Consider the following 43629-nt stretch of genomic DNA (forward strand, 5'->3'; position numbering starts at 1 on the left):
CCCGGCGGGAGACCCGGCGTGCGCCGTTGCCGTCGGAGACGCTGACCACGTCGGCGGTGAACAGCCGCTCCAACGCCGTCAGGTCGCCGGTGCGGGCGGCGGTCAGGAAGGTGGCCAGCAGCCGCCGCTGGACGTCCTCCGGCACCGGCATCCTGCGGTCGCCGGCGACGTGCCTTCGCGCCCGGCTGACGAGCTGGCGCACGGCCGGTTCGGTCGACTGCAGGGGCGTGGGCGCACCCCCATGAAGATCGTCGCCGCCTCCTCGAGATCGCCCACGCCGACCCTCCCGAAGATCGTCTCCGTAGCCAGACTAACGCCCTGTCACATACCTCGGGGCCGTCTGGTCCTCGTATCGACAGCCAGCGCAAGACCTCCACCCGAGAGAGGAAAAGCCCATGTCCACCATCGTTCTCGTCCACGGTGCCTTCGCCGAATCCGTCAGCTGGAAGGGCGTCGTCGAGAGGCTGGCCGCCGTCGGCCACGACGTCGTCGCCGTCGCCAACCCGCTGCGCGGCCTCGCCGGCGACGCCGCGTACGTCCGCGACATGATCGCCAGCCTCGCCGGCCCGGTCCTGCTGGTCGGCCACTCGTACGGCGGGATGGTGATCACCGAAGCGGCCGCCGGCAACGACGCCGTCACCGGGCTCGTCTACGTCTGCGCCTTCGCCCCCGACACCGGTGAGTCCGCGCTCGAGCTGTCCACCCGGTTCCCCGGCAGCACCCTAGGCGCCGCTCTGACCGCCTACCCGGTCTCGACCGGCGGCAACGAGTTCGCCATCCGCAAGGACGCCTTCCACCGTCAGTTCGCGGCCGACGTGCCCGCCGAGCAGGCCGCCGTGATGGCCGCGACCCAGCGCCCGGTCACCGAGGAGGCACTTTCCACCGGTCTGGTCACCGAGAAGCCGGCTTGGCGGACCATTCCGTCCTGGTTCGTCTTCAGCGACCGGGACCTCAACATCCCCGTCGCCCTCCACCGGTTCATGGCGGAGCGCGCCGAGGCGCGCGGCGTACGCGAGATCCCCGGCGCCTCCCACGCGCTCAGTGTTTCCGAACCCGTCGCGGTCACCGAGACGATCCTCGGGGCCCTCGGGCATCGCTCGTAGCCGAAAGTAGTGCGCCGTTTCGGATGCCTACGTGCAAAGAGGTCACTGCATGGCGGTGGCTGGCGGGTGATCGAACGAGACCGGGCAGAGGAGAATGTACAGGGCATAGCCCAGGGCCCCGGCAAAGTCAGGTGATGCCGAGTAGCGCCAGCGGGCGGGTGCTGTCGCGGGCGTGATGCCGGTTGGCGGCGGCGATGTTGGTGACTCCGGTCAGGCGTAGGGCGCCGATGGCGGCGTTGCGCAGAGCGGCCATGACTTCGGGGCCGGTGCCGGTGCGGATCTGGCTGCGGATTCACGTCGCCAGTTGTGCTGGTTTCGCCTGATGGACGTGGAGATCGGTGATGGCGCAGACGGTCTCGGTGGTGACCGTTTCGGCTGGTCCAGGCCACCAGGAACGGCACGCCGAGGCCGGCGGAGATGCCGTACAGGGTGACCATCAGCCCGGCGGTGCCGACCGATATCTCCAGGCTGCTGCTGATCGCACTAAGCAGACCGACCGGCATCAGCTCGGTGGTGACGAAGGTGAACAGGCTGGCAGTGATGACGGCAACACCCAACATGACCTCGCGGTCGGGCGCGTGCGCGGTCGCCTCGCCGTTGGCCTGATCCCCACCGTCGCCGCCGTCGATCTGCCGCAGGCCCTCCGCGACTTCCGTTGTCGCTACCCGGGCGTACGCATCAGCCTCCGGGTCGGCGCCAGCGAGGAACTCGTCGAACAGGTCAGGCAGGGGGCGATCGAGGTCGCCTTCCTCGGCCTGCCGACCACCGCCCGGCCCCGAGGGGTACACGCCCGTGCCCTGGCCCGCGACCGGCTCGTCGCCGCGGTCTCGCCGGATCATCCGCTCGCCGACGAGAGCGCCGTCGACCTGGCCCGGCTCGTTGGTGAGGTCTTCGTCGACCTGCCCGCGAAGACTGCCGGCCGTATCCAGTCCGACCAGGCTTTCGCCGCCGCCGGCCTGACCCGCGACGTGGCCTTCGAGGTGACCAGTGCCTACCTGATGACCCGGCTCGTCGCGCAGAACCTCGGAGTAGCGCTCCTGCCGTCCGCATACGCTCCCCAGCTCACCGGCGTGACCACCATCGAAATCACCGACGCCCCGACCCGCGTCGAGTACGTCATCTGGAGCCGCGTGGCAGCGCCGGGTGGGCCGCGTGACCGGCTCCAGCCGGCCGCGCGGCCGTCCCCATCAGGTGGCAGTGAGCGTCTCGGCCAGTCCGACAGCGGTCGACTGCAGCAGCAGTTGGAGCCGGGGACGGAAGTCGAAGGCGACGTGGCCCCATTCCGGCACCTGCTCATACAGCGACGCGAGGGTGGGAGTGGGGTTCGACACCTGCCAGAAGTTGGCGGCGAAGGCGAGTGTGGCCGCCAGCAGCGCCTGGATCTGGTCGACGGTCATGCTGCTCGCCCGGTCCAGGGCGGCCACGATCTCGTCGTAGGCGGCGAATGCCTTGGTCTTGTACTGCCGGGCGCGCTCGATGTCGACGTCGCCTTCCAGGCTCAGCGTCACGTGGGTCAGCAGGTCGCAGAAGACCGGCAGGGACGCGATGGTGTCGGCCAGCACCAGAGCCACCTCGCGCGGCCCGAGGCCGTCGCTGTCGCGTACCTTGTCGGTGATCGCCGCGCTCCACTGCTGCCAGCCGCGTTCGGCCAGTTCGAGAAGCAACTCCTCCTTGCTGGCGTAGTAGCGCCGCACCCCCGTGCGGTGCAGGCCGGCTCGCTCGGTGACCGGGGCCAGCGTCACGAACCGGACGCCACCCCGCTCGAGGGCCACCGCTTCGGCGGCCACCAGCAAATCCTCGGAACGACGCTGCTTGTCATCGATCGATCGTGCCCGCTGACGCATGACCCCACCATAACGCACCTTGCGCTGCGCTACGTCTTCCGCATATGCTGACGCCACTTAACGCTACACAGAGTGCGTTAAGTGGGGAGGGAGCCGCCATGAAGGCTGTACAGGTAACTGAGTTCGGCGAGGCGAAGGTCCTGGCGCTCACGGAGCTGCCGGACCCCGAGCTCGGGCCCGGCCAGGTGGCGATCGACGTGACCCACGCCGCGGTCGGGCTGATCGACGTCTACCTCCGGCAGGGGCTGTACGACGGCGTGCCCGGTCTGCCGCAGCCGCCGTACGTCCCTGGCCTCGAGGTCGCCGGCACGGTCCGGGCCCTCGGCGAGGGCGTCACCGATCTGACGATCGGCGAGAAGGTGGTGACCCTGTCGGCGTCGGCCACCGGCGGCTACGCATCGGTGTATGTCAGCGACCGGGCCAGGGTGCTGTCGACCCAAGCCTACGACCTCGACCCCGCGCTGGCGGTGGCCGTCGTGCCCAACGCGCTGATGGCCCATGTCGCTCTCACCGGCCCGATCCAGCTGCACCCGGGGGAGCGGGTCCTGGTGCACGGGGCGTTCGGCGCGCTCGCGGCGGCGTTCCCCGGTGTCGCCAAGCAGCTCGGGGCGTCCCGGGTGGTCGGCACTGTCCGCAATGATCGGGTGGCCGCGGCAGCCACCAGCAGGCTGCCGTACGACCAGATCGTCGACTCGGCCACCATGCTGAGCGTCCTCGGCGACGAGAAGTTCGACGTGGTCGTCGACCCGGTCGGCGGGCAGGTCCGCACCGAGAGCCTGCAACTGCTCGCCCCGGGCGGCCGGCTGCTGCTGGTCGGCAACGCCAGCGGCGAGTGGGAGCACGGCGTCAACGGCAACACGATCTGGCAGGGCAACTTCATCGTGGCCGGCTTCAACGCCGGTGGCTACCTGCCGGCGCACCCGGAAGCCGTCCCCGCCGCCGCGGCCGCCGCCCTGACCGCCGCGTCCTCCGGGCTCGCCGACACCGAGATCGAGTTGCTGCCCCTCGCGCAGGCGGCGACCGCTCACCAGCGACTGCAGGAGCACACGGCCCAGGGCCGCGTCGTCCTCGTCCCGTGAGACCGCTTCACCCCTCGGCCCCCGCACCGCCTCGTCCTAATCAACAGGAGACCATCGTGAGCACCCGCCCCAAGAATAATTTCGTCCCGAAACTGGCCGGTCGGCTCGGGCAGCGAATGCTGAAGCTTCCGCCGGCCGTCACCCGCGAGGTGACGGTGGAACGGGACATCCCGATCACGGTCGAGGACGGGGTCACCCTGCTCGCCGACCACTGGGCGCCCGCGGGCTCCGCCGGCATCCCGCTGGAGCAGCTGCCCACCGTGGTGGTGCGGACCGCGTACGGGCCGGGTGGCCCGCTGGGGTGGATGTACGGCCGGGCCATCGCCGAGCGCGGCATGCATGTGCTGATGGTGCGCAGCCGGGGCACGTTCGGCTCCGGTGGCACGTTCCTGGCCATGCGGCACGAGCGGGAGGACGGGCTGGCCACCTTGCGCTGGCTGGCGGACCAGACGTGGGCCAAGGGCGGCGTGGTGCTGGCCGGCTCCAGCTACTTCGGTTACACCCAGTGGGCGGTCGCCGCTGAGGCGCCGGTGCAGGTCAAAGCCATGGTTCCGCACATCACGTCGTCGCGGCTGGCGCTGACCCTGCTGCGTCCCGGTCGTTTCGAGCTCGACACGCTGACCAACTGGGTGTGGAACACCGAGACGCAGGAGCGACCGCGGGCGTTGCTGCGGTCCATGCTGGGCCTGGACCGTAAGCGCGTCGCCGCGGCGATGAACACGCTCCCGTTGACCGGTGTGGACAAGGCGCTGCTCGGTCACGAGTCGCCGTTCTTCCAGGAGACGTTGCGTTATGACCAGAACGACCCGTACTGGAAGGACGAGGACCACAGCGGCGCCGTCGGTGACGTGACCGTGCCGGTCAGCTCGATCACCGGGTGGTACGACATCTTCCTGACCGACCAGCTGCGCGACTTCCAGGCCCTGGCCGCAGCCGGCCGCAACCCCCGGCTGACCGTCGGCCCGTGGTGGCACGCCGACCCCATGGGCATGGGCGCCGCGATCGAGCAGGTGGTTGATTGGGGGGCCGCGCTCGCGCGAGGAGAGCAGCCGGCCGACCGGGCGCCGGTGCGGTTGTTCGTGATGGGTGTCGGGCAGTGGCGTGACTTCGACCAGTGGCCGCCGGCGGGGTACCCGCAGCAGCGCTGGCACCTGCGTTCCGGCGGTGCGCTGGAGCGGGGTGTGAACCCGGCCTCGCCGCCGAGCACCTTCACCTACGACCCGAACGACCCGACCCCGTCGGTGGGCGGGCCGAAGCTGGACGGTAACGGTCCCGGCCCCAAGGACAACCGGCCGCTGGAGAAGCGGGCGGACGTGTTGACCTTCACCTCACCGGTGCTCGAGTCCGACCTGGAGGTCGTCGGGCAGGTCACGGCGCAGGTGTGGCTGCGTGCCGACCGGCCCAGCAACGACCTGTTCGTCCGGCTGTGCGACGTCGACGAGCGCGGCAAGTCGATCAACGTGTGCGACGACCTGGTCACCGTTCGGCCCGACGGCACGACCGAGGTGACCGTGGAGCTGTCACCCACCGCGTACGTCTTCCGGCGCGGTCACCGCCTGCGCGTTCAGGTGTCCGCCGGGGCGTTTCCCCGGTTCGCCCGCAACCTCGGCGGGGACGAGCCGGTCGCGACCGCCACGACCGTCCACGTCACCCACCTCGAGATCCTGCACGATGGCGACCACCCCTCCGCGATCCTGTTGCCGGCGAAGGCCTGAACCCTGTCCTCAGTCGGTGGTGTCGCCTGCCACCATGATCGCCACCCTCCGCGTCCCCACCAGCGGCACCATCCGTGCTCATCATGGACGAGCCGTCGTCCGTCCTCCACCCCCGCGCCGAGGACGCCCTCTTCCAGGCCATCCGGGACCGGCGGGGGCTCGGCATCACGATCCTGATCACTCACCGGCTGGCCAACGTCCGGCATCTCCGTAAAACTCGCCAGGGCACGTCTGTTCGCGTTCCCGCCCCGACTCCGACCTACCAGCCGCACGGGACCGACTATCGATGTCCGATGGCAAGCACGCAGCGGCAGATGCGTAGAACGGCCGGTCCAGCCGGGTGCTGATCTTGCAGGCAACGCCTCGCAGAAATGGCTCGGGCGCATAAGGAAGACTGGCAGGCATGGCTGATCTGGGCGACCCGAAGGCTGCGCTGCACCACTACCTCCAGGCGACTCGCGACAACCTGATCTGGAAGCTCGACGGGCTGAGCGAACGCGAGGCCAGGCTGCCCCGCACCGCGACCGGCAACAACCTGCTGGGAGTCCTCAAGCACTGCCTCAACGTCGAAGCCGGCTACTTCGGGCCTGTCTTCGGGCGGGAGTTCCCGATGCCTGAGGAACTGGTCCCCATGCAGGCGTTCGAGGAGGACCCGCAGGCAGACTGGTACGCGCAGGAGGGCGAGACGAAGAATGGGCTGATCAACCTGTATCGCCGTGTCGGGGTGTTCGCGGACCAGACGATCGAACAGCTACCCCTTGACGCGCCAGGGCAGGTGCCGTGGTGGCGCCCAGGCGAACAGGACGTGACGCTGCACAGGATCATCATCCACGTGACCACCGACCTCGCTCGTCACGCCGGTCACGCCGACATCATGCGCGAGCAGCACGACAGGGCGATCGGCTTGCGGCGGGAGAACTCTGGCGTCCCCCACGACTACGACTGGCCGGCGTACGTCACCAAGCTGACGAAGCTCGCTGACCGGTTCGGTTAACCACCCCGGTCCCCCCTCGATACAGGCAGAGAGGCCAGTATCCGCTCATCGGCATGAGCGTGTACCGCGTCAGGTCGTGGAGGCGCGTCCGGCTGAGGGAGGCTCGTGTGCAAAGACGGGTCCCGAACGCCTGGTTCGGGACCCGTCAAGTTCGGCTGCGCGTCAGTCGAGCGGGATGACGTCGATCAGGCCTAATCCGGGTTGATGATCGATTTATGTCGATTCGGACACGGTAACCCCCACCAAAGCCGTTCATGTTTCGAGCGGTTCGGGTGGGGGTCGTTGCTTTTGGCGTGGGATTCGTGCTGGCATCGGCTGGCGGTTGAGAACTGCTGTGCGCCGGGGTCAGAGGTCAAGCCCTGACGATGCCGGTACGCGGGATCGGTGATCGCGGCATAGTCGGCGGACAGTTGCGGTCAGTTCCTGGTTGCCGCGCCCCCAGCCCTGGTCCCATTCGTCCACGATGACGTGTAGGTCGGTGAACGGGCTGCGCCAGATCTCGTCGAGGTCCCGGTGCCGTCGAGTCCGGCGAGTTCACGCAGCGCCGGCCCGTCGTGTCCGGTGGTGAGCCAGTCTGCCGCGTACCAGGGCACTCGCTCGACGTCGAGGTTGCCCAGCGTGTGTTCGGCGGTGACCAGGTGCGGTGGCTTAGCCATCGGCCGGTTCCTGTTCGTGCATGGTGGCGCGGGTTTGCATGAGTGCGAAGCCGAGCAGGTTCAGGCCGCGCCAGCGTGTGGGGTTGGTGGCGTGGGGGTGGTCGGCGGCCAGGCCGATGCCCCAGATCCGGTCCAGCGGGCTGGCTTCCACGAGCACCCGTTTGCCGGTGGCGAGCAGGTAGGTGCGCAGCGCGGGGTGTTGGCCGAACTTCGCCATGCTTGCGGTGACCACGATCTCGTAGCGGTGCTGCTCCCACGTCTGCTGGTCGAAACCGGTGACTTGCCGGCCCAGCGTCTTTGCCGCGTGCGGGTGCGTTGTCGTCAGGATCTTGGCGGCTGTGGGATGGTCGTCGAAGAGGGTGGCTTTGCGCCACATCATGTAGTGCTCGGCGGTGGCGAAGCGCCGGCCGTCGATGGTGAAAGGTGCCGGCCACCACTGGCTCAGGCATCCGGCCCCGATGCCGCCGTCGCGCTGCGGCCGGTGGCCCCAGAACAACAGGAACTTCACCCGGGCCCCGGTACGCATCACGGCGGTCAGGTCGGCGACGCTGTTTGCTGACGTGACCATGCGTGCGAGTGTGCGGCAGCAGTGGGTGTCACCGCATCGTCAATACCGCGCGCCGATCTCGGTCACCTCGCTGACGACGTCACGCTCGTCGAAGGGTGCTACAGGCTGATCGGGGCGCAGGACCACGCGTGGTCGATGATGGCCTCGGCGGTGCCGGATCGGCCGGCGGGCCAGAAGATCAAGTCGCTGAGGTGCGGACATCCCGTCCGGCGGGTGAGGCCGTCCAGCCACCAGGAGACGGTTCGTGTGTCGTCGCCGCAGGTGGTCAGTAGGGTGCGTACCACGGTGGTCGCGGCGTCCTTGGTGAGCGGCTCGGGCAGGCGCGACCTCTGCGGTCTTCGGGCTGGTGAACAGGCGCGGGGATGCGTCGGAGGCCGCGGGGTGCGTACAGTTCCGGGTCGGACTTGGGATGGGCTGGATAGATCCGGCGCAGGGAACGGGAGGAGACAGCGACGGCATGACGGCGGACAAGATTGCGGATACCGGTCAATACCGCATTGACCCGGCCCGGCTGGAGACCTGTCTCAGCGTCTTCGAGGCGTTGGAGGACCTGCCTCCCGATCACCCCGACGTGGTGCGGGTGCAGCGGGCCACCGCGAAGCTCTATAAAATGATCAAGCAGCGGCGACGCGAGGAACGGCGGGATGCCATCGCGGCGGCCGACGGCGCGGTGACGGCGGCCACCGCCACCGGCGCCCCGGGTCGGATCGACGATGAAACCCAGGGCAACCCGCTCGTCTCCCCCACCGTGGGTGCCACGGCCGGTGTCCTGCACAAACCGCGCGGCTGCTACATCTGCAAGCAGCGCTACCGCGAGGTGGACGCCTTCTACCATCAGCTCTGCCCGCCCTGCGCCGCACTGAACCGGGAGCGCCGGAACGCCCGCACCGACCTGACCGGCCGGCGCGCGCTGCTCACCGGCGGCCGGGCGAAGATCGGCATGTACATCGCGCTGCGGCTGCTGCGCGACGGCGCGCACACCACGGTGACCACACGGTTTCCCCACGACGCGGTCCGTCGATTCGCCGCGATGTCCGACAGCGGGGAGTGGCTCCACCGCCTGCGGATCGTCGGGATCGATCTGCGCGATCCCGCACAGGTGATCGCGCTCGCTGACTCGGTCAGCGGCCAGGGACCACTCGACATCCTGATCAACAACGCGGCGCAGACCGTCCGCCGCACGCCTGCCGCGTACGCGCAACTCGTCGCCGCGGAGACGGCGGCACTGCCGGACGGCCCGCTGCCGGAAATGATCACGTTCGCCAAACCGGCCGGCCGGGGCGGCCCGGCGGGCAGCCTGATCGCCGCACCGAACTCGCCCACCATCACCCCGCACGCGCTCACCGCGCTGGCGCTGACCAGCGGCTCCGCCTCGCCGGAACGGATCGCGGCAGCCAACGCCATCGACGCCGGCGGTCTGGTGCCGGACCTCGACCCGGTCAACAGTTGGGTGCAGCGGGTGCACGAGGTGGACCCGGTCGAGCTGCTCGAAGTGCAGCTGTGCAACGTGACCGCGCCGTTCGTGCTGGTCAGCCGACTGCGACCGGCGATGGCCGCAGCGACCGCCCGCCGCAAGTACGTGGTGAACGTGTCGGCGATGGAGGGCCAGTTCGCCCGCGGCTACAAGGGGCCAGGGCATCCGCACACCAACATGGCCAAGGCCGCGCTGAACATGCTGACCCGGACCAGCGCCCAGGAGATGCTGGCCGACGGCATCCTGATGACCAGCGTCGACACCGGCTGGATCACCGACGAGCGGCCTCACCCGACGAAGATGCGGCTGGCGGACGCCGGCTTCCACGCCCCGCTGGACCTGGTCGACGGCGCGGCCCGCGTCTACGACCCGATCGTCCGCGGCGAACAGGGCGAAGACCTGTACGGCTGCTTCCTCAAGGACTACACACCCTGCGCCTGGTGATCGGCGCGGCCAGGCCGGCGCGGGTACGCCCTTGCGGGCGACCTCGGCCATCGCACCCCTCATCGAGCCCTTCCCTGAGCGGCGGTGCCGCCCGGATGCCGGTCAGTGCCGTCGATGGTCCTCCGATTCTTGTTGGCGTAGCTGGTCGGCGTACTCGTCGAAGGGGCCGAGTCCGACGCTGCGGCGTCGTTCGTCGAGGTGTTGGGGGTCTTCGATCGGTTGGGGCTGGAGGGGGCCGGTGCCGTCGGGCCCGTACCAGAACTGGGTTCCGTAGCGTTGTGGTCTGCCCTCGGCGCGGAGGATGCGGTCGGTGAGGTAGGCCAGGTGAGACGGTTCGGCCTCGCCGTCTCGTACTGCCTGTTCGAGCAGGCCAAGGCAGCGGCGTTGGAGATCCGGGTCGCGGTCGGCATGTTGCGCGAGCAGCCAGGCGGCGGTGGCGGCGTCCTTTCCGACGTCGCCGCGTCGAGGCCAGCCATGTCGGTCGATGATCTGTGTGAGCCATCTGGTGTTGTCGGTGTCGATCTCCTGTAGCCGGGCCCAGAGGTCGTCACCGGACACCCGGTCGGTGGCCTCGGACCGTGCCTGTTGGTCTCGGTCCATCCGCTCGATCAGCTCGGCGGCGAGTTCTCCGTGCCTGGTCACGATTTGCCCGGCGGTCTGGTGCCGCCGCCCCGGATCGGCCTGCCGGCCGACCAGGTTCGGTTGGTGGTCCTGCGGAAGCCCGTCCGTCTCGTACCCCATTCCCGCCTCCACGGCTGAACGTGATCAACCCAGCCTATTGGGCCTGTGGGGGCTGTTGCCTGGGCCTGGTAGCGGACCACAGTCGATGTCCTAGGATGGTTTGCGGGATGTGCGCCAGAGCTGTGGCGTTGGTTGCGGTGAACTCGGCGTCGGCATTGGCCGTGGTGCGGGCGACGAGCGCCGAGGCACCTGCCAGCCCCGTCGAGGTGGCCCCGGCCCTGAATTCGCCGTCACGCTCCGTCACGGCAACTTCGGGTGCTTGGACGGTGCCCTGGTTGGATTACCTTGGCGAGGGCTCTGCCGTGACGGATGGTCTACCCGGGCAGTCGGTCCCGACTCGGGTCGGCCTACCCGCTACCGTCTTCGTATCGCGGCGGCCCCGCTTCCAGATCCGCAGCGAATAGCCCAGTCCTGAACAGCACGAGGAGACACCGATGACGGACCCCACCAGCGGCGCCGATCCCACCGCTGACGCCGAAGCGGGAACGGAGGAGCAGCCGCAGCCCTTCGAGAACCGGGCGGCACGCCGGTCCAAGGGCAAGGCCACCGCCAACCACATCGGGGGTACCGCGAGCCGCGCCCACGGCCGCCCCGGCACGGTGCAGAGCCCTCGCCAGTACGGCAACCGTCGAAGCGGCTGATCTTCGGACCTCTGCGTCGGCCTCCAAACAGGCCGTGACCCGTCGGGTGGCGCGTGAGTCGCGGCAGATCCGGACGCGGTTTATGGCGGGCTTGCGTCTGGGTCACCGCATTCGGAGGAGGCCGTGCACCGTGGTGAAGTCCGTGTCGGCGCGTGGTGGTGTCCGGCGGAGCAGGCGTTTGGCGTCGTGGTTACGGCGTTCGGTACCGAGACCGACGCTGACGTGTTCGAGCGTGGGATGATCGACGAAGGGAATGAACGCCTCGATCGGCAGCCGTGATTCGGTGACCATAAGTTCCCGAAGTCGGGGTGCGGCCGCGAGACCCTGCAGCGATGCCGGATGCCGAAGGTGACGCATCTCGGTGCAGTCGACGCGTAGCAGCGTGCTGCAGGCGGCGAAGTCGGGGAGGTGGTCCAAGGTGAGGGCGTCCAACCACAGCCACTGCAGGGCGGGCAAACGCGTCACCGCGTCGAGGTTGGCGATTTTGCGGACCGCACGCACTGCGAGGTAGCGGAGGGTGGGCACGCAGGCTAGCCACTCGGTGCTGGTCAGTGAGCCGAGCGTCAGCGCCAGTGACTGCAGATCGGGCAGGGCCATGACGGGCAGAACCTGGTCTACGGGCAGTCGCCACAGCGCCAGTCCACGCAGACCAGGATTGGCGTTGAGCAGGTCTGGCAGTCCACGTCGGTGCGCCACGATTCGCAGCTGACGAAGTCCCTGAAACGCGGCGACCGGAGCGAGATCAAGAGGCGTGCGGGTCTCGCCGAGGTCGAGGAACTCGACCTCGGCGCTCAACTGCTGTAGAGGCGTCAGATCGGTCAGGTGGTGCAGACCAGCAATGCTGAAGCGACGCAGATACGGGAACCAACGCAGCAACCGCAGCGTCACGAGTTCCTCATCAGAGCCGTAGACGCGCAGAGTCACCCGCGGATGGTCCGATAGAAGCGCCGCAAGCGACCGATAATCCACCTCGGGCATCGGCTGGCTGATCTGAACGACGTCAGCATCACCGAACCCGCCGCGACACCGCCGCACGTCGAACAGGCTTGACACTTCCACCACACGCCCCATGACCCGTGATCCTTCCTCCCGGCCAACTGGGAACGATCATCCCTGTATGAGCGGAAGTCGTGCTCCTCAGGCAAGATGCCTGCCATGACCGACAACTCTCTTTCCGTCCCGGCGTATGACCCCGCGATAGGCGTCGTGGCGCCGGCCGAAGGCGGCGCTGTCATCGTCGAGATCGTCAACGGCTCGGTCGAAATCCTCGGCGACCCTGCTGGTCTACGGGACCTCGCGCGAATGTGCCTTGCGTTGGCAGACTCCCGTGTACCGGACGGGGCACACATCCACCTCGACGCCGGCATCAACCCGCTTGATCTCGGTTCTGCTTCCCTCATGCTTGCCCGCCACACGACGCCGTCGGGGTCGTAGTCGCTATCCGCGGCAAGTCCGGAAGCTATAAGTCGAACGTGAGGTTCCACTGCGCAGGCAGGGTGCTGCCGCACAGAGCGCACGTGAAGTCGTCGTCGCGCACGATGTTGCGCTCGCGACAGAACGGGCAACGCCGGAAGACGATCCGGTCGGTGAAGTCACCGGGATGCGGTATCCCGACTCGGTCGAGCGCCTTGGCCACAGCATGCCAACAGTCCGGGTCGGGGCAGTAGCCAGTCGACTGGTTGGTTATCTCGACGACGCGCCATCTGGTGCCCACGGAGGCAAACGCCATCTCACCGGCGGCGAGTACGTCCCGCCCGCCCGCGAGGGCAATGTGTTCACTGCGTCGCGGTGCCAGGTTGAGCACGCCGTCGAGAGCAACGACGAACGTGACCGGCTCGGCGAGTTCTCCACGGTCACGCCCGGCCAGCCACGCGTCAAGCGAGGCAACCGCATCCACCGCGACAACGTCGACCGCGACCACCCGATTGCGGAGTTCGGCCGGACCGACATAGGCATACCGTCTGCTTTGCACCATGACCTTCCGAGCGGCAGTGGACATACGCCGTGTCCTTCGTGTCCGTGCGTAACACCTGCCCGGATGGCAGCCCGCCGGGCAGTCTCATTGGCAGGCGAGCACAGCGCCGCCGCAGACGGGAGCCGAGGACGGGAGGCACCAGATGCTCCGACCTAGCCGGTGGTGCCTCTACGCGGCCTCTCGGCCTGCCACTTTCGGATGGTGTCGGGTTGCCAGGCCGGGGACCGGCCGAACATCCGGTCGGGCGCGGGAGCCTGCCCGCGTGAGACGTAAGAGGCCCAGGTGGCGCGACTGATCGGGGCACCTAGCGACGCGAGGTAGGTGCGTACGTGGTCCGTCGTCCACCAGTCGGCGGGCAGGTCAGCGTCAGTCATCAGTGCGGGACGTCAAAATCAGCAAAAGCCTACCATCCTACTACGAACTAGAGGCCGTTGACCAGGGTTTTCACCCCAGTTGACGGCCTCTTTTCGTGCTGTCGGGACGGCCGGATTCGAACCGACGACCCCTTGACCCCCAGTCAAGTGCGCTACCAAGCTGCGCCACGTCCCGATGCCATCGCTAGGTCTTCCCCGCGACAGCCGGTACAGCTTAGCGCAAGATCCGTCTCGCGTCGCACAGGGCCCTGCTGGTGGCGTTGTGCGGCCGTATCTCCCGGTTCGCTGGTGTCAGCGGGGCTCCGGGGACCGGGTTTCGCTTCGTGTCCGGTCCCCGGGTCACCGTCGCCGCCGTCTCTTCCAGGTCGACAGGCAGGCCATCATCGTCACCTGCCGGCGCGGCGCAGCATCGCGTCTGTCTCGGGATCGGGCATCAGTTCCCGCACCTCCTGCGGCGCAGCGGCAGACGCAGGCGATCTTGGCAGCCCAGGTCAGCGCCTCTTCGCGTGAGGCTACGTCGACGACCGTGAACCCGCCGATGACCTAAGGGCCGTCGGTGACCTTCCCGTCTGTGGCCACGACGTTCGCCTGTTGGCGTTCGAGCCCCGCGCCGAACACGAACACGCCGGCGTCCACCGAACGACTCGCCGCGGATTCGACGCCGTGCCGGGAGGATATTTTACGGGATCTCCGCCGCCGGGAGCTGGCGTACGGTGTCGCCGGTCTTGATCGTCGCGCCGACGAGCACCCGGGCGTTGAGGCCGCGCAGTCGCAGCCGCTTGCCTTCCTCGGTCCAGACGATCTTGTGGGCGTCGCGGCCGAACCGGGCGGCGAACTTGGCGCAGCCGGTGTGTGGCTGGTCGGTCACCTCGATCACGGCCCGGTCGCCGATGGCCAGGCGGGTGCCGGCCGGCAGGGCGTCGACGCTCAGGTCGAGATCCAGGTAGAGCTGATCTCCGGCGAGCGCCCAGGCGTCCCGGTCAGGACCCGCGATCAGTTCGACGAAACGGGAGTTGATGACGTTGAGCTGCATGTCGGGGTGCGGTGACCGGTCGGGCGTCCGCGAGCTGGGCCGTTCACTCCAGCTGTCGCCGATCAGCCCGGCGTCGGGGTCCAGCTCGGCCTGGGAGAGGACCTCCCGGTCGCCGACGGCGGGTCGACGTACGGCCAACGCCAGGGTGCCGACGTCTCGGGGGGAGCGCTGCACGAGGTGCAGCCCTGCCATGATCTCGTCCATGGAGCGATGACGCACGGTGCGGGAGTCTGCCACGCTCCGACTGTGCCCCACGCGCATCGACGGCGTCCAAACTATTCTCGAAACGCGAGATCACCTGGCCGGTTCAGGCGATGAGCAGGCGGAGGCCGAGTTCCGCGGCGTCGAGGGCGACCAGGTCGCGGTTGCGCTCGGCCCACCGGCCCGAGGAGAGGTCTTCGCGGAGGGTGCGGACCGCCCGTTGCTCGGCCTGTGGCCCGACTCTGGCCCACACCGACACCGCCCGGCGTACGTGGTCGTCCAGGTATGCCTCGGGTCGGCGCCAGTGCGCCTCGAAGAAGCCGTCAGTGCAGTCCCACGGGACGAGCACCGGCTCCGCGTGGCCGCCGATCGCGCGGGTCAGGTCGGCCAGGGACGGCCAGCCGACGAGGAGGTCTGCGAACTCGGGGAGGTAGTCGCGGGTGAGCCAGAACCGGTGCCGCCAGCCGGTGTCATCGGCGTCGTACGTGAACACCACCACCCGGCGGGCCACCCGTCGCATCTCCCGCAACCCGGCGACCGGGTCGGGCCAGTGATGGACGGTGCTGACCGCCATCGCGGCGTCGAAGGACTGGTCCGCGAAGGGCAGGCTCTCGGCGGCGGCAGCCAGGCAGGGCGCCGCGCCCACCGGACGCAGGGCCCGCATGACCGCCGACGGTTCCACCGCCGTGACGTCGCGGTCGGGTGGTTCGTACGATCCGGTGCCGGCTCCCACATTCAGCACGGTTCGCGCGTCTCCCAGCGCCGCCCAGATGCGTGCGGCGATCCGTGGCTCGGTGCGCCGCGTCGCGGGATAGGCGGATCCGATGACGTCGTACAACTGTGCGCCGAACACCGTCAGTTTCTCCTCCGGAGTCGTCTGGATTCCCATCGCCCGGGCCTGGAGTTCCCGGTCTATGGCCGTCACCATGGCGGCGGCCTGCTCGCGCTGGTCCACCAGCAGCCCGCGCAGCCGGCACAGGTGCGCGACCGCGTCGGTGTCCGGGTCGTCGACCAGATCCGCGATCTCCCGCAACCCGAAGCCGAGCCGCCGGTAGGCGAGCACCTCCCGGAGCCGTTCCACATCGGCCGCGGAGTAGGCCCGGTGCCCGGCCGCGGTCCGGGTGGACGGCGCCAGGAGGCCGATCTCGTCATAGTGATGCAGGGTGCGGACGCTGACGCCGGCCAACTCCGCCACCCGTCCCACGGTCAGGTGCTCCTCCACGGCATCGACTATGTGACCTGACGCCGCGTGAGGAGCAAGTGCTCAGCGGCGCGGGTCACGGGTGATGCCGTCCAGGACGGTGGTCAGGTTGTGGTGGAAGGTCTCCTCGGCGTCGAGATGGGCGCCCTCGACGACGAGTCGGGCGACGGTGGGGTAGCGGCCGGTGTCGAGCATGCGGGTCAGGTAGGGCCCGAGGCTGGTCTGCCAGGCGGTCACGTCGGTGCCGGTGGAGCGGGCGGTGCGTCGCTCGGTGACCTCCGCGCGGAGCGCGCCGGTGAGGAAGGCGCTGAGCACGCTCAGCGCACGCTGGAGGTCGTCGATGCCGCGTACGCCAGGGGCCTGGCTGAGTGCCGCGGCGGTGGCTTCGCCGACGGCGAGCGCGTGGGGTCCCAGGCGGGGCCGTGCGCCGAGCAGGTCGGCGAACCATTCGTGGTCGAGGGCGGCGGCGCGGGTCCGGTGCACGATGGCCAGCACCGTGGCGCGCCACTCGGCAGGCTGGTCGGCCTCGGCGATCTCGGCGTACACGGCGTCGACCATCAGGTCGAGCAGTTCGGATTTGTTTGCCACGTAGTCGTAGAGCCGCATCGGACCGACACCGAGCGCTTTGGCGATCTTGCGTACGGAGAGGCCGTCGAGGCCGTGGTCGTCGGCGAGCCGGATCGCCGTGGCGGCGATCTTCGCGCGGCTCAGCGGCACGGGCGCCGCTCGCGGCTGAGGTTCGGGCCGTTCCCAGACCGGCAGCGGTGCGCTACCGTACGCCGTATCCATGAGATACAGCGTACGGTAAGCGGGGTTGATGATGCGAATAGCGATTGCCGGCGGTGGCCTCGGCGGCCTGACGCTGGCCCGGATCCTGCACCGGCACGGCATCGACCCAGTGGTGTACGAACGGGAGGCGAGCCGATCCGCGCGAGGACAGGGCGGATCGCTCGACCTGCACCCGGAGTCCGGGCAGAAGGCCCTGGCCGAGGCGGGTCTCGCCGGCCGGTTCCGGTCCGCGGCGCGGCCCGAGGGCGAGGAGCATCGCATCCTCGACCCGGCCGGACGCCTCCTCGTGCACCACAAGCCGCAACCCGGCTCGTTCGCCGGACGTCCCGAGATCGACCGGAGCGTACTGCGTGATCTGCTGCTGGACTCGCTCCCGGGCGACACGGTCGCGTGGCGGCATCGGCTCGTCGCGGCGACGCCCCGACCCGGCGGGGGATTCGGGCTGACGTTCCACGACGGCCAGCGGGCCGACTGCGACATCCTCGTCGGTGCGGACGGCGCCCGCTCGGTGGTCCGACCGCTGCTGACCGACGTGCAGCCCGCCTACGTGTCCACGGTGGTCGAGCTGAGCATCAGCGACGCCGACCGGTGCCATCCGGACCTCGCCGAGCTGGTCGGCCCCGGCAACCTGTGGTGCGTCGGCGTGAACCAGATCCTGTCCGCACAACGCCTCGGCGACGGCAGCATCCGGGTCGGGATCTCCGTGCACGCGGAGGATCGCGACCTCGACGGTTACCGCAGCAAGCGCACACTGCGGGAGATGTTCGACGGCTGGAACGCCCGCCTCACCGCACTCATCGAGGCCGCCGACGGCGGGCCGAGGCCGCACCGGATCGAAGCGATGCCCGCCGGCACCCGCTGGGCCCACCAGCCGGGGATCACCCTCATCGGCGACGCCGCGCACCTCATGCCACCGGTCGGCGAGGGCGCCAACCAGGCCATGCTCGACGCCGCCGAACTCGCCGGCGCACTCGCCGCCAACCCCGCCGAGCCGGACTCGGCGATCCGGGCGTACGAAGCGGCGATGTTCCACCGAGCCGAGCAGGTCGCCGAGATGTCCGCACGGGTCCAGGCGATGATGCTGTCGCCCACCGCGGCCGACGACATCGTCCGTTTCTTCACACTGCGACCCAAGCCGGCCGGTGCCCCGGATGCATCTAGCCTTGGCGGATGAATCGCGTCATCTACTCGGTCGCGTGCTCGCTTGACGGCTACCACACCGACGCCGAGGGCGACTACTCGTGGGCACTTCCGGACGAGGAGGTCATCGCCGCGCTCAACGCAGACGCCGCCACGGTGGCCACCTATCTCTACGGCCGGCGGATGTACGAGGCCATGGCCGGGTGGGAGACCGATCCTGCCTACGCCGCGCAGTCGGCGGAGTCCGCCGCCTACGCCACGACCTGGCAGGCCGCGCGGAAGGTGGTCTTCTCCACCACCCTGGCGGAGGTATGGACCCGGCACACGCGCCTGGAGCGGGCCCTGACCATCGAGGCGGTCGAGTCCGCGCGCGCCGCATCGGCCGGGGATCTGACGGTCGAAGGTCCGCACCTCGCGCACAGCGCCCTGCAACTCGGGCTCGTCGACGTGGTCGAGCTGCTGATGTGCCCGATCATCGTCGGCGGAGGCACCAGGGTGTTGCCGGACAAGGTGCGGACGTCGTTGTCGCTGCGGCGGGAACGTCGTTTCGGCAACGGCATGGTCCAGCTCACCTACGACGTCCGATAGTTCACACCGAAGAGGTCACTGGTTCGATCCCAGTATCGCCCACACAGCTCAGGCCACTTCCCGGCTTCGGGAGGATCTACCCGATTCCCAAGCTGAGGGTGGCCGTCCCGACCAAGGTCTTCATGCGCGCCAAGGCGCTTCGGGATCTCCGAGTGTCTCCAACATCAGGTTGCACCAAGTGGTGGCAGCCCCGGCGGCAAGACGGGCATGGCGTGGGCGGACCCATCCAGGGACCGAGTCCCGTCCGTGCCCCACACCAACCTGGTTGCGCAACTCAGTGACTCCTTGAGTCAGGCGAGACAGCGAACCAAGGATGGTCTTCAGCGCCTTTGCCTCTTCTGTCGTGTCGGCTACGCCGGCAGCATGGAGGCGTAGTGCCTGCTGTGCCTGCGCGACAAGTGCTGGGAGGTCATCCTTTGGGTTGTATTCGACGCCACGTTCTCGCAGGACGAGCTTTGCGGTACTTTCAACCAGGTCTTTTGCGACGCTGACCGCCAGCCGAGGGTCGGTGTCCACGCTGGCGGCGAGGCGCTTCAGATGCTCAGTGATGACGGCAGGGTCCGTAAGAGCGTTGAGAGCTGGTGCCACCACGGTGCCTGCGGGAACTTGCTCCTGCAACCGGTAAAGCCGCTGGAGCAGGGGCTCGAATGCCTCGCCGACCATCTGTCGACGAGCTGCCCATGATCCGTATCCGTCGTGTGCTAGCCAGTAGCTGCGAAAGGATGTGAAGTCCTGCCAGGGAACTTCGATCGCGAGGCCGAGCCGGGCGCAGGTCGCTCGCAGGGCTCGCAGGGCGAGGCGAGCCTCAGCGTCTGATAACCGCTCTCCTCCGCCCGTGCCAAAAGCCATAAAGTCGCTGTGTAGCAACAATGCGAGGGCTTCGGCCACATCCACATCATTAACGGCATCGACCGGACCTCGACGCAGCTGTTCCAGCAGCTCAGTCTTGAATTCGCTATCAACTGTAGGCCAGCCGCCGCCGAAGCTAGTGGAGGTCGTCGTCTCGAAAAGGTCGTCAGGCGTCATCGCAGGCTCTCCTTGGGTAAGGGGCGGCTGACGTTGTGATCACCATACGACGAGTTGAGACAGTAGTATCACCGGGCGTCTTTACCGAACAGCCAGCCTGCCGCTACCGACAGCAACGGTGACAGCAACAGGGCCGGACGTTGCGGGTCGGGCACGGCAGGCAGCGGACTACCGCCCGACGTCAGAGACGTGCACGGACCGTCTCGGACGGAGCGCCCAGAACTTACAAGCGAGGGGTCGAGCCTTCTTGGTGGGTCAGTGTTGCTGGCGGGCGGCTTTTTCGACTTCGCGTAGGACGAGTCCGAGGGTTTGGGAGCGGCGGTTTGCTGGTAGTGCTGTCCAGGCTTGTCGGGCGTGGGCCAGTCCTGCGGTTTGGTCGCCGGCTTTGGCCATCATGAGGGCGCGGTGTAGTTCGATGTGGGTGGCGAAGCGGGTGAGCGTGGCGGGGCGGAGTCGGTCGGCGTCGGTTTGGGCTTGTTCGCCGGTGCGGGTGAGGCCGAGTCGGGCGTAGAGCATGGAGCGGAATGTGGCCATGCGCCAGGCGGGTACGGCGGCGTCGGAGATTTCGTTGTCGGGTGATGCGGTCTGGTCGAAGACTCGTTGGGCGTCTTGGTCGGCGGCGATGGCTGCGGTGGTGTCGCCTCGTCCGGCGGCGACGTGTGCGCGGGCCATCAGGGCTTGGAGGCGGCCGAGTGATGGTCGGTCGGACAGGGCGAGTGCTTCGTCGGCGTAGCGCTGGGCGACGGGGAGTGCGGCTCCTTCGTAGGCGAGGGCGATGGCGGCTCGGCCGCGTACCCAGACGCGGACGGCGAGGTCGTCGGAGCGGTCGGCGGCGATGCGGGCGGTGTCGTACCAGCCGATGGCTTCAGCGGGGTCTTTGGTGGTTTTGCCGTAGGTGGTCAGGGCGCGGGCGGCGGTGGCCCACATGGTGGGGCTGTCGAGTTGTTGTTGGATGATCACTAGGTCGTTGGCGAGTCTGGTTTGTAGGGAGTCCGCGCCGATTTCCATGTAGTCGCGGCCGTACTGGTCGACGCGGTCGCGCCAGCGGTCGGCGCTGTCGCGGTGTCCGGCGAGGGCGGCGGTGAAGCCGTTGCGGATGAGGTCGTTGGCGGCGATCGGGCCGATGGTGGCGGCGAGGAGGTCTCTGCGTCTCACGTCGGCTTCTCCCAACGCTCGCGCGTAGGCGAGCACGATGTCCGGGGTGGCGTTCCGGCGTCCCGCTTCGACGTTGCTCAGGTGCGAGGCCGAGTAGCAGGTCCGCGCCGCGATGGAGGCGAGCGTTACGCCAGCCTCAACGCGAGCGTGCCTCAATTGCGCACCGAGGTCATCCATTCGAGTCCTTGTGAAAGGTCTTGAAAGCATCGAGTTGCTTCCGAGCGTAGTCGCGCGGCTACCAGAGTAGATCCCACGCGAGGCAGCGGCGAAGACACTGCGGAGGTGGGGATGAGCGACAAGGACTCCCGCGACAGCATCGGCGAGCACCATCCACACGTACTATGTGGTAGCCGGCAACACGCCAGTCCTCGTACACAACACGGGACCGTGCGACCCGGTGGACGCTTGGTCGTCTGGAACATTCGGAAGCGCTAAACAATCGGCAACGTATCACGTCGGTAAGCATGGTAAGGGGAGAATGCTAGCCGAATGCACAGATGAGGCGAAGAATCTGTGGGCTAGAACTCCCGAAGGAGATCGTATTCCTTGGAAACTGAGAGATGGCAGCGAAGGATGGAAGATCAGAGGTGGTTTCCGCGGAGGCGAGGGAATCTATACCAAGGACGGAAAGATCGTGACCTGGCATGACTGATTCATCTGACTTCCGGCACGCCTTCATGGTGTTCCGATCCGTGCCTTATCCGGCCTATCCACAACTAGTGGAGCTGCAAGATTGGAACTCCCTGCTTCTAACCATTGATGGGCACATCGCTGGATACGCATCTAAGGTCCATGATGGTCGAATGCGTGCACAAGATGTTCCAAATCTCGATCAACTTATTCTTGAAGTGAGTTCACTGGGGTCGTCGCTCGATCAGGTCGAGCCGGTGACAGATGAGGATCTCCAATCGATTGGTGACTATCGATTATACGTGGCGGCCCTGGGGCGTATGGTGTCGGAGCTTGGTGGTCTTGCTGATCAAGAACGGCGATCGACTGATTAGCGCGGAGTCATCGAGTCCGAAGTGTCGGCAATTACCGACCATAACGGCGCGTGGCGGGAGGGTGTCGGCGGCTGTCGAGGTTTGCTCGGGTTGCCGTCACCGTTGTCGTCGACGGCGAGGTATACATCCGAGGCAATCGATGTAATGTCTCTGCGTCGTGGTCGGACGTCAGATCTTCGCTGGCGTGCCGCATAGCAGCACGTCGACCGCCGCCGTCCCTCCGACCAAACCCAGGGCCATAACCCTGTCCGACCCCACCGGCCTCTACCCACTGGGGGAAACGAGGGCAACCTCAGGTCCTACCCAACCCCTGGCGGCGATAACAACGTCGTTGACCACCGGCCGTCGGATCCGAAGAATGGTGGTGGCGGGTCCGGTGGGACTTCCGGAAATAACGGTAGTGATATTGGACAGGCGACCTTGGGCGTAGAGCCTGGCGTCGAGGAAATCTGGACGCTCGACAAGGTCGCAAATCTGCTGTACGGGAAAAATCTTTCCGAAATTGAGCTCGGGACTTGGGAGCAAAGGCGGATTGTTTCCGAAGTCTGGTGTCACAACAATCCAGTACTTTGTGCGGAGTCTGATGCGGCCGGAGTTGAGGCAGGTGCTGAACTGATCGCCCAGCTTAGCGGATATGCTGACGCCAGGGACTGTGCAACAACGGGCAGTCGCTCGGCCTGCGCTTGGACCGCGGTAGCGCTCATCCCGGCCGGTAAGGTCGGCGGCATCCTCGGGAAGGAACTGATCCAATGGGTGCCTAGCTTCTTCCGAAAAGCCTGTAGCTTCAGCAGTGAGACAGAAGTGCTTCTGGCGGATGGCAGCACTAAGCAAATAGGAAACATCAAAGTTGGCGACCGAGTGTGGGCCACCAACCCGGAAACTGGCGAAGAGGGGCCTCGGTTCGTAACCCACCTATGGGTACATGACGATCAGCTTGTCGACCTCAGGTTCGAGAAGGGTCACCTGGTAACCACCGAGGATCACCAATTCTGGAACGAGACTGATCAGCAGTGGCAACAAAGCCAAACTTGGACTCGGGGGATCTGCTGCGGACCTCGTCTGGCGAGACGATCAAGGTCGCGGGCATCGACTGGAGCGCGGTCCCCCACCCGGTGACCATCGCCGAGGCGGGCAAGATCGTGAACCGCCCGGCGTTCCGGCGCGACGCCTCGAAGCGACACGCCAAGACGCGAGCCGACTACCGGAGATCGGGGAGCAACGTGGGAGCAACCGGGTGCGCTGAACGGCCCTGAACCGCACCCAACGGCGTCGAACGGCACTCAACTGCACCCACCACGACCTGCGGGTTCTCGTTTCTGCAGGTCAGAGTCGGCGCAGCGTCCCGCTTCACACCGAAGAGGTCACTGGTTCGATCCCAGTATCGCCCACGCAGCTCAGGCCACTTCCCGGCTCCGGGAGGTGGCCTTTCTGCTTGCGTACAGCAGCGAAGTACAGCAGTTTGTCATCGCGTCAGGGACTTGCCGAGGCGCTTGAGGTCGTCCCGGGTCGCCTGCGACGAGACCTGGGTGTAGATACTCCATCGTCACGGAGAAACGGGCGTGCCGGAGGATCTGCATCGCGACTCGCGGGTGGACATCGAGGTCGGCCAGGAGGGTGGCAAGCTGGACCTTCCCGGTCCGATCTGCGGGCGGTCTACCGCCTCGCCGGACGACGCGCCCAGAACTTGCAAGCGGGGGGGGCGATGTGATCCGTGGCCCGGGGTGTGCCAAAGGTCGGAAGCACTCGCCTGCCGGTGCAGCGTCGTGGTGGGGCGCGTCGAGACGGTGGGCGGGAGTACCGTCGACTGCGGTGGCCTGCCGGGTAGTGGTTGGTGGTCCGCTGCCCAGACCGCTACCTGGGAGACGATGATGAGCGATTCCGCGACCTTCGGTGCGCGCCTGCGGATGTATCGCGAGCGTGCGGGGAAGACTCGACCCGTTCTTGGTGGGTTGGTGGGGCGGAGCGCGGAGTGGGTCAAGGCGTTGGAGAATGGCCGGCTACTGCCGCCACGCCTGCCCATGCTGCTGCGGTTGGCCGAGGTGCTCGACATTTCCGATCTTGCGGATCTGACCGGTGATCAGTCGTTGCCGGTGGCGTCGGTGACCAGGGCGGGGCATTCCGAGGTCGGCAAGGTGGCGGCGGTGATGCAGCGAGCGTCGGTGCCGGTGGGCGAGGTGACGCCGGTTGTCGTGATGCGTGATCTGGTGGATCAGGCGTGGGCGTTGTGGCATCGGTCGACGACTGAGCGTACGGCGGTGGCGGCGGTGCTTCCCGGGTTGCTGACGGATGCGCAGCGAAGTGCCCGGATGCTCGACGGTGGGGACCGTCGGCTGGCGTTGGTGGAGTTGGCGCGGGTGTATCACCTGGTGCAGTTGTACTTGGCGCACCAGCCGTTGCCGGAGTTGGTGTGGCTGGCTGCCGACCGGGCGATGTCGGCCGCGCAGGACGCCGACGACCCGGCGGCGATGGCCGTGGCTGCCTGGTACTACGCGCACGTCTATCGGGGCGCGAACCAGGTGGATGCCGCCGAGCAGGTGCTGGTCGAGGCTGCGGGTTTGGTCGATCCGGCGGCGGGTGGTGAGCAGGTGGCGCGGTGGGGTCAGGTGCAGCTCGGTATCGCGTTGGGCCACAGCAAGGCTGGCCGGGCCGGTCGAGCGTGGCGGGCGTGGGATGGTGCCGACTCGGCGGCGAGGCGGCTCGGTGGTGGGTACGTCCATCCATGGCTGATGTTCGGATCGGTGGCTTGTGCGGCGTACGCGGTCACGATCGAGATGGACCTGTGTCGCACGGGTGAGGCGGTGCGGCGGGCCGACGCCACCGACTATCGGACGTTGCCTTCGCAGACCCGCCGGGCTGCCGCGCTGATCGATGCCGCGCGGGCGCACATGCTGGACCGTGGCGAGGTCGCGGCGGTGCACCTGCTCGGCCGGGCGCTGCGGGAGAGCGTCGACACCGTGAGACACAACCCGTACGCCCGCACTGTCGCCCTGGAACTGTCGAACCGGCCGGGCACTGTCGGTGAGGACGCCCGAGAGTTGGCCCTCGCCATCGGCATGATCGGGTAATCCTCCCTCAGGTACAAACTCTCCCCGCCGCCGCCGGTGACCACTCGTAGCGTTCCCGTCACTGGCGGCGGCGAGCCTGTGCCTGCTTGACACCCAGTAGAGCCGGACGGAGTCTCGTCGCCGCCCCCTGTTGCTCGATTGAGGGGGCGAGTCCGTGGGGATCTGGTCTGAGCTGTGTGCGTTGATGCGGTGGCTGTTTCGGCGGCCTCAGCCGCCGCCACCGCCCGGGACCGGGCAGCGGTACCAGGACGTTGAGCAGGCGGCGGCGCAGCAGCGGCTACTCGACCACGCGAGGCAGTTGCGGCGGTGCCAGGGCCATCACGAGGCAGCAGACCAGCTCAGTGCACGCCGACCGGAGGGCCTGCGGTGACCCGACGCGTGGCCAACTCGTCCGGCCGGTCAACCGTGAGCAGCCAGCGCGTCTCGTACGACGGCTACCTGTTCGTCACCGCGTTGACCTTCGCCCGGCGGCATCGGCCGGTGTGGTCCTGGCAGCACTGGCGGCGCATCTGCAACTGTGGCGCTGACCTGCCGTGCCGGGCCCGGCACCGGATACCGATCAATCGAGGGCACTGGCCGCAGGCGGAGGAGCAGCGTTGACCAGCCACGGCCCGGTGATGCCGATCTGGAGTTGCGGCGGCTGCGACCTGCCGTGGCCGTGTCCGACGCGGCGGCGTGAGCTGCGCGCGGAGTACGCGGACGCGCCGGTGTCGCTGTCCCTCTATCTCGGGGCCTACCTCATCCAAGCCGCCGAGGACATACCCTGGGCACCCGCCGGCACCCTGCACCGCCGCTTCATCGGCTGGACCCGGCAACCGCCGCAAGTACAGCAGCGAAGTACAGCAGCCCAGCCCGCCGAACCCGACCGCGACGAGCGCCACCAGGCCGGATGACCTCGTACGGCACCCAATAGCGAAGTACAGCAGCCCAGCCCGCCGAACCCGACCGCGACGAGCGCCACCAGGCCGGATGACCTCGTACGGCACCCAATGGGGCCGGCCTGCCGAGAGTTCACACCGAAGAGATCACTGGTTCGATCCCAGTATCGCCCACGCAGCTCAGGCCACTTCCCGGCTCAGAGTGCCGAAACGGACCACTGTCGCAGATCACCTGGCGGACGCGTGTCGCACATCAGCCGACGGAGGACAGGACGATGTGTTGGCTGCCTTCTGCCAACGGCAGCGGCCATCGCTGGGGGAGTCTGGGCGGTCCGGCGAGGCCGCACCCGTCGCTGACGTGCGCGGTCTGGGTCTATCCAATTGCCAAGCTGGGGGTCCGTGCGAAGGCCGAACGCTGGTGGCCCCGTTGCTGTCGACAGCAACGGTGACAGCAACAGGGCTGAACAGGGCGAGCCGAAGCCACCCGGCAACGGATCAACGCCCGACGTCAGAGACGTGCGCGGACGAGACCAGACGATGCGCCCAGAACTTACGAGCGAGAGGTCGAAGGTTCCTGCGGTGGCTGTGCACTACGTCGCCGACGTGTTGTAGCGGTCGAGTGTTGCCTTGGAGGTTGAGGCATCACGGAAGATGAGTTCCCATGGGCCGGTGTTGACGTCCATGTTCTTGCCGAACCCGACCCACTTGCCGGCCATTCGTCGGCCCGTGGGCTCGGCCAGGAGTTGGATTGCGCCGTGATACCGAGCGCCCCGGTAGTAGCCGGCGGGGTCGGTTTGCTCCACCCAGGTGCCGGTGATGACGGCACCGTCCACGGTGAGATCCAGCGACAGTGACGATGTCGCGGATCCCGGCAGGCTGCGTACGGTCAGTCGGTCGCCGTGCTGAAGTGCGACCACGAAGTGCTGTCCGGCGAAGGATTCTTCTCGGCCGCTTGAGTAGTACTGGTAGCGGCTGAGCCAGACGCCTTCATACGACTTGCGGACCGTGGCTGAGCTGGCTTTAGGCGTCGGTGTGGCCAGGCCGGACATGGGAGAGGTCAGGTCGTGGCCGCCGTGCTGGTCATCGGCGACGTGATCGCCGGACACGGCGGCGAAGCCGAGCAGCGAGATGGGTAGGCCGGTGACGACCTCCAGCGCGCGGGCATAGACGGGGCGTGGTGCGGCGATCGTGCCGGATTCCCAGCGCTGGACGAGCCGCTTGTTGGCGTCGTTGGGCTCGCCGACGCGGTGGCCGGCGGCCTGGAGGGCGCGCGCAAAGTCGTCCTGGCTCATCCGCATCCCGGTGCGGACGGCACGCAGGGCACTGTTCGGGACAGTCATGACCATCAGGGTAGCGATAGGTCGTCTAAATGTCGCCGGCAATGTGCCTGCTTTGTCGCGTCCTGTGTCATCGCAGGCAGGGACATTCAGGCGTCATTGTGGATGGCGCGCGACGGTTGAGCTTGCCGCCGTGCTTCTGCTAACAACGGAGGCGGGCATGACGGGCGATGGTGACGACCCGGCGGTGAGCCGGGGCGAGCAGATCCAAGAGGCGGAACGGGAGGCGGCGAAGCAGCGGATTCTTGCGCAGGCTGAGGCGGAGCGGATTCCGGTTGAGGAGACGACTCGGGCGGTGCCGGCTCGGTGGTGGCGTCGTGACGGGTGATCGGGTGCCGATCGGTCGGCGGGTGGCGTATCTGCGGGTGCGGCGGCGGTTGTCGCAGCAGGCGCTTGCGGACCGGCTCGGTAAGTCGAAGAGTTGGGTGGACAAGGTCGAGCGTGGGGTGCGGTCGTTGGAGCGGGTGTCGACCATCCGGGAGATCGCCACCGTGCTGCGGGTTGATGCCGCGACGTTGCTCGGCCGTGACGCGCGGCCCGCCAGCACGGCGGACGACAGCGAGGAGATCGCGCGGATCCGGGGTGCGTTGTCGGCGTACGAGGTGGTGCGTGATCGGCCGGGGCCGGTGCTGCCGGCCGATCGGGTGGCCCGGCAGGTCGGGTACGTGTGGACTGCGTACCAGCACGCCCGGTATCCGCAGGTGGTGGAGCTGTTGCCGAGGCTGTTGGGCGAGGTTCAGCGCACCTACGCCCGGGATCCGAGGGCTGGCCGCCTGGTGGTGGAGGCGTATCGGGTGACGGCGGCGCTGTTGGTGAAGCTGGACGAGGTGGATCTGGCGTGGCTTGCCGCAGATCGGGCGGTGGCTGCGGCTGCGGGTGACCGGGTGTTGGTGGCTGCTGCCGCCGTGCAGCTTGGGCAGGTGCTGCGGGCCTCGGCGCGGGCGCGGTCGGTGCTGCTGGCGGCGGCGTACCGGGTCGCTCCGCCGGATCTTGATGCCGGTACGGCGGGGGAGTTGTCGTTGTGTGGGGCGTTGTTGGTGCAGGCCGGGTTCGTGGCGGCCCGCTGCGGTGACGAACACGCGGCCGGTGACCTGTTGGACGAGGCGGCCGAGATGGCGGCTCGGGTGGGCGACGGATGTGACCTGCACCGGACGGCATTCGGGCCGACTGCTGTTGAGCTGGCCCAGGTTGCCGCTGCGGTCGAGTTTGGTGACGGGTCAGTGGCGGTCGCCCGGCATGAGCGGGCTGTCCGGCGAGACGGATGGCGACTGCTACCGGTGGAGCATCGGGCCGCGCATCTGATCGACGCCGCTCGCGCGTACCTACAGGTCGGCGATCCCGGGAACGCGGCTCGGGTGCTGCTGGATGCGGAGATCGTGGCACCGTACGAAGTGCGCCGTCGACCGGCGGGCCGGGACGTGCTCGCGGAGATCGCCCGTGATCCGTTGGCTCCGGCGGCGATCGGTGAGCTGGCGCTGAGCCTCGGGCTGGTGTGAGCGGTGACCGCGCCGTTCCTGTCGCTCGCGCAGATCCGTAACCGGTTGACCCTCGCCGGCCGGCGCACCCTCCGCGACCAGACGCGGCAGGAGGGACGGTGCCCGGCGTGCGGCGCTCCGGCGGCGGACGTGCTCCGAGGGCTGGAAGAAGGACAGCAGCGAAGTACAGCAGCCGTGCCAGCCGAACCCGACCGGCAGGAGCGCCACCAGGCCGGATGACCTCGTACGGCCCCCGATCCGACCGGCCTGCGGTGAGTCCACACCGAAGAGGTCACTGGTGCGATCGCTGTATCGCCCACACAGCCCGGTCGCCTACCGGCACGGTAACCAGGTTGAACGCGGCTTCAACCGGTGTAAACACTGGTGAGGGCCCGCCAATGGCTTCGGGTCAGGTCCGCTTGCGGCTCGCGATCTCGTCAGAGAGCTGCTGCACGCGGGCGGGGTCCGCGTCCCGGGCAAGGGCGACGTAGTGGTCCATGACAGCCGGCCGGTAGCGCACGGGCAACGTCTGTCCTGGGGCGAGTCGGGTGAGCTCGGTGATGGTGAGGTCTTCGTCTGCGATACCGCGGAACGAGATGCCGTCGGCGGTCTCCACGTCGAACATCAGGACCACGCGAGGGTTGCTGTTCACCTCCCGCCAGTCGACGAGAACGCCGAGCGCAAGCACTCCCGTACGAAGTTCCGCATTGCGCTTTCGTGCATCACTGCTCAGGAGCGGGTTTGGGGCGACGCCCGGGAAGTTGGGCCCGACGCCGAGCGATTCCCGACTCAGGTCGGGCCTGAGCTGCGCCATCAGATCGTTGACTTTCTTTTTCCAACCGAACATCCTGCCCCCTGACACCGGTGCCGGAATCTCGGCCTGGCGCTTCGCCCCGCGATCATACGTCGCCGGTCATTCCCTTCCGGCCCGGGCGTTTCGTCGGTTTCGGCAGGGCTCAGCGGGCGCGAGTTGCTTTGGGAGGATCTTGCTGTGGTCCTGCTGGGGACCGTCTTGCGAGACGCCGTCTCTATTGACGGTCAAAGGCTGGCTGGCTAGCCTGAGTGGCAACCCCAGCCGCAGGAGAATGCCATGATCCGAGTTCCGCAAGGCTCTGGATTGCTGGTGCGCGGCTACGAGGAACCGCTGCGGGTCAACCCGCCACGGGAAGGTATGCGCCCCGGGACCGCTGCCGGGGATCCGCAGACCCCGTTCTGACCGGCCGTCGTCGTCGGTGATCCGACGAGAACGACAGTAGCCGTCGGCGAGTGTCCGGGCGCGTGCAGTCGCGCCGGGCAACGTGCCGTTTCCCGCAGAACCGACACCTCGGAGCGCATCATCATGACCACAGCAATCGACCTCAGCCCGATCTCCGGCCCGTCCGCCTGGCGCGGTGACGAGCTGGTCAACTCCACCGAATGGATCTACCAGCTCAGCGACGCCGAGCGTACCGAGCTGGAGGAACTGGGCCGCCGGTTCGTCGCCGACGACCCCGACCTGCGTACCGTGACCGCCGCCGACTACCCGCTGTCGGCCTGTGTCGGGCTCAACGAGGAGTGCGCCCGGCAGATGGACAGCGGCCGGGGCTTCATTCTCGTCCGGGGCCTGCACACCGAGGAGTACGGCGACACCCTCGCCGCCGCCATCTTCTACGTGATGGGCCTGCACCTCGGCGTGCCGATGAAGCAGAACGAGATGGGCGACGTGCTCGACCACGTCATCGCCACCTCCAACAAGACCCTTGACGACCCGTCGGCGCTGCCGTCGCGGGTACGCGACCGGCTGCCGTTCCACTCCGACAGCTCCGACGTGGTCGCGTTGATGTGCCTGCGCGCGGCCCGGGCCGGCGGGGCGAGCAGCCTGGTCAGCGGCACCACCATCTACAACGAGATCCTGCGCCGCCGGCCCGACCTCGCGCCGCTGCTGTTCGAGCCGTTCCACTGGGACTGGTACAAGCAGGACCACGACGCGCCGGCCAAGACCTACGAGTCGCCGATCTGCAGCTACGTCGACGGCATCTTCAGCACCTACGCCGGCACCTCGATGATCTTCTCGGCCCAGGACTACCCCGAGGTGCCCCGCCTCACCGAGGCACAGATCGAGCTGCTGCACCTCTACGACGAGGTGGCCCAGGCGCCCGGCCTGGCGCTGGACATGGACTTCCAGCCGGGCGACGTGCAGTGGTTGCTGAACTACGCCGCGCTGCACTCGCGTACCGGGTATGTCGACTTCCCCGAGCCGCAGCGGCGGCGGCACCTGCTGCGGTTGTGGCTCAAGCGGGATGTCGGCCGGCCGCTGGTCGAGGGCTTCGGCAAGAACGTGGTGACCGAACGCGGCACCGAGGCCGCGGTGGCCGGTGGCCGGTTCCGGATCGCCGAGGCCGCCGAGCCGAACTTCGAGTGGGGCAACTGACCTCACGGTACTGCCGCGGCCCGCAGCGCCCCACCGACGTGGCGCTGCGGGCCGCTCGCTGCTACAGGTCCAGGACCAGTCGGTCGGAGGTGCACCGGCCGACGCAGATCATCATGCTGCGTCCCGCCTGCCGTTCCTCCTCGGTGAGCAGCGAGTCGCGGTGTTCGGGCGTACCGGCCAGCACCCGGGTCTCGCAGGCCCCGCAGTAGCCCTTCTCGCAGTCGTAGGTCAGGCCCGGCACCGCCGCGCGCAGCACCTCGATCAGCCGCTTCTCCGGCGGGACGGACAGGGTCACCCCGGTCCGGGCCAGGTGCACCTCGAAGGCGGTGTTGGTCGCCGGATCGAAGGCGACCTCGAGGTCGTCACCGGCGGTGAACCGCTCCACGTGCAGCTGTCCCGCCCGGCCGGTCCGGTCGCAGGCCCGCTGCACCGCATCGATCATGGCGCCGGGGCCGCAGCAGTAGATTGCGGTGTCCGCGCCGGTGCCGCCGATCAGCCCGTCCAGGTCCGGCAGGCCGGCCTCGTCCTGGGGCAGCAGCGTGGCCCGGTCGCCGGCCACCGCCCGCAGCTCCTCGGCGAAGGCCATCGAGACGGCGCTGCGCCCGCCGTACACCACCCGATACGGCAGTTGACGGCGGGCCGCCGCGCGGACCATCGCCAGGATCGGGGTGACGCCGATGCCGCCGGCGAGGAAAAGGTAGTCGGGGGCGTCGACGAGGGGGAAGTGGTTGCGCGGGCCGCGCACGGTGAGGGCGGCACCGGTGGCCGCCACCGCGTGCAGTTCGGCGGAACCGCCGCGCCCGGCGGTCTCCCGCAGCACCCCGATGCGGTACCTGTCGGCCTGCTCGGGATCACCGCAGAGGGAATACTGCCGGACCCGTCCGGAGGGCAGCCGGACCTCCAGGTGCGCGCCGGGTGCCCAGGACGGCAGGGGATCCCCGGTCGCCGCGCGCAGGCGTACGTCGATGACGCCCTCGGCGGCGGCGGTGACGGTCTCGACGACCAGATCCAGCTCGACGGCGCGGCCGAGCGCGGCGGTACGGGTGCCGGTGGCGCGCGGACCCGGGGTGAACACGGCCGGGATCGCGTCCCACCCGGTCTGGTTGCCGTGCGTCGGGTAACCGACCAGGCCCTCCTCGACGACCCGGTAGTCCGGCAGCCGGGTGAGGATCTGCGTGATCATCTCGCGGAACATCAGCCGGGCGAGGTGGGCCCCGGCGCAGCGGTGGCTGCCGATGCCGAAGCTGAGGTGCCGGGCGGCGTCCCGGTCGAGGTCGACCCGCTCGGGCTCGGCGAAGACCGCCGGGTCGTGGTTGGCCGCCACCCAGGGGATGAGCACCCGCTCTCCGGCGCTGACCGGGCAGCCGCCGACCTCGGTGTCGGTGCGGGCGGTACGGGCCATCGACTGGGACGGCGCGAAGACCCGGAGGAACTCCTCGGTGGCGTTGGTCAGCAGGTCGGGTGAGTCGATCAGGCGTTGCCGCTGCTCCGGGTGCCGGCTGAGGTGCACCAGGGTCGACCCGGTCAACGAGGTCGTGGTGTCCACGCCGCCAGCGATCAGCAGCCCGATCACCGAGACCAGCTCGTCGACGGAGAACAGCTCGCCGTCCGGGCGGCGTTGCGCCGCCAGGTAGCTGACCGCGTCGGCGGCGGGTGCGGCGCGCCGCTCGGCGACCAGCTCACGGATCCGCTGGTCCAGGTAGGCCAGCCCTTCGGCCCCCCGCCGGGCCCGTTCGCTGCCGGGCAGCGCGGCGAAGATGTCGTGGATCGGCCCGGCCAGCCGGGCCCAGTCGGCCTCCGGAAAACCCAGCCAGTCGAGGGTCACCGCGGCCGGCAGTGGGTTGGTCAGGTCCCGGACGAAGTCGACAGAGCCGGCTTCGATGAAGGCGTCCACCACGCGGGTGGTGTGCCGGGCCACCATCGGGGCCAACTCGGCCACGGCGTCCTGGGTGAGCAGGGGGTTGATCAGGTCCCGGTAGCGGGTGGCCGCCGGCGGGTCCAGCTCGATCGGGTACTGCTCCAGGCCGGGCCCCCGGGGGATGACGATGGCGGTGCCCTCGCCGCCCGCGGTGGCGCGGGCGGAGGAGAAGGTGTCGTCGTCGCGGGCGACCCGGACCACGTCGGCGTACCGGGTGGTGTAGACGAATCCGCCGTGCGTGTCGGTCCGGCCCACCGGGCAGGTTTCCCGGTAGGCCCGGTAGTAGGCGGTCGGGGCGGCGTTGCACTCGGCCGAGTGGTGGTCGAAGGACGCGGTGGCGGTGCCGTGTTGTGCTGCGGTCATCGGGGCGAGCTCCACAGGTGCGGGACGCTGCGCGGTGTTGCCCAGCCGCGCCACTGGGTGTCTGACGCCGAGCGTAATGCGCCTCACATTACGAGACAATGTTTCAGTGTGAGATACGCACGTGTCGATCCGAAGATCAGAAGGTGAGCACTGCCTTGCCGACCTCGCCCGCGCGTACCGCGGCCACCGCCTCGTTGATGCGGGCGAACGGGAAGTAGGTGATCAGCCGGTCCACCGGGAAGTTCCCGGCGGCGTGCAGCTCCAGCAGCCTCGGCAGGAACGCCTGCGGCACACTGTTGCCGCCGATGATGCCGGTCACGGTGCGGCCGTTGAGGATGCTGCGCCAGTCGAAGCTCATCCGCTCGCTCGGTCCCACGCCGACCACCCCGCACCGGCCCAGCGGCCCGAGTGACTCGACAGCGGTACGCAGCACGTCCTCCCGGCCGGTGGTGTCGATCGCGACGTCGAAGCCGTGTGGCGCGATGGCGGAGAGCAGTTCCCGAGGATCGCCGGCGGTGGAGTGCACGCCATGGGTCGCGCCGAGCAGCTTGGCGGTGTCCAGCTTGGCGGCGTTGACGTCGACGGCGGCCACCACGGCGCAGCCGGCGGCGCGCGCGGCCAGCACGGCGGCGACGCCCACCGCGCCGGCGCCGAAGACCACGAGCGACGAGCCGACCTCGGGGCGGAGCACGTTGAGCACCGCGCCGGCTCCGGTGCCGAAACCGCAGCCGAACGGGCCGACCACCCGCAGGTCGATCTCCTTGCCGATGGGCACCACCGCGCGGGCCGGGGCCACCACGTGCGTGGCGAACGACGACTGGCCGAGAAAGTGGCCGTTGACCGGCTGGCCCGAGCGGGACAACGCGGAGCTGCCGTCGGGTCGCCGGCCGGTGAAGTTGACCCCGTCGAAGTGGCGGCAGTAGGCGGGGCTGCCGCCCAGGCAGAGCGGGCAGGTGCCGCAGGAGGCGAAGCTCATCGCCACGTGGTCGCCGACCGCCACGCCGCTGACGCGTGCCCCGACCTGCTCGACCACGCCGCTGCCCTCGTGGCCGAGCACCGCCGGGGTGGGGAAGAAGTTGGCGAACTCCAGGTCGGTGCCGCAGATGCCGACGCTGTCCACCCGGACCAGCACCTCGTCCGGACCCGGTTCGCCCAGCTCGATCTCTTGGAGGGTGAACGGTGCTCCCGCGCGCTCCAACACCGCCGCAGTGATCCGCATCAGCCCTCCCGGTGACTCACAAAGCGAGACTGCATATTGACATGCGAAACGTTGAGGGTCAAGGATCACCTCATGGCTGACCTGGACATCCCGCCCGCCCGCCAGCTCATCGACGGTTCCTGGACCCCGGCTGCCGACGGCGGCGAGCTGCCGGTGCTCGACCCCGCCACCCGGGAGCCCATCCAGTCGGTGGCCCGGGGCCGCGCCACCGACGTGGACCTGGCCGTCGCCGCCGCCCGGCGGGCCTTTCCCGCCTGGGCCGCGACGTCGCCCAGCGAACGCGGGGCGATCCTGCGCCGCTGGGCCGACCTGATCGCCGCCCAGGTCGACACCCTGGCCGACTACGAGGCCCGTGACGTGGGCAAACCCCGCTCCGGTGGTCGCCTCAACATGTACATCGCGCAGGGCATCATCGACTACTTCGCCGGTGCCGCCGACAAGCTCACCGGGGTCACCCTGCCCACCCGTACGCCTGACTTTCTCGGGTTCACCCGGCCCGAGCCGTACGGGGTCTGCGCGGTGGTCATCCCGTGGAACGTGCCCGCCGTGCTCACCGCGGCCAACGTGGCCCCGGCGCTGGCCGCCGGCAACACGGTCGTGCTGAAGCCCTCGGAGGTCGCGCCGCTCTCCCCGTTCGCCCTCGCCCAACTCGCCCACCAGGCCGGACTACCGCCGGGCGTGCTCAACGTGGTCACCGGCCTCGGGCCGGAGGCGGGGGAGGCCCTCACCGGGCACCCCGACATCGACCACATCAGCTTCGTGGGCTCGACCGGGACCGGGCGGGCCGTGATGCGGGCCGCCGCGCAGCACCTGGTGCCGGTGAAACTGGAGCTGGGCGGCAAGTCGCCGAACGTGGTCTTCGCCGACGCCGACCTGGACGTGGCGATCCCGGCGATCATCGCCTCGATCACCGAGAACGCCGGGCAGAACTGCTACGCCGGATCCCGGCTGCTGGTGGAGGAGCCGATCCGGGCCGAGGTGGTCGAGCGGGTGGCCGCCGGCATGGCGGCGGTCCGGCTCGGCCCCTGGGACCAGGACCTCGACATGGGCCCGCTGGTCAGCCAGGCCCAGTACGACCGGGTACGCGGCTTCCTGGCCGAAGCGCCGGCCGCCGGGGCACGGCTGGTCACCGGTGGGGAAGCGGCGGCGGGACAGCACGGTGCCGGCTGGTACGTCACCCCTACCGTCTTCGACCAGGTGGACTCCGGCATGCGGCTGGCCCGCGAGGAGGTCTTCGGCCCGGTGCTGGCGGTGCAGGGGTTCCGTGGGCCGCAGGAGGCGGTGGCGCTGATGAACGACACCGACTTCGGCCTGCTGGCCTGCGTGTGGACCAACGACGTGTCACGGGCGCTCCGGGTCGCCGGGCAGGCGCGCGTCGGGCAGGTGGCGGTCAACCAGTTCCACGACGTCGGGGTGATCGGCTTTCCGTTCAACATGCAGAAGGACAGCGGGTTCAGCCGGGGCGGCGGCTACGCGGCGCTGCGCGAGTACACGCAGGAGAAGGCGGTCGCCGTACGGCTGCTCGACCGTCCGGCGGGATGAGCCGACCCGGCGGGCAGCAGGCGTCGCGGCCCCGGCTGGCGGTCGCCACCGGTCCGGCGCCGGCCGCGTTCGCCCAGTGGCTCGCCGAACTCGCCTTCGGCGGCGCGGACTGGAGCGCGCTGCTGGTGGCGTTGGCCGACCAGACCGGGGCGGCCTGCCGGCTGGTCACCGAGGCCGGGACACTGCTCGCCGCCAGCGACGGGGTGCGCGGCTCGCGCGGCGGCGCGGATCCCGGTGACCTGCGCCGGGCGTTGGCCCCGGGGCGGGGCGGTGGCGCGGACCGGGTCCGCTGCGCCGACGGGTGGACCGGGGTCGCCGTGGCCGTCGGCGCGGGTCCGCGCCGCCTCGGCGCGTTGCTGGTGGCCGCACCGGTCAGCCCGGAACACCTCGACCTGGCGCGCGCGGCGGCCACCGCCCTGCTGATCGAGGCGGTACGCCGGGAGTCGTCACCGCCGGACCTCGCCGAGGCCGCCACGGTGCTGCGGGCGTTGCGCCAGGGCGTCGGCGACCCGTCCACCGGCCGAGGCGCTGACGATCTGCTCCGGGCGGGCGCGGCGCACGGATGGCGACTGGACCAGCCGCACGCCGGGGTGGCGATCGGCTACACCGGCACCCAGCATCGACGCTGGGCGTCCGCGTTGAACTGGCTGGACCGGCCCGTCCTGGTGGAGGGGGCGGTGGCGTGGACGCTGCTGGCGGGGAACGTGGACCGCGAGGTGACGGTGCTGCGTACCCGGCTGGATCAGCTCGTCGGCGCGGGACTGACCCGGGTGGCCAGCGGTCCCGTGGTCAGTGGTGCGGCCCGGACGGTCTCCTCCTTCCGGGACGCCGACCGGTTGCTGCGGTTGCTGTTGCGCCAACCGGGGGAACGGCCGGAACTGCCGTTCAGCGCCGCCGGGCTGGGCCAACTGCTGCTCGCGGTGCCGGAGGAACGACTGCGCTGGTTCGTCGACCGGCACCTGGGGCCGATCACCCATCGCGAGGACCTGCTGAGCACCCTGGACTGCTGGCTGGCGACGGGGGGAAGCCGGCAGGCGGTCAGCGAGCGGCTGCATCTGCACCGCAACTCGGTGGGCTACCGGGTGGGTCTGATCAAGCGTCTGCTCGGGGTCGACCCGCTCGATCCGCGTACCGCCCCGGTGCTGCGTACCGCGTTGGCCGCGCGCGAACTGCTTGCCGCTGACGCCGGTTGACGCCCTGGTCGGCCGGGTTGTGGCGGGCACAAGGTCACAGTTGGTTCGCCGGTTCGGCTCTTTTGATACAGGCCGTTGACATGCCGCCTTACCGCAGGCAGAGTACGTCGCTAAGCAGCGCGAATCACAATGCAAGATGGCATATCGCTTGGTAGGTAGGGGAGGTGTGACGTGCGGGCAATGGTGCAGACCGGTTTCGGTGGCGTCGACGTCGTACGCCTGAGTCAATTGCCCGACCCCGCGCCCGGCCCGGCCGAGGTCGTCATCCGGGTGCACAGCGCGGCACTGAACCAGCTCGACCTGCTCCAGCGGCGCGGCACCACCCGGCTCCCCGGCTTCCGGCTGCCCCACGTCGGGGGCATGGACGTCGCCGGTGAGGTCGCCGCCGTCGGTGTCGAGGTGACAACGGTACGCCCCGGCGACCGGGTGCTCGTCGACCCGACCATCGGCTGTCACACCTGCCCCACCTGCGCAGACGGCGACCCGGGCAACTGCCCGGCGCTCGCGGTCGTCGGCGGCAACCGGCCCGGTGGCTTCGCCGAATACGTGAGCGTGCCCGCCACCGTGACGCACCGCCTGCCCGCACACGTCGACCTGGCCGAGGCCGCCGCGCTGCCGACGGCCTGGAGCCTCGCCTGGCACGCGGTGCAGCGGGTCGGTGCGGTGGCCGCCGGCGAGACGGTGCTGATCCACGGCGCCGCGAGCGCGGTCAGCGTGGCCGCCATCCAACTCGCCCGGCGGGCCGGCGCTCAGGTGATCGCGACGGGCCGCACCGAGGCCAAGCGCGCCCTCGCCGCCGAACTCGGCGCCGACGCGGTCCGCGGCGACGAGCAGACCGTCACCGAGGTCCGGGAACGCACCGGCGGTCACGGCGTCGACGTGGTGATCGACCACGTCGGCAGCGCCACCTGGCCCACCTCGCTGGCCAGCCTCCGCCGCGGCGGGCGGCTCGTGCTGCTCGGCAACACCACAGGCGACCAGGTGAGTTTCTCCCTCGCCGACGTCTACCGGCGCGGGCTGCGGCTGCTCGGCGCGGGCGCGTACACCCCGGCTGACTTCGCCGCGATGCTCGACGCGTACCTCGCCGGTGGGCTGCGGGTGGTGCGGGCCGCCGAGTACCCGCTGGCCGAGCTGCCCGCGGCCTACCGGCGCCAGGAGACCGGCGACGCCCTCGGCAAGATCCTCGTGCGGCCATGACCAGCACCCCGGCCGCGCCGCCTGCCGCCTCCCGCCCCGCCGACCTGCTCGTGGTGGGTGCCGACCTCGTCACCATGGCCCCGGGCCGGGAGGTGGTCACCGCCAGCACCGTGGCGATCGCCGACGGCCGGATCGCGGCGATCGGACCGGCGGCGGCGTTGCGCGCCGCGTACCCCGGCACCCCGGAACTCGACGCCACCGGCTGCGTCGTGGTGCCCGGCCTGGTCAACGCCCACCAGCACACCACCGCCGACCCGTTGGTGCGCAGCACCATCCCCGACGACGTGCCCGCCCAGCGGGCGATCTTCGACTGGATCGTGCCGCTGCACGCCGCGGTCGACGGCGACGACGACGAACTGTCGGCCACCCTCACCGCCGTCGAGGCGCTCAGCCACGGCGTGACCACGCTGCTGGAACCCGGCACGGTGGCCCACCCGACGCGGGTCGCCCGGGGGTTGCGCACCGCCGGGATCCGGGCCCGCGTGGGGTGCTGGGGCTGGGACACACCCGGCGCGCCGTACGCGCTGCCGGCCGCCGACGCGCTCGCCGCACAGGCCGACACCGTCGCCGCTCTCGCCGGAGACGCCCTGGTGACCGGCTGGATCACCCTGGTCGGCCACGACCTGGCCAGCGACGAGCTGTTCACCGGGGCGGCCGAGCTGGCGCAGCGGCTGGACGTGCCGATGACCTGGCATCTGTCGCCCGGTCCGGAGGACGCCGTCGCGTACGCCGCCGCCGGCCGCGCCCGGCCGGTGCTGCACCTGCGGGAGCTGGGTGTGCTCGGCCCCCGGCTGCTGCTCGGCCACGCGGTCTGGCTCGACGACGCCGAGGTCACCGCGCTCGTCGAATCCGGCACCGCCGTCGCCTCCTGTCCCGGCGCCTACCTGCGGCTCGGCCAGGGATTCAGCCGTGCCGGGCGGCACACCGAGCTGCGTCGGGCCGGTGGCCGGCTCGCGCTGGGCACCGACTCGCACAACGCCGGGGACACCCCTGACGTGTGGCGGGCCGCGCGCCTCTTCGCCGGCCTGGAACGCGACCGTGGCGTCGCTGACCCGCTGCGCGCCGACGAGGTCTTCGCCCTGGCCACCGTCGACGGCGCCGCCGCCGTCGGGCTCGGGGACACCATCGGCTCGATCGAGGTCGGCAAGGCTGCCGACCTGGTCGTGCTGGACACCCGCACGATCGCCTGGATCCCGCGCGGTGACCTGCCCACCCAGCTGGTCTGGGGAGCGGTCGGGCACAGCGTGCGGGACGTACTCGTCGACGGCCGGGTGGTGCTCCGTGACCGGCGGATCACCACCGTCGACGTCGACGCTCTGCGCGAGGAGGCCGCCGATCGACGGGCCGCCCTGCTGCGCCGCTCCGGAATCGATATCTCCCCTCGCTGGCCCACCGTGCCGGCGACCGACTACCGCGCGTGCCGGCCCCCCTCGGCCAGCACGCCGCCCCTGATGTGAAGGGAACGCGTGATGAACATTCGAATCGGACGTGGCCCGGCCGCGGTGCTCGCCAGCACCATGGCGCTGACGCTGTTCGGCTGTGCCAGCAACGACGCCACCGCCCCGACGACGGCCAGCTCCGACGGCGGCGGAACGACCCAGGAGGGTCAGCCCGACGTCAACGGTGACGGCAAGGTGGTGATCGGGGTGCTCAGCCCCGGTGACATCAACGACAACGGCTACTACGAGAGCTTCGTGATCGGCGCCGACAAGTTCGCCGCCGAGCAGGGCTGGCAGGTCATCAAGCGCGGCAGCGTGCCGCCCACCGAGGCACTCAGCGCCGCCCGGGCCCTCTGCCAGCAGGGCGTGGACATGGTGGCGCTCGGCGCCTCCGAGCTGAAGGACGCCATCCCCGCCTCCGAGGAGGCGGTCTGCGCCAAGACGGCCTGGTACGTGCCGTCGTCGGAGAACATCCCGCAGAGCCCGCGGGTGACGCTGGCCAGCGACGACCCCAACCAGAGCATGCTCGCCGCCGGATACGCCGCCGGCCTGCTGCTGAAGGAGAAGAACGGCACCAAGGCCGGTTTCGTCACCGGCATGGAGGCCGACTTCTCGGTGAACGCCGCCAAGGCGTTCAAGGCAGGTATCCGGATGGTGGTGCCCAGCGCCGACCTGGTGATCACGTACACCGGTGACTTCAACGACTCGGCGAAGGCCCGCGAGGCCGTCCAGGCACAGACCAGTCAGGGCGTCCAGGTGGTGTACCCGTACCTGGGTGGGGCCACCGACGCCGCGGCCAAGCTGGCCAACGAGCGGGGCGTGCTGACCCTCACCCCGGGCACCGACAGGTGCGACTCGACCGACCCGCGCTTCGACATCTCGGTCATCTTCGACCCGGGCGCGTACTTCACGGCCGCGCTGGAGCTGTTCGCCAAGGGCGAGATGCAGCTCGGCACCACCAAGCGGTGGGAACTCGGCAAGGACCCGTACCCCGCGATCAAGATCTGCAACGCGACGCCGGAGCAGACCACGCAGATGGACACCTTCGCCTCCGACGTGGCCAGCGGCAAGATCGACACCGAAGCGGAAGTCGCCCGCCTCGGCTCCTGACCCCTGCCCCGACGAGCCACGAGGTGGAACGGACTGTGGACGTCCACGACCAGCTCCCGCCGGCCCTCACCCTGAGCGGGGTCAGCAAGCGCTACGGTCCGGTCGTCGCCTGCGACGCCGTGGATCTGACCGTCCGGCCCGGTGAGATCCACGGCCTGCTCGGCGAGAACGGCGCCGGCAAGTCGACCCTGATGAAGATCCTGCTCGGGCTGGTGCAGAAGGACTCGGGCACCATCCGGCGCGGCGCCGCACCGGTGGAGATCGACAGTCCGCAGGTCGCGGCCGAACTCGGCCTGGGCATGGTGCACCAGCACTTCAGCCTGATCGAACCGCTCACCGTCTGGGAGAACGTCATCCTCGGCGACACCGGGCGGGTCGATCGGGCGGTGGCCTGCGCCCAGGTCGAGGAGGTCGGCAGGCGGTACGGCCTGCCGATCGACCCGCTGGCCCGGGTGGACCGGCTCTCGGCCGGCGAACGACAACGCGTCGAGCTGATCAAATGCCTGCGGCGTGACCCGTCGGTGCTGATCCTCGACGAGCCGACCTCGGTGCTCACCCAGGCCGAGTCGGCCGAGTTGTTCACCGTGCTGCGCCGTGCGGTGCGGGCCGGTGACCGGGCGGTCATCCTGATCAGCCACAAGCTCGCCGAGATCATGGCCGCCACCGACCGGGTGACGGTGCTGCGCCGGGGCGGGGTGGCCTTCCAGGGCACGACAGCGGACACCACCGCCCAGCAACTGGCCCGGCAGATGGTCGGGCGGGAGGTGTCGCTGCGTACCGAGAGCGCGGCGCTCGGCCTGCTGCCGGTGGAACCGGTGCCGGCTGCCGCGACCGCCGAATCGCCGGCCGACAACGCCGGGAACCCGCCCGGCCTGCGGGTGAGCGGGGTACGCCTGCGGGTCGGCGGGCTGCCGGTGCTCGACGGCCTCACCCTCGATGTGGCACCCGGCGAGATCGTCGGCCTCTACGGGGTGGAGGGCAACGGGCAGGCCGCCCTCGGCGAGGTGCTGTCCGGGCTGCTGGTGCCGGAGTCCGGCACCGTCGAGGTCGCCGGTCGCGCCGTCGACCTGGCCCGACCCGGCGCGCTGCACGAGGCCCGCCTCGGCATCGTGCCTGAGGACCGGCACCACTGCGGTGTCGTCCTCGACATGAGCGTGGCGGAGAACCTGGTGATGAAGTCGCTGGCCACGGTCACCACCCGGGGGGTGCTCAGCCGGCGCCGGATGCACCGGATCGCGGTGCGGCAGATGGCCGAGTTCAACGTGGTGGCCCCGTCGCCGGACACCCCGCTGCGCAGCCTCTCCGGTGGCAACCAGCAGCGGGTGGTGCTGGCCCGCGAGCTGTCCGCCGACCCGAGGGTGCTGGTGGCCGCGCAGCCCACGCACGGTCTGGACGTCGGCGCGATCGAGGACATGTACATGCGGCTGCGGCAGGCCGCGGCGAACGGGGTGGCGGTCCTGCTGATCTCCACCGAACTGGAGGAGGTGATGGCCCTGGCACACCGGATCGCGGTGATCTCCGCCGGGCGCGTCGTCGGGGTCCTGCCCACCGCCGAGGCCACCGCCGAACGCCTCGGGATGCTTGTCGGCGGGGTGAGCCAGGAATGACGAACGTCGGCACCGACACCACCGGCCAGCGGCTGCTGGCCCGGCTCAACCCCGGCCCGGGTGGCTGGCAGGTCAGCGCCGCCACGCTGGCCTCGGTGGCCGTGGCGCTGGGCCTGTCCGCCCTGCTGATCGCGGTCACCGGCGGCTCCCCGGCCGCCTCCACCCTGGCGCTCTACCAGGGCAGCATGGCCAACGCGGCGGCGTGGAGCACCACCCTGCTGTACGTCGCGCCGCTGCTGCTGGTGGCGGTGGGCGCCTGCGTCAGCGCCCGCTCCGGCTTCTTCAACATCGGCCAGGAGGGGCAGGTGCTCATCGGGGCGCTCTGCGGCGCCTGGGCGGGGCTGCGGCTGGCCGTACCCGGACCGTTCCTGCTGGTCGTGGTGCTGGCTGCCGCGCTCGTGGGTGCCGGCGCCTGGGCCGGCCTCAGCGCCCTGATGTACCGGTTCCGCGGCGTCAACGTGGTGGTCAGCACCATGCTGTTGACCTTCCTGGCGCAGCAACTCGTCTCCTTCGCGGTGAACACCCCCTGGTTGTTGCAGGAGTCCCGGCTGGGCCAGGGCACGCTTTCCGCGCAGTCCAACCCGCTGCCGGCGAACGCCCGGCTCGACTCCGTCGGCGAGTACCCGAACCTCCAGGTCAACGGCGGACTGGTGCTGGCCCTGCTGGTGGCGGTCCTGTTCACCCTGGCGATCGCCCGTACCCGATGGGGTTTCCGGCTGACCATGACCGGTCGCAACCCGGCGGCGGCCCGGCACGCGGGCGTGCGGGTCGGCGCCATGGGCGGGATGGCACTGGCCATCTCGGGGGCGCTCGCCGGTCTCGCCGGGGCGCTGCTGCTGACCAGCCCGGTCGGCACCAACCGGCTGCAACCCGGGATGTCGCTGAACATCGGGTGGGACGGCCTGCTGGTGGCCCTGGTCGCCCGCAACCACCCGTTGCTTGCCGTCCCGGTCGCGGTGCTGTTCGGAGTGCTCCGGGCGGGCGGTGGGTTCCTCGCCGCCACCGGCGTGCCCTCGTTCCTGGTCGACGTGGTCAAGGCCCTGCTGGTGCTCGCCTTCGTGGCACCGCCCGTGGTGATCGCCATGCGCCGCCGCCGCGCCACCGCACCGGCACCCGCCCGGACCGCCACCC

41 protein-coding genes, 1 tRNA gene and 2 pseudogenes are annotated in these 43629 nt (G+C 69.6%); 26 read left to right on the plus strand and 18 right to left on the minus strand.

Features of this window, described 5'->3' with window-relative positions:
- Positions 1 to 395 precede the first annotated feature (395 nt).
- Positions 396 to 1103: an alpha/beta fold hydrolase gene (locus C1I93_RS05210; RefSeq protein ID WP_111242072.1), complete on the plus strand. Its 708-nt coding sequence runs from the start codon at positions 396 to 398 to the stop codon at positions 1101 to 1103.
- A gap of 127 nt (positions 1104 to 1230) precedes the next feature.
- On the opposite strand, the gene C1I93_RS32255 is transcribed toward C1I93_RS05210, so the two are convergent.
- Positions 1231 to 1356, minus strand: a complete 126-nt coding sequence (locus C1I93_RS32255) for a hypothetical protein (RefSeq protein WP_018828300.1) — start codon at positions 1354 to 1356, stop codon at positions 1231 to 1233.
- A 176-nt stretch (positions 1357 to 1532) separates the two neighbouring features.
- Between C1I93_RS32255 and C1I93_RS31370 the strand changes: the two genes are divergently transcribed.
- Both C1I93_RS31370 and C1I93_RS33040 read left to right on the plus strand, forming a co-directional pair.
- A complete protein-coding gene (locus C1I93_RS31370) occupies positions 1533 to 1709 on the plus strand; it encodes a hypothetical protein (protein ID WP_181445016.1) in 177 nt (58 codons plus the stop codon).
- Positions 1682 to 2173 (plus strand): annotated as a pseudogene (locus C1I93_RS33040) (LysR substrate-binding domain-containing protein); the annotation flags it as partial. The gene C1I93_RS31370 and the pseudogene C1I93_RS33040, both read left to right, overlap by 28 nt.
- A 117-nt stretch (positions 2174 to 2290) precedes the next feature.
- Here C1I93_RS33040 and C1I93_RS05225 read toward each other — a convergent pair.
- Positions 2291 to 2947, minus strand: a complete 657-nt coding sequence (locus tag C1I93_RS05225; RefSeq protein WP_181445017.1) for a TetR/AcrR family transcriptional regulator — start codon at positions 2945 to 2947, stop codon at positions 2291 to 2293.
- Positions 2948 to 3045: 98 nt separating this feature from the next.
- Here C1I93_RS05225 and C1I93_RS05230 point away from each other — a divergent pair, with 98 nt between their 5' ends.
- From C1I93_RS05230 to C1I93_RS05245, 3 genes are all read left to right on the plus strand, one after another.
- The gene (locus C1I93_RS05230) at positions 3046 to 4026 is read left to right on the plus strand and encodes a quinone oxidoreductase family protein (protein WP_111242073.1); all 981 of its coding nucleotides are present in this window, start codon (positions 3046 to 3048) and stop codon (positions 4024 to 4026) included.
- Between the two features lie 56 nt (positions 4027 to 4082).
- Entirely contained in the window at positions 4083 to 5741 is a 1659-nt protein-coding gene (locus tag C1I93_RS05235; RefSeq protein ID WP_212808535.1) for a CocE/NonD family hydrolase, read from the plus strand.
- 403 nt (positions 5742 to 6144) lie between these two features.
- A complete protein-coding gene (locus C1I93_RS05245) occupies positions 6145 to 6735 on the plus strand; it encodes a DinB family protein (RefSeq protein ID WP_111242076.1) in 591 nt (196 codons plus the stop codon).
- Between the two features lie 416 nt (positions 6736 to 7151).
- Here C1I93_RS05245 and C1I93_RS05250 read toward each other — a convergent pair whose 3' ends face one another.
- The gene (locus tag C1I93_RS05250) at positions 7152 to 7391 is read right to left on the minus strand and encodes a hypothetical protein (RefSeq protein WP_111242077.1); all 240 of its coding nucleotides are present in this window, start codon (positions 7389 to 7391) and stop codon (positions 7152 to 7154) included.
- Positions 7384 to 7959: a riboflavin biosynthesis intermediates N-glycosidase gene (ybiA, locus tag C1I93_RS05255; RefSeq protein ID WP_111242078.1), complete on the minus strand. Its 576-nt coding sequence runs from the start codon at positions 7957 to 7959 to the stop codon at positions 7384 to 7386. Before ybiA ends, C1I93_RS05250 begins: the two co-directional genes overlap by 8 nt.
- 457 nt (positions 7960 to 8416) lie before the next feature.
- On the opposite strand from ybiA, the gene C1I93_RS05265 reads away from it, so the two are divergent.
- Entirely contained in the window at positions 8417 to 9877 is a 1461-nt protein-coding gene (locus C1I93_RS05265; RefSeq protein ID WP_111242080.1) for an SDR family NAD(P)-dependent oxidoreductase, read from the plus strand.
- Between the two features lie 102 nt (positions 9878 to 9979).
- Here C1I93_RS05265 and C1I93_RS05270 read toward each other — a convergent pair whose 3' ends face one another.
- Positions 9980 to 10618: a DUF6624 domain-containing protein gene (locus tag C1I93_RS05270; protein ID WP_212808534.1), complete on the minus strand. Its 639-nt coding sequence runs from the start codon at positions 10616 to 10618 to the stop codon at positions 9980 to 9982.
- 434 nt (positions 10619 to 11052) lie between these two features.
- Between C1I93_RS05270 and C1I93_RS05275 the strand changes: the two genes are divergently transcribed.
- Positions 11053 to 11259 (plus strand): hypothetical protein, encoded by a 207-nt coding sequence (locus C1I93_RS05275; protein ID WP_111242081.1) that lies wholly within the window; start codon positions 11053 to 11055, stop codon positions 11257 to 11259.
- Between the two features lie 102 nt (positions 11260 to 11361).
- Here the strand turns inward: C1I93_RS05275 and C1I93_RS05280 are convergent, their stop codons facing one another.
- Positions 11362 to 12330: a leucine-rich repeat domain-containing protein gene (locus C1I93_RS05280; RefSeq protein WP_111242082.1), complete on the minus strand. Its 969-nt coding sequence runs from the start codon at positions 12328 to 12330 to the stop codon at positions 11362 to 11364.
- Between the two features lie 84 nt (positions 12331 to 12414).
- Here C1I93_RS05280 and C1I93_RS05285 point away from each other — a divergent pair, with 84 nt between their 5' ends.
- Complete coding sequence (locus C1I93_RS05285) at positions 12415 to 12693, plus strand: Imm32 family immunity protein (RefSeq protein WP_111242083.1); 279 nt, start codon at positions 12415 to 12417, stop codon at positions 12691 to 12693.
- A 25-nt stretch (positions 12694 to 12718) separates the two neighbouring features.
- Here the strand turns inward: C1I93_RS05285 and C1I93_RS05290 are convergent, their stop codons facing one another.
- The 5 genes from C1I93_RS05290 to C1I93_RS05315 all read right to left on the minus strand — a co-directional run bounded on the left by C1I93_RS05290 (position 12719) and on the right by C1I93_RS05315 (position 16832).
- Positions 12719 to 13258, minus strand: a complete 540-nt coding sequence (locus tag C1I93_RS05290; protein ID WP_111242084.1) for a hypothetical protein — start codon at positions 13256 to 13258, stop codon at positions 12719 to 12721.
- Between the two features lie 451 nt (positions 13259 to 13709).
- A tRNA-Pro gene (locus tag C1I93_RS05295) sits at positions 13710 to 13783 on the minus strand.
- A gap of 504 nt (positions 13784 to 14287) precedes the next feature.
- On the minus strand, positions 14288 to 14878 hold the full coding sequence (locus tag C1I93_RS05305; protein ID WP_111242085.1) for an MOSC domain-containing protein: 591 nt from the start codon (positions 14876 to 14878) through the stop codon (positions 14288 to 14290).
- A 70-nt stretch (positions 14879 to 14948) separates the two neighbouring features.
- Entirely contained in the window at positions 14949 to 16064 is a 1116-nt protein-coding gene (locus C1I93_RS05310; RefSeq protein WP_111242086.1) for a MerR family transcriptional regulator, read from the minus strand.
- Between the two features lie 42 nt (positions 16065 to 16106).
- The gene (locus C1I93_RS05315) at positions 16107 to 16832 is read right to left on the minus strand and encodes a TetR/AcrR family transcriptional regulator (protein ID WP_181445018.1); all 726 of its coding nucleotides are present in this window, start codon (positions 16830 to 16832) and stop codon (positions 16107 to 16109) included.
- A 31-nt stretch (positions 16833 to 16863) separates the two neighbouring features.
- On the opposite strand from C1I93_RS05315, the gene C1I93_RS05320 reads away from it, so the two are divergent.
- Both C1I93_RS05320 and C1I93_RS05325 read left to right on the plus strand, forming a co-directional pair.
- Positions 16864 to 18006 carry an FAD-dependent oxidoreductase gene (locus C1I93_RS05320; RefSeq protein WP_111242087.1) on the plus strand — a complete coding sequence of 381 codons (1143 nt, stop codon included), beginning with the start codon at positions 16864 to 16866 and terminating at the stop codon, positions 18004 to 18006.
- Positions 18003 to 18560, plus strand: coding sequence for a dihydrofolate reductase family protein (locus C1I93_RS05325; protein WP_111242088.1), 558 nt, complete (start codon positions 18003 to 18005; stop codon positions 18558 to 18560). Before C1I93_RS05320 ends, C1I93_RS05325 begins: the two co-directional genes overlap by 4 nt.
- Positions 18561 to 18680: 120 nt before the next feature.
- Here the strand turns inward: C1I93_RS05325 and C1I93_RS05330 are convergent, their stop codons facing one another.
- Together C1I93_RS05330 and C1I93_RS05335 are read right to left on the minus strand one after the other, a co-directional pair.
- Entirely contained in the window at positions 18681 to 19586 is a 906-nt protein-coding gene (locus tag C1I93_RS05330; protein WP_111242089.1) for an abortive infection family protein, read from the minus strand.
- A gap of 255 nt (positions 19587 to 19841) precedes the next feature.
- Positions 19842 to 20918 carry a helix-turn-helix domain-containing protein gene (locus tag C1I93_RS05335; RefSeq protein ID WP_111242090.1) on the minus strand — a complete coding sequence of 359 codons (1077 nt, stop codon included), beginning with the start codon at positions 20916 to 20918 and terminating at the stop codon, positions 19842 to 19844.
- Between the two features lie 467 nt (positions 20919 to 21385).
- Between C1I93_RS05335 and C1I93_RS31375 the strand changes: the two genes are divergently transcribed.
- Positions 21386 to 21745 (plus strand): hypothetical protein, encoded by a 360-nt coding sequence (locus C1I93_RS31375; RefSeq protein WP_181445019.1) that lies wholly within the window; start codon positions 21386 to 21388, stop codon positions 21743 to 21745.
- Between the two features lie 1462 nt (positions 21746 to 23207).
- Here the strand turns inward: C1I93_RS31375 and C1I93_RS32260 are convergent.
- Positions 23208 to 23367, minus strand: a pseudogene (locus tag C1I93_RS32260) (site-specific integrase); the annotation flags it as partial.
- Between the two features lie 243 nt (positions 23368 to 23610).
- Between C1I93_RS32260 and C1I93_RS05345 the strand changes: the two are divergent.
- From C1I93_RS05345 to C1I93_RS05360, 3 genes are all read left to right on the plus strand, one after another.
- On the plus strand, positions 23611 to 24810 hold the full coding sequence (locus C1I93_RS05345; protein WP_223256737.1) for a helix-turn-helix domain-containing protein: 1200 nt from the start codon (positions 23611 to 23613) through the stop codon (positions 24808 to 24810).
- Positions 24811 to 25176: 366 nt separating this feature from the next.
- Complete coding sequence (locus C1I93_RS05355; protein ID WP_223256736.1) at positions 25177 to 25410, plus strand: hypothetical protein; 234 nt, start codon at positions 25177 to 25179, stop codon at positions 25408 to 25410.
- The gene (locus C1I93_RS05360; protein WP_111242093.1) at positions 25407 to 25703 is read left to right on the plus strand and encodes a hypothetical protein; all 297 of its coding nucleotides are present in this window, start codon (positions 25407 to 25409) and stop codon (positions 25701 to 25703) included. Before C1I93_RS05355 ends, C1I93_RS05360 begins: the two co-directional genes overlap by 4 nt.
- Before the next feature lie 575 nt (positions 25704 to 26278).
- On the opposite strand, the gene C1I93_RS05365 is transcribed toward C1I93_RS05360, so the two are convergent.
- Positions 26279 to 27037 (minus strand): helix-turn-helix domain-containing protein, encoded by a 759-nt coding sequence (locus C1I93_RS05365; RefSeq protein WP_111242111.1) that lies wholly within the window; start codon positions 27035 to 27037, stop codon positions 26279 to 26281.
- Positions 27038 to 27185: 148 nt separating this feature from the next.
- On the opposite strand from C1I93_RS05365, the gene C1I93_RS31380 reads away from it, so the two are divergent.
- The 3 genes from C1I93_RS31380 to C1I93_RS05380 are packed head-to-tail and all read left to right on the plus strand — an operon-like array spanning position 27186 to position 28740.
- Entirely contained in the window at positions 27186 to 27353 is a 168-nt protein-coding gene (locus C1I93_RS31380) for a hypothetical protein (RefSeq protein WP_181445020.1), read from the plus strand.
- Positions 27343 to 28521: a helix-turn-helix domain-containing protein gene (locus C1I93_RS05375; RefSeq protein ID WP_223256462.1), complete on the plus strand. Its 1179-nt coding sequence runs from the start codon at positions 27343 to 27345 to the stop codon at positions 28519 to 28521. Before C1I93_RS31380 ends, C1I93_RS05375 begins: the two co-directional genes overlap by 11 nt.
- Before the next feature lie 3 nt (positions 28522 to 28524).
- The gene (locus C1I93_RS05380) at positions 28525 to 28740 is read left to right on the plus strand and encodes a hypothetical protein (RefSeq protein ID WP_111242095.1); all 216 of its coding nucleotides are present in this window, start codon (positions 28525 to 28527) and stop codon (positions 28738 to 28740) included.
- A 169-nt stretch (positions 28741 to 28909) separates the two neighbouring features.
- Here the strand turns inward: C1I93_RS05380 and C1I93_RS05385 are convergent, their stop codons facing one another.
- On the minus strand, positions 28910 to 29347 hold the full coding sequence (locus C1I93_RS05385; RefSeq protein WP_111242096.1) for a hypothetical protein: 438 nt from the start codon (positions 29345 to 29347) through the stop codon (positions 28910 to 28912).
- 492 nt (positions 29348 to 29839) lie between these two features.
- Between C1I93_RS05385 and C1I93_RS05390 the strand changes: the two genes are divergently transcribed.
- A complete protein-coding gene (locus tag C1I93_RS05390; protein ID WP_111242097.1) occupies positions 29840 to 30910 on the plus strand; it encodes a TauD/TfdA family dioxygenase in 1071 nt (356 codons plus the stop codon).
- Positions 30911 to 30971: 61 nt separating this feature from the next.
- On the opposite strand, the gene C1I93_RS05395 is transcribed toward C1I93_RS05390, so the two are convergent.
- Both C1I93_RS05395 and C1I93_RS05400 read right to left on the minus strand, forming a co-directional pair.
- Complete coding sequence (locus tag C1I93_RS05395) at positions 30972 to 33191, minus strand: cytochrome P450/oxidoreductase (protein WP_146603428.1); 2220 nt, start codon at positions 33189 to 33191, stop codon at positions 30972 to 30974.
- Positions 33192 to 33327: 136 nt separating this feature from the next.
- Positions 33328 to 34410 (minus strand): NAD(P)-dependent alcohol dehydrogenase, encoded by a 1083-nt coding sequence (locus C1I93_RS05400; protein ID WP_111242099.1) that lies wholly within the window; start codon positions 34408 to 34410, stop codon positions 33328 to 33330.
- A gap of 72 nt (positions 34411 to 34482) precedes the next feature.
- On the opposite strand from C1I93_RS05400, the gene C1I93_RS05405 reads away from it, so the two are divergent.
- From C1I93_RS05405 to C1I93_RS05435, 7 genes are all read left to right on the plus strand, one after another.
- The gene (locus tag C1I93_RS05405; protein ID WP_111242100.1) at positions 34483 to 35952 is read left to right on the plus strand and encodes an aldehyde dehydrogenase family protein; all 1470 of its coding nucleotides are present in this window, start codon (positions 34483 to 34485) and stop codon (positions 35950 to 35952) included.
- On the plus strand, positions 35949 to 37145 hold the full coding sequence (locus C1I93_RS05410) for a PucR family transcriptional regulator (protein WP_111242101.1): 1197 nt from the start codon (positions 35949 to 35951) through the stop codon (positions 37143 to 37145). Before C1I93_RS05405 ends, C1I93_RS05410 begins: the two co-directional genes overlap by 4 nt.
- A gap of 180 nt (positions 37146 to 37325) precedes the next feature.
- The gene (locus tag C1I93_RS05415; protein ID WP_223256473.1) at positions 37326 to 38342 is read left to right on the plus strand and encodes a zinc-binding dehydrogenase; all 1017 of its coding nucleotides are present in this window, start codon (positions 37326 to 37328) and stop codon (positions 38340 to 38342) included.
- Entirely contained in the window at positions 38339 to 39799 is a 1461-nt protein-coding gene (locus C1I93_RS05420; RefSeq protein ID WP_111242103.1) for an amidohydrolase family protein, read from the plus strand. The genes C1I93_RS05415 and C1I93_RS05420 overlap by 4 nt, the downstream gene beginning before the upstream one ends.
- Positions 39800 to 39811: 12 nt before the next feature.
- Positions 39812 to 40891 (plus strand): BMP family ABC transporter substrate-binding protein, encoded by a 1080-nt coding sequence (locus C1I93_RS05425; RefSeq protein ID WP_111242104.1) that lies wholly within the window; start codon positions 39812 to 39814, stop codon positions 40889 to 40891.
- A gap of 23 nt (positions 40892 to 40914) precedes the next feature.
- The gene (locus C1I93_RS05430; RefSeq protein ID WP_111242105.1) at positions 40915 to 42498 is read left to right on the plus strand and encodes an ABC transporter ATP-binding protein; all 1584 of its coding nucleotides are present in this window, start codon (positions 40915 to 40917) and stop codon (positions 42496 to 42498) included.
- A partial coding sequence (locus C1I93_RS05435) for an ABC transporter permease (RefSeq protein WP_111242106.1) occupies positions 42495 to 43629 on the plus strand: 1135 nt, incomplete at its 3' end. The genes C1I93_RS05430 and C1I93_RS05435, both read left to right, overlap by 4 nt.

It is taken from the genome of Micromonospora endophytica, from assembly GCF_003236305.1.
Classification (GTDB): Bacteria; Actinomycetota; Actinomycetes; order Mycobacteriales; family Micromonosporaceae; genus Micromonospora; species Micromonospora endophytica.

What these genes read in the sequence shown, in the direction of transcription:
- C1I93_RS31375 (WP_181445019.1), top strand. Translation starts at nt 21,386, where the DNA reads ATGACTGATTCATCTGACTTCCGGCACGCCTTCATGGTGTTCCGATCC.
- C1I93_RS31380 (WP_181445020.1), top strand. Translation starts at nt 27,186, where the DNA reads ATGACGGGCGATGGTGACGACCCGGCGGTGAGCCGGGGCGAGCAGATC.
- C1I93_RS05320 (WP_111242087.1), top strand. Translation starts at nt 16,864, where the DNA reads ATGCGAATAGCGATTGCCGGCGGTGGCCTCGGCGGCCTGACGCTGGCC.
- C1I93_RS05425 (WP_111242104.1), top strand. Translation starts at nt 39,812, where the DNA reads ATGAACATTCGAATCGGACGTGGCCCGGCCGCGGTGCTCGCCAGCACC.
- C1I93_RS05285 (WP_111242083.1), top strand. Translation starts at nt 12,415, where the DNA reads ATGACCGACAACTCTCTTTCCGTCCCGGCGTATGACCCCGCGATAGGC.
- C1I93_RS05345 (WP_223256737.1), top strand. Translation starts at nt 23,611, where the DNA reads ATGATGAGCGATTCCGCGACCTTCGGTGCGCGCCTGCGGATGTATCGC.
- C1I93_RS05415 (WP_223256473.1), top strand. Translation starts at nt 37,326, where the DNA reads ATGGTGCAGACCGGTTTCGGTGGCGTCGACGTCGTACGCCTGAGTCAA.
- C1I93_RS05400 (WP_111242099.1), bottom strand. Translation starts at nt 34,410, where the DNA reads ATGCGGATCACTGCGGCGGTGTTGGAGCGCGCGGGAGCACCGTTCACC.
- C1I93_RS05330 (WP_111242089.1), bottom strand. Translation starts at nt 19,586, where the DNA reads ATGACGCCTGACGACCTTTTCGAGACGACGACCTCCACTAGCTTCGGC.
- C1I93_RS05315 (WP_181445018.1), bottom strand. Translation starts at nt 16,832, where the DNA reads ATGGATACGGCGTACGGTAGCGCACCGCTGCCGGTCTGGGAACGGCCC.
- C1I93_RS05325 (WP_111242088.1), top strand. Translation starts at nt 18,003, where the DNA reads ATGAATCGCGTCATCTACTCGGTCGCGTGCTCGCTTGACGGCTACCAC.
- ybiA (WP_111242078.1), bottom strand. Translation starts at nt 7,959, where the DNA reads ATGGTCACGTCAGCAAACAGCGTCGCCGACCTGACCGCCGTGATGCGT.
- C1I93_RS05245 (WP_111242076.1), top strand. Translation starts at nt 6,145, where the DNA reads ATGGCTGATCTGGGCGACCCGAAGGCTGCGCTGCACCACTACCTCCAG.
- C1I93_RS05270 (WP_212808534.1), bottom strand. Translation starts at nt 10,618, where the DNA reads ATGGGGTACGAGACGGACGGGCTTCCGCAGGACCACCAACCGAACCTG.
- C1I93_RS05210 (WP_111242072.1), top strand. Translation starts at nt 396, where the DNA reads ATGTCCACCATCGTTCTCGTCCACGGTGCCTTCGCCGAATCCGTCAGC.
- C1I93_RS05405 (WP_111242100.1), top strand. Translation starts at nt 34,483, where the DNA reads ATGGCTGACCTGGACATCCCGCCCGCCCGCCAGCTCATCGACGGTTCC.
- C1I93_RS32255 (WP_018828300.1), bottom strand. Translation starts at nt 1,356, where the DNA reads ATGGCCGCTCTGCGCAACGCCGCCATCGGCGCCCTACGCCTGACCGGA.
- C1I93_RS05280 (WP_111242082.1), bottom strand. Translation starts at nt 12,330, where the DNA reads ATGGGGCGTGTGGTGGAAGTGTCAAGCCTGTTCGACGTGCGGCGGTGT.
- C1I93_RS05250 (WP_111242077.1), bottom strand. Translation starts at nt 7,391, where the DNA reads ATGGCTAAGCCACCGCACCTGGTCACCGCCGAACACACGCTGGGCAAC.
- C1I93_RS05410 (WP_111242101.1), top strand. Translation starts at nt 35,949, where the DNA reads ATGAGCCGACCCGGCGGGCAGCAGGCGTCGCGGCCCCGGCTGGCGGTC.
- C1I93_RS05275 (WP_111242081.1), top strand. Translation starts at nt 11,053, where the DNA reads ATGACGGACCCCACCAGCGGCGCCGATCCCACCGCTGACGCCGAAGCG.
- C1I93_RS05420 (WP_111242103.1), top strand. Translation starts at nt 38,339, where the DNA reads ATGACCAGCACCCCGGCCGCGCCGCCTGCCGCCTCCCGCCCCGCCGAC.
- C1I93_RS05265 (WP_111242080.1), top strand. Translation starts at nt 8,417, where the DNA reads ATGACGGCGGACAAGATTGCGGATACCGGTCAATACCGCATTGACCCG.
- C1I93_RS05385 (WP_111242096.1), bottom strand. Translation starts at nt 29,347, where the DNA reads ATGTTCGGTTGGAAAAAGAAAGTCAACGATCTGATGGCGCAGCTCAGG.
- C1I93_RS05290 (WP_111242084.1), bottom strand. Translation starts at nt 13,258, where the DNA reads ATGTCCACTGCCGCTCGGAAGGTCATGGTGCAAAGCAGACGGTATGCC.
- C1I93_RS05225 (WP_181445017.1), bottom strand. Translation starts at nt 2,947, where the DNA reads ATGCGTCAGCGGGCACGATCGATCGATGACAAGCAGCGTCGTTCCGAG.
- C1I93_RS05335 (WP_111242090.1), bottom strand. Translation starts at nt 20,918, where the DNA reads ATGGATGACCTCGGTGCGCAATTGAGGCACGCTCGCGTTGAGGCTGGC.
- C1I93_RS05230 (WP_111242073.1), top strand. Translation starts at nt 3,046, where the DNA reads ATGAAGGCTGTACAGGTAACTGAGTTCGGCGAGGCGAAGGTCCTGGCG.
- C1I93_RS05390 (WP_111242097.1), top strand. Translation starts at nt 29,840, where the DNA reads ATGACCACAGCAATCGACCTCAGCCCGATCTCCGGCCCGTCCGCCTGG.
- C1I93_RS05395 (WP_146603428.1), bottom strand. Translation starts at nt 33,191, where the DNA reads ATGACCGCAGCACAACACGGCACCGCCACCGCGTCCTTCGACCACCAC.